Raw genomic sequence first — 57,671 nt, 5'->3', positions numbered from 1 at the left:
TTAGCATATACCTCTTTAGACATCAACAGTCGATCTAAAGCATCTTCAAAAGCAGGTTCATCTCCTAAATCCACTAAAAATCCCGATTCACCTTCTTGTATGGCATCTTCAATACCACAGCCTTTTGCTCCAATGGCCGGAATCCCTAAGGCATTTGCTTCCAATAATGCAATCCCAAAGCCTTCAACATCTCCTGTGGTGGTGGCTGTACTCAACATCACAAATACATCACTATCTTCTAGGGCTGTTTTTAAAGCAGCGTTACTAATGCGCCCATGAAAAAAAACACGCTGTTCAACACCTAATTGTTTCGCTAGTAATTCGCAAGCCTTTTGTGCTGTTGGTAATCCAACACAATGGTAAGCAATATTTGGAAAACGCAACGCTAATTTTGGTAAAAGTTTAATCACTTCGTGTTGCCCTTTTCGTTCACTGACGTGCCCTACAGTGATTAATTTAGGAGTACCTTTTAGTTGTATGACTGTAGTCGTATTAATGTTCCATTTATCAGAATTAAAACCATTGGGTATAACTACCGTTTTATTCTGAGCCTCAATAGGTATTAACGATTTTGTAAATTGGGATACAGCAATAATTTTAACAAACCGTTGTAAAGCCCAATTAATACTGGTTTTTAATAGTATATTGGTGAAGTTAACTTCAGACCCATGTATGACGGCTAAATTTGCAGTAGATCGTTGCCGACCTAAAATAGCCACACTCCACAACGAAAATTTACCTGAAGCAATAACCACGTCTGCTGAAGAAATTGCCTTTCTTAAAAATCTTAGCCTCTTAATATACATCTTAAAACGAGGGCTAGTTATCGCAACTCGTAACATTTTAAAAGGTAAAGTCGTATCAAAATCAGCCTCTTCCTTCCCATCTAAAGAACGTTGATCCGCAATAACAGAAACATCATATGCAGCTTTACTTAAATGAAGTGCCATATTGTAAGCATGGTCACCAATGCCACCAGGTTGCGGAGGGAATTCAGAGGTAACTATAAGAATCTTTTTATTCAATGTATATTCTATTTTGTCACTGAGAGGACAAAGGACGTGGCAGTCCCGTAAAGCGTCCGCAAATAGTATACAGATTACTTCGTCCTACGCCCTCGCAATGACGTTATGTTTTTTTATTAAGCTCCTCCTCCTCCCAACCGATAACCATCGAAATTAAAGGATGGCGGATTTGTTTTCTTCAAAAGAAAAATAAAGACGGAAGGGTTATTCCTAGTACCGAAATTATAAACACCCCTAAGAGCTTCGCTCGGTAGCTCCGAGAAAACTATTCGTTACATTTCTAACAACCCATAAAGTCACCTCAAGGGGACAATCCAATCATTCAACTTAACGTACAGCTTCAAATTCAATTTCAACTCCCCACTTTTCACTTTTAACTTTTAACTTTTAACTTTTAACTTTTCTACGAGAGCCCCTTCTCTTAATTTATTACTTGCCAAACGCCAAGATTTTAGCACCTGAAAGACCACTAAAGGCAAAATAAACAAAGAAACCAAGGCACCCAACAGCATCATCGGTTTCGAGCCTTTAAATCGGTACGGCATAATCGATAAGGGTACCGTTCGCAATAAAGCCCAGCGTGCTGCCGTATTTCCCCAATACCGTCTAAAGTAGTAAAGTACACTAGGTATAGGACGCGGTTCAAATAACGAATTGGTTCTAAAAGCATCCCAACTGCCCATATCTCGTAAACCTCCACTGCCTACTTTTAAATGTAAGCGCTTGGCGTAGGGGTGAGAAATATTTAAATAGCCTGCCAAATACGACCGCAATCCAAACTCACCATCACCCATACGTTGTTTTTCAAATTGCCGATCGAAGAGACCAATAGCTTCAAAAACAGCCTTTTTTAACAACACATTACCTGTGTCTAATTGATCACTGATTTTAAAATACGCATAATGGGCTGGTGTAGGCGCTCCTACTTCAGAAATAGAAACTCCAGAAGACAAATCGGCCTTAAAAAAATCTAAGCCTTTTAAATGTTCACGCATCCAATCTTTAGAAACACGACTATCATCATCAAATAATAAGATATAGTCTCCTTTAGACATCTTTATCGCGCTATTTCTAGCCAACCATAAGGCCTTTTCTTTTTGATGCACCACCTGTAGATCCAATTGAAAATGCGTATAAAACTCTGATTGAAATGGTGTAGATTGATCAATAATAATAACCTCAAAAGGCGTGTAATCTTGTTGCTCTAAATCATGTAACACATCCTTTAAATATGGATAACGATTTAAAGTAGGGATAATGACACTAATTAATGGCTTCTGTTGTATCAACTCTGATTCAAAAGCAGCATACGCTGTATATACTAAAGGAGTTTCCAAATACGTGCTACGCGAAACCTTACGCGTCTTCCACCATCCAAGAACCTCTGTTATGGGATTATAAAAACTAAAAAGGCGTATTATTAATACATAGAACACCCAAAATGAATTAAAATATTTCCAAGCGAATCTGTAATTATCTATAACAGGGATATTCTCAAATTGGGTATAGGTTTCACATGGACCAATATAACCACATTGTACGGCTTGCCAAGATAAGTCATAAGACGTGGCCAAAAGACTAGTATAATTTAAATCCTCTGTTAAGGCAGAACGTACAGCTTCAGGCAACAAATGGACCTTAGGGAAAATAGAATTCCCATCATGTTTCGGTAATCGAAAATAGTGTGTGGGTTGTAAATATTTAAGAAAAGTAAATAACATTAAGACGTTATAAGTTGTTTAATTTGATGTAATATATAGTCTTTATTAAAATGATGATGATATAAATCGGCATAATACTGTTTAGATTTTCTTTTTCCATTTACTAATTTCTCTATTTTCAATTTTAAACCCTCAATATCCTTAGGGTCAAAAACAATATCCGACAAACCATCATAACTGGGATCAATAAATGTCAACGCGCCGAAAGCAGAAGACACTAAAACCGGAACTCCTTGAGAAATCGCCTCTATAAATACAAGTCCAAAAGCTTCGTGTAAACTAGGAAGTATTACAACATCAATACTATTATAAAAATCTACCATTCCTTCACTCGATAAAGCTCCCAGAAAGACAACTTGTCCTTCTAAGTTTTGTAAAGCAATTTGCTCTTCTAGATTTTGTTTATATGGACCATCTCCAGCCAAGTATAGTGTAACATTGGTTCTGTTTTCTAATCTAGCTAATGCAGAAATAATTAAATCTTGATTCTTATCTGCGACCAACCGACCTGGACAGCCAATTTTAAAATGTGAATTTTGATATAATTCCTTTACATTCTCTTTTTTAAAAGACACCAATGTCGTCCAAAAAGGAATGGCATTTAATTTAGAAGGAGGTACTTTAAAATGAGCCACCAAGTCTTGTTTTAAATATTCAGAATTAACAATAACCAAATTGGCTAGTTTTAAAAACTGTCGCTTTATAAATATTTGTTTTTTACTAGGGCTAATTTGGTCGGTTAGCGTGTGTATCCATGCTATATTTTGCTTCACTTTCAATAAACTTCCAAATAACAATGCAGGATTTACATAGCTGAAATTTGAAATAATAACATCGGGTTTAGTCTTTTTTATGATATAATAAATGTCCCGGTAACTTTTTAAAAGATTTCCTTTAGACTTCAGAATATAATGGACATTATCCTTCAGAAACGCATTATCTTGTCCTTTTAAAGAAAGCACCGTAACATCATAGCCAAAAGTAACTAAACCAACAGCTAATTCTTCATAAAAACGGGATAAAAAACTCTTGTTAAAAGTGTATAATAATAAGATTTTCAATGGCAACTATTTTACAAGAATTAAACTTCCCAATTTGTATTATGAATTTTATTATCCAAAGGTTGCAAATCCTTAATCAAATACTCATAATCTTCACGACCTATAAATTTACGAAATCTCTCATTAAAATTATTAGAATCAAAACTGCTACCCCCGCCGTACCTATTTGAAATTTTATTGTTAACCCGGATACCACTAACATAAAAGGATTCTAAGTTTATTTTTTTCAAATCTTCTTGAAGATACCCATATCTTATTCTATTAATATCCTGCAGATTAAAAGTACTATGATGATCCGTCCATAATTTTTTTGTAGCGTTTCTTATTTCAAGTTTTTCTCTTAATCCAAAGGCCATATGAGCATGATTCAATCTACTTGCCATAACATTTCTAACATCTCTACAAATTAAGAGTTTCTTATATGGAAGCCCTTCAAAACAATGTTTGATCATAATTTCGCACGAGGAATTAAAGTCAGATGCAGACAAATCTTCATATCCTAAAATAACCAATACCTTTTTCTTTGCTACTAATTTAGTTTCTACACCTCCAATAACGGTAGGTCTAACACTATATGGCTTTAAATTATTATAAAATAAAACCGTTGCATCTGAAGACTCCATTATTGTCTTAATTAAATAATGATTTCCAGAACGTCTCATTCCGTTAACAAAAATAATTCGTATACCTGAAGTATTGTAACTTACAAAAATACGCAAAAATTGATCGTACATTTTAATATAAAAATGATATGGCCAACTTTTCCATAATTTTTTTCTGAGACTCAGAAATGGAATTTTTTTTGATAGATCTTGCACTTAAATAAATTTAAGAATTAAACTTCTTTAACATTTTTTCTGAAATTAACATGTAAATACGCCTTTCAAGTTTAGACTATCACACCATAATTGCCTGTTATTCTGTTGTATTTTCACAAACTCCATTGGGGTCAAACTTTTATGAAATGCCAAAAGCACCTCGCCTATATTATCAATTTCATCAGCTTCCACCCAAACCACATGTTGTTTCCAATTTATAACATCGTCTAATGGCATAATACAATCCGTATTCACAAAAACAGGAATCCGTCCCATCGCTAAGGTTTCGTACAAACGTACTGAAAAATTACCAGCACCTCTCACACAAACTACATAATCAGAATTTTTCATATTATTAAAAAACTCTAATGTTGATGCAGCGCGTTGCTCGGCATTCTGCGTTCCGGCACGGTATTGTTCTCGGTATATAAAATTTGTATTGATATTTGGATGCGATTCTAAGCGTTTTAAGATACCATACCGCCACTGTGCAGCCGCCATAAGCATTTCAGGTTCATGTAAATGTAATTTCAGATAATACGCTAAATTTTTTAAGCCTATTTTAAGTTTTGTCTTTAGAGCTAATACAGCATTAGAGGTTGCAAATCCACAAAAACCAACGGTGGGGTGTTTGGTATAAGGACGCTCATAAATAGCGGTGGTGTTAAACTGTTCTTTTAGGGGATCTGAAATAAAAACCGGTAAACCAATATGCCATTCCGGTGTCTTCAAGCTGTATCCACTTTGCCTAAATAATTTGACATGCGGGTAATCAGGAAAATCTAAACCGACATCATCTAATAACACCACCCAAGTAGGTACATTTAGACGCTGAGTCGCTTTTAAAAAGTCAATCGCTTTGGATTGCTGCTTAGTCCTCACATAATAATTCCAAGACATCGTCAATATAGCCACATCAGATTTTTCCAAGGCATCTACAAACACAACATCCGTTTCCGAAATACCATACATTTCCTTACGTTCTTGATCCGTAAACCCTTCACCTTTAATGAATGGTTTTAATAAGGGGAAGGTTTGACCACGAAATGATTTGTCGTAATGTTGTTTTGGAAAATAAAATGTCATAGATAATTATCTTCAATTATAAAATTCAACAAACTTAGCTTGCTGCTGTTCCAGTCTAAATTCATCTTTAACACGCATTTTGGCACGTTCGGAAAATTGATTTTTAATAATAGCATCTAAACCTATAACGGACTCTAACGTTCTTGCTAATAATCTTGGCTGTCGTTTGGGCACTACCCAACCAGTTTCACCATCTTTTATATTTTCTGGCAACCCTTCTGCATCCGAGACTACACATAACAGCCCCATAGCCTGAGCCTCTAATACCGAATTACAAAAACCTTCCGAATGACTATATTGCATATAAATATGTGATATTTCCATTAATTCCTTAACTTCTTTTGGTGTTTTTACACCTAGCAAAGAAACCTCATTTTGTAATCCTAACTGATAAATAGCAAACAGAATTTCTTCTTTTTGTTCACCTTCACCTATAATTTGATATTCAAAATCAATTTTTTCTTTTTTTAGAATAGACAATGCTTCCAACATATCGATTACACCTTTTTTCCAAAATAATCTTCCAACAGTCAATATTTTTATAGGCTTAGTCTTGAAATTTTTATTAGCGGCACCTGTATTAAACAACTCCATTGAAATTGCGGGTGTTATTTTATCTACGGCCATATTTCTAGATAACCCTTGATCATAGGCACAAAGTAATAAATCATCTGAAATGGTATGTACTTTATCCACTAGCTGCCATAATCGATCATAACAGCCAGAATGTTTTAACGGATAAATAGCAATATCAAATCCTCTCAAACTTACCGCCATTTTTGCATCTATCGCCTTAGCGACATGTTCACTTTGTAAAGCTAAGGTTGCAAAACCAAAATGTAGCCATTCTGCATCTGACTTCAAAATTGTTGCATTTATATAAATATATTTAAAAATCTGTTTAAGTTCTCTCTCCGCTTTAAACTCTAGTTTCACATAGCGTATTACCCTTTTTAAATAAGGTAGTAAACCAAAAACGACTCCTAGTGTCGCAAAAAATTGACGAATAGGATTAGCATATACTTTAGGCATTGGAAGAACCTTACAGTCTATAAACCTCGGATCATCTTTATAAACAAATAAACTCACCTGATGACCTGCGTGTTGCAAGCCTTTAATTTTTGATTTAAAAAAGGTCTCGGAATAGCCTGGTGGCTGGGATAGTATGAGAGCTATATGCATAAAATGATCATTTTCTTAATTCTACTTCGTAGCAATTACCTTATTGTATAAAATATTATAACTCAACACTTCTTTTTCTATAGAAAAACGATCTTTAACACACTTTTCCCCTTTCACTTTAAATTCATCATAAATTTTTCTATCTGACGATAATCGTTTACATTTTAATACTAAATCATTTACGTCATCAAGGGAAAACAAAGCATCACTCATTGTTTCCTCTAATATAAAACGAGTACCTCCACCAGAATCAGAACTTAATACAGGTAACCCACAAGCCATTGCCTCTAGTAAACATATTGGCAGCCCTTCTTCAAAAGAGGACAGTATTAAAACATCCTGGTAATTTAACATTTTGGGCAAATGATCTTGACTAATAAACCCATGAAAGTGCACACGATGTTTTAAATTATTATTCTGAATAAATAACCCTAACTCTTTTTTATAATTAGAATCACACTTTCCAAACAAATTTAAATGAATATTATCAGGAAGGTTCAACATCGCCTTCAATACAAATAATTGATTTTTATTTCTATTTACATTTCCAACATAACATAAATTAAATGTAGAATTTGTCGTTTTTTCTAATGGAAAAAACTTTAATAAATCCACACCATGTGGAATTAGTTTTATTTTATTCGCATAATGTTTATTCGAAAAAAACCGCTTTTTCATTTCAGGTTGATCATAGGCAATAAAATGAGAAAATAGACTTTTTAATTGCCAAGAGCGAGACCATGAATTATTTTTTTTTGTGTACAAATATTTTACACCTGACAACCTACAAGCCAAGGGCTCTAAATAATTCGATTTATAATCCCAAGAATGTACTAAATCTATTTGGTTCTTTTTAAGAACCTTAATATACTGCTTTAGGAAATTTATTTTAGAAACTTTAAAAAGCTTTGGTAGTTCTACCAAATCACTTACAGGAATTACTTTTTTTGCTTCATCCCAATGATTCTCAATACCTACTATAACATTAAAATTATGTTTATTTAGCCTAGCGATTAATGCTAATAACACATATTGACTACCAGCCGTCTTAAAATTTGGAATAGTAAACAGAATACGTAATGGTCTACTCATCGTTAAATCGTTTAAACTGAGCCAAGACCAGCAACATATTCACTTGATGTGCATAAATTAAAGGCGTTTTTGTTTGCAGACCATAATAGGCGTCGTCTACAATGTCTTTCGATATAAAATCACTAAAATTTTTATGTGATAAACAGTCATATAATTTCTTTTCATTACTAACACCCAAAAATTGCAGCTCCCAATTTCGTTCTACATACTTCTTTCCTAAAATTTCCTGAAAGACTCTTTCCATTTTATTGGTAATACGGTATGGCAAATTATAAGGTATCTTATTTTTAGGATAGGTATAGAGATTAAATGGTCTTTGCTCTTGCCATGTAATTTTGGCTAGTTTTGGAGCTCGTTTTTTTATATAAGCGATTTGCAACTCTCGGTTGGCTAAAAATGCTTCTGGGACTGTACATATAAACTCGCACATCCGTTGATCGTAATACGGTAAAGTTACGGGATGTTTACTAGCAAACACTGCTAAATTTACGGATGTCCAGCGTGGTGCCCAAAATAAGCTTTTAAATGCTCTAATGCGCGCATTAGCACTGTTAGGAATATCTATAGCGGAAAGCAATGTAGAAATACGACCTTCAAAATAAGAGTCAAAATCGCCTTCTAAATTCCAATGCGTCCAAAGTTGTACGGCTAAATCTCGTCCGCCTTTTTTAATAAGTTTTTTTTGAAGAACGGTTACTTGCGATTTTAATGGTAAATCATCACTAACTCCCATATCATCAAACAACACATCTCCCCAATGGCCTAATGAAAATACCTCACCCATAGTGTCAAATTCCTCAACTATCGCCATTTGCCGTGGTGCTGTAAAATCAGATTCACAACGATTCAATGTCGCTAAATCCTCTATCACCTCCCATAAATAGCCGTTCGGAATTGTATAGGCTGTAAAATCGAAATCACAAACCTTAGCAATAGCCTCTGCGATTTTAGTTTCTTTGTAACCACCCTGAAAATCATAACTATAACTATTTACAGATGCTTTTAAATGCTGTAACGCTACAGCCTGTGTTCGGCTATCTAAACCACCCGATAATGGTAAAATTACGTTTTTACCAACCGTTTGTTCTTTTATAATGGATTCGAACAGTGTCGTAAATTCTTGTAAAGTCGCGTCAAAATCACGGGTTTTATCAGGTGTATAGTGCCATTCAAACCAAGGAGTACTCTCTAAGAGATAACCATCATCTGAAATGGTATGTTGACATCCAGGTCGTAACACAACCTCATCTTTCCAATAGGTATCTGTATCTAAAAAAAAACCGATAGCCGCAAAAACACAGATGGCTTCCAAATGCAGTTCATGAGGTGCTTCTACCTTAGCATAAGTGGGTGTAACAGGGATTATTGGTGTGGTGATTGTTTTCATAGTGTAATAGCACGACGAATATAATAATTTCAAAGGAAGGGAAATTTGATTTCATCAAAAAATTCAAAGTCGAAAGGGTTTTCTTCAAATTCAGCTTCAGTTTAAACTTCGAGTTCAATTTCGAGTTCGAGTTCAACTTTAAACCAAAAACCAATAATTAACAATCACCAACGACCTCTTCATACAACCTCACAAACTGGGAAATACTATCCTCAGCATTAAAAGCCTCCTTCACAAACTCATGGGCGCGTTTCGTTATCGCATGTAATTCTAATTCTGACGTTTCACTCAAAGCTATCACAGCATCAGCCATAGCTTCGGAATCTCTTACAAGCACCAACCATCCGGTCTCATTAGGAATCACAACTTCTGCCATACCACCACAATCGGTAGACACCACAGGTAAGCCAACAGCCATAGCTTCTAATACCACATTAGCAATACCCTCTTTTAAACTAGGCAATAACATACCGTGAAATTGTCGTAAAAACGAAATTAGTTCTGTTTGAGGCATAGCTCCAACCAAAACAACGTTATCTACTAGGTTGAGCTGATGGCATTGAAATAATAAGGCTTCAGTAAACTCATCTGGCCCTACAATAGTATAGTGAATATTATAGCCTTTATTTTTTAATAGCGCTACAGCATCTAATGCTATCTCATAACCCTTAATCCAATGAAAACGTCCAACGGAAACCAAGCGTATGGTTTTATCTTGTACTGTTTCACAAGCCCTATAATGATCAAAAAAGAAAGGCGGAATCGGAGAATGAATAGTATGGATACTAGAGGCTTTAGCTCCATAAAGTTTTACTTCTTCACCAATAGCCTTAGAAACAGCATGAAAAGCCTTTATTTTCGGGAATTCCTGCTTATAAATTATTGCCGTACTCAAATCTACTATAGGTGTATAATTAATATGAGCACCACGTAAACTCACTACAATAGGAATACCAAACGCATCCTGTAATACCGTATAAAAGGCGACATCTTTAGCCCATTGAATATGAAATACATCAGGTTTGTGCAGTATTATTGGCAAGAGTTTAGTAAACCAAACCCATCGCTCATAGCGCTTTTTAAATTGAGATGTATGTCGGTATAATTTTACCGCATCTTTTGGGGATTTAAGAACCAACTGCAGTAATCTATAACTACTTACAACGGCATTCTTTACATGGGGCTTTGGTGTATCATAAACCTTAATGTGTACAGATTCATATGCTACAGGCTTCGTTTGTACACCAAACAGTAACACCTCGTGTGTTTGAGATACTCCTTTTATTAAATGCTCAATAAAAGTAGTACTCGGAATGGTTCCTGAAAAAACAGCAATTTTAAGACGTTTGCCCATAATTTTGTAATTAGTTCAAATAACTATGACACTGACAAAGGTAAGTTATAAACACAAGAGCACATACACGTGTTCCCTAACTCCTATTCCCTATCTCTATTAAATCCTATCATTCTAGATCCTTCCCTTTTTTCAAGTGAAAGTGGATTTGTTTTCCCTTAAAGAAAACAAAGACGGAAGGGTTCTTCTTCAAATTCAACCTCAACCTCAAATTCGAGTTCGAGTTCGAGTTCAACTTCTCACCTCATCATATAGCCGCAGCATCCGAGCAATACTATGTCTTTCATGATAATTAGCATTCACAAAATCATAAGCCTGCTGTATAATTTTACGCTTATCTTCAACGTCAACTTGCATACAATCAATAACAGCATCAGCAAGGGCTTTAGCATCTCTAACAGGTACCAACCATCCCGTTTTTTCGGGAATCACAACTTCTGCCATACCTCCGCAATTAGTAGAAATCACAGGGACACCTATAGCCATGGCTTCCAATACCACATTGGCAATACCTTCACTTAAGCTTGGTAATAGCAGAGCATCATACGTTTGCAAGTGCTCAAATAATGTGGTTTGAGGTAAACCTGGTTTAAACGTAATATGATCTTGTAATCCCAACTGGTTGACCTGAAATAAAAGATCTTCCGGAATGTTCCCTGCCGCAATTATCGTGTAATGAACGTCTACACCAGACTGAATAAGCTGATGTACTGCTTGTATCCCATAACGATAGCCTTTAACCCAATGATGACGACCTACAGATACCAGTTGAAATGGTTGAGCATCTCGTTTTTCAAAAGGCTTATTATAAGCGAAAGCCGCTTCTGGTATATTGGTCGGAATTACATGAACACGCTCTGGTAGCACATTAAAATTTGAAGCCTGTTGACCTAAATGCTCCGATATTGCATGTATAGCATCTACTTTAGGAAGACAGCGTTGATATCTTTTATACACCTCCAGATTTATATAGGGTAAAATAGCAGCTTGCGATCCTAACAAACTCACCACGATATGACATGGATAGGCCGATTTTAAAAACAACCAACGGTCTATACGACTCGTCCATTGCAAATGAAATATATCTGGAGCGTGTAATAACACTGGCACAAAACGTGAAAACCGAAGCCATTTTGTATACAATGTTGGATAGGTTTTCGCTTCTTTTATAGCCAATGATAATCGTTTAGGATGCTGAACACCCAACTTTAGGGTTCTCCAAAGTGTTAACGGTATATTTCTGTATAACGACGTGGGCGTATCTATAATTTTAATACGCTTAGAAGGATAACTTGTCTTTCTTTTAACGGTACCAAAAAGTAAAACGTCATGCTCTTTAGCCACTCCCGCAATGAGCGTTTCTATAAACGTCGTATTCGGAATAAGACCTGTGTATATGGCGATTTTAAGTGGTGGTTTCAAAAACTAATTTTATAATTAAAAAAAAATTAAGACGCATGTACTTTCATGTATTTAAAATAAAGACGCATGAAAATCATTTACGTCACTAGCCACAAATTCCCAATCTAAGGCTTCTCCCTTCATTCTACTTTTTTTACGCATTGTTTCTAAAAGACTTTCATTTAAAACAATTTTTATAGTGTGTTCTATTAAATCATCATAAGCGCCCAATTTTGTTAATACAGCATCCGTGCTTTTTAAGTATCCCGAATTCCCACCAACATCTGTGGTTATAATTGGTAATCCGCAAGCCAAACCTTCTAAAATAGAATTACAAGCAGTACTATCTAGTAAAGGTAAAAACAAAGCGGTAGCCTCTTGGTACTTTTTTAACAACATTGCATCATTAATCCCGCTAAAAACTTCCACGCAGCGATGTGGTAATACTTTATTCACATAAGCCTTATGAATAATCACATGTACTTTTAAATCTGGAATTGCTTCTGCTAACTTAGGTACACAATAATTTAAAGCCTCAAAATCACGCATATGTTGTCCCACAAATAACAATATAGGCTGATTATACACTTTATGTAATGTTGGTACAAAAAACGTACTATCTACTCCATGTGGAATATACTTTACTTGAGGAATTTTAAAACGCTCTTTTATATAATTGACCTGATTTTCTCCAACACAAACAGCACCATCTAAACGACTAATATAATTAGTGTTATGAATTAGAGTGTCTAAAGTTTTTGGTGGTTTATGAAACGTTGCACAAAATCTAGTGTTTTTAAATACGCTTCCATACCGCACAATGTATCGAATATCGCGTTCACCATTTAAATAATGAACAGTCGTAGGCTCTTGTTTATCTCTATTTTTTAATGATTTAAAGAGCGCATATTCTTTAAAAACGCTTCCTGCATCATATATACCAGCTTGCTTTTTAGCCATTTTAGCCCATTGTTTTGCCGCTATAAATGGTAAATTTTGATCTCCATTTACCGAGGCAGAACCTATATAGTAATCTACCAACCTACTATAACCCGAGTTTTTAGCATGGTGTTTAGATCTGTGATGTATAAATAGCGTATGACCCAATAGTTAATTTATTTTATGGTTTAACATAAGTTCCAAAATACGCTTTACATTTTTAACAGGGTGTACATGGGTTTCAAAATAAACTCTGGCATTTTTAGAAAGAAGTTTTACTTTTTTTGGATTCTTCAATAATTCCTTACATATTTCAACACAATGTTCTGGAGAATCAAAATAAATTATATTTTTTCCATTCTCTAAAGGCACAGGTAACTCGGTTTCAAATCTTTCTGCGACTATGCATTTTCCTTGTGATAAATATTCTGACAATTTTCGAGCAGGTGAATTTTGAAGTCCTTTGGTATAAATACAGATACTAGATTTCTTGATTTGTGCAATATAGGAGACAGGGTCTGTTGGTAAGGTGGTTAAACAATCTTTGTAATAAGTATTAGAAATTTCTCCTGGCACAATACCTCCCAAATAAAAATCATTTAATTGATTTTTTAATAATCTAATTAATGAGCTTCTCTCTCTATGAATAATTTTAACATTTTCATCATGTATTTGTGGGAAACAACGAACTTGATAAAACACATTCAATTCTGTTGATTCAGGTGTTTTTTCTAATAAATCAATTGACCTTCCGCGGGTAACGTATTCGATATGGCGAGAAGTATGGCTTATAACATTTCGAATTCTTTTAATCAAATTCCTATCTAACTTCAGCTGCAGATTCAAATTAGCAAAAAAATATGATAATTTTAGAAGCCCCCAAAACTTCCGACTTGAACCTTGAACTCCCAAAGTCAAGCCCATTGGGTAAATCTTATTTTTAAATTCAGATTCCAAGCAATCGATATCTTTCGACACATAATTCCTCTTAAAAATAAAATCACAATTTTCTAATGCATATTGTGAAAAAAAATGCGAAATATCATACAAATCCCCTGCAAAAAAAAACTCTTTACTCAAGTAGTGATCAATAAGTTTATAAAAAGACGTTTTTTGTTGTGGGTGATTACTAATTAACGACTTACCCGTTTCTGTACTTATCCGTCCTACCTTCTTGGAAATATCAATTTTTAATTCACACCTTATCAATCCCATATTTTCAAGTTCAAATAAGCCTGTTTGCATATATGACGAATGATTTAAATCTTGTGGAGTATATATTATTACAGTATATCTTGGTTTCATTTAAAATTTTTCTAATGCAAATTTAACTGAATCCTCTAAGCAATGGGCGGTATAATCTAAACTCCAATGCTGCATAACGTCTAACACCGCACTACGACTCATGTCATCTAATACTTTCTTATTTACTAATAAATTATAAACCTGTTGACTATAATTAACGTCCTCGCACAATACTCCTGTAACGTTATTAGTCACAATTTCATCTGGGCCACCTGAGCCTCGAAAAGCTACTACAGGTGTACCACATCCCATAGCTTCGACCATAACCATACCGAAAGACTCATGTTTGCTAGGCATTAAAAGTAATGTGGCGCTTTGATAATAAGGTATTAAATTCTCCTGTTTTAGTGGACCTTTAAAATGTATTTGAGATTCTAATCCTAGGCTTCGTACTTTTTCTTGTAATTCTTTATGATATTCAGTATCACTTATAGGACCTATAATAGTCAAGTTTACTCCCGTTACTCCTTTTTTATTCAGATACACGAGTGAATCTATGGCACACTCTATTTGCTTTAATCGTGAAATACGTCCCACATATAACAAGCTAGATTTTTCTTTTACGTTAAACCGGGGTTTAAACAAGCTCGTATCCACACCTAATGGCATCACTTTTATTTCTAAATCCCTAAATCCATTAGTTTGTTTTAAAATATCTTTTTGAACCTGTGTATGTACAATAATGTGATTGGCATTGTTATAATAATTTAAAACGTCTTTTGAGTTTCCCATGTGCATACCTCCTATCATAGCGATATACGGTTTATTTTGCTTTTTTAATAAAGCTGCTAAATTAAAACAGTAGGCACTGCCGTGTCCTGACATATTTATAATCGTAAGTGTTGAAGGCATAACACTAGTGTATAAATAATTAAATATTGAATGTTGTTTTTTCCAAGCATGTCGCTTTTTTAATATAGGCCAACTGACAGGCCAAAAACGTTTTTTAACACCTTTTATCGTTTTAGCATAAGGAAAAAATGAACTCGTAAAATAATCTATTGCGACACCATAGCCTTTTCTTTGTAAACCACGCAAAGCATTTTCATGTGGCTTACTATGAAAGTAGTATAAATCTGTAGGTTTTAAACCCACGGATTTAGCTGAAAAAGGATGTAGTAGAGAAATGGTTTCTTTCAAACTATTCTAATCTTAAAGGAGTTATTATTTTATATTTTTTATAAGTATTAATCTTTGAAAGTAATTTCAATCTTAATTTTGATGGTTTCTTTAAAATAATATCATCATTATATTGATTTAAAATATTTTTACTTAAAATATACTTTTCATATAATTTTATATCTAGCTGATTGTTTTGTTCTGCTTTATAATATTGTTTTTCAGACAAATCATTAAGATTCAAATAATTTTTATTAAATTTTCTTACATTTTTTTGATTTATACTTCCTATCAATTTTACATGTAATACATCTTGAAGATAATTTAAAGATTTATTATACCTGTTTACATCTCCTATAAATTCGTAATTATCTAAAAGGGTTATAGCATAATTTATGTCTCCATCTACCCCTGATATTTTTTTTGTTATGAAATTACTATAAAAATTTATTTCCAAAAAATCATCAATAGAGGTCACCCATCCTCTCTCTGCCATATGATTATATTGTGATAAATATCGCTCTAAAGGATCTCTAAAAAAAGTTATCCTTTTTGACTGTGGTAAAAAATCAAAATAAGGACGCACACTATGTCCTCCTATACCTTGAGGGCAATAATTCATGATTTTATGATACTGTATACTCGTTAAGTCATTACGTGTTTCATTTCCTCCGTATTTATTTTTGGTTACATGAAAATAACGAGGATAGGTTAAACTTAAAACTTCATTAAAGGAAGTCCCCCCACATTTTTCAATATGTGTAAATAAAAACATATTTAATCTATTCTTAATTTTCGTTTAACTCGTTTTATAAAACTTTTCCTTTTCAGTTTTTTTCGTCTTCTTTTTTCTTTTATCCAATACCCATTAAAAACGTTCTTAAAAATGTTTAAAAAGTGTTGCCATTCAGTATGCAAATGATAATGCAGACCGGTGTACGAAATATAAAAGTTGGTTTGAATACCTTCAAACTGAACATCGTTATATTTTATAGTACGTTTCCAATTAATAAAATGTAAATACATCACTTCATTTACTGGTTGTCCTTTTTTCAGTTTTAATATTGCACCATCCTTCCAAAGCCATTTATCTAAATAATATTCTTGGTGAGAGTCGTGTCCATTTTCTTGATTACAAAGTATGAAAGGCCAATATACTTTTAAGTTCATCGATTTGAACACTTCATCTTCCTTTATAAAATTAGAAAGAACTATTTCATCTGTCCATTTAAATTCAGGAACTTCAAATAGGGTTTTATAATCAGGCAACTGCTTATACAATGCATTTATTTCTGGGGTATTTCTAAATAAATTAAAATGTCCTGAAATAGCCTCTTTTCGACTAGAAATAATATCGTATTGTTCCAATATATCTTGCGTCATAAACTTCCGAATATTACCCCATATAATATCCATATCACAGAAGCCCCAAAAATCGTAATCACTAACTTGCTTCGCAAATATATCTGCATAAGCGGGCTTGAGATCACAAAATTTACGCGGACTTAATGGAACCTTTGCACCTACAACGTCATTAACATGTTTATTTAAGTCTGCTAAAGTCGTAGAAAAAAATGTAATATTTGCCGGATAAGCCTTTGGAAGTACACAATCCGTAGGACAAAACCATTGAATTGTAGGGTTGGCTTCACACGACTTTAAAAATGCATCGAACCAAAGTGGCCAATTGCCGAAATAAGGAATAATTAAGAGGATTGATGTCATTTTATATTCAGAGATGATTTTATCATTTTTTTTAAAAAACTCTTAAACGATTGTTGCTCATAATTTTTTAAATAGTAAGGCAATAAAAACAAATACTCTTTAAGTGTCATGTTTTCTCTGTGCTTAATTTCATTTTCATATTTATGCAAAACCCTAATGGATTGCTTTTTATTAAATATGTCCAATTTATTAGTAATTAAATATTTATAATACTCCAAATTTGCCTTTCTTTTTGCATCAGCGTATAGGGTACTTCCTGTTATACTTTGCGCTGAACATATTACAGACACCACCGCATCATTGATAGAATAAATTGGGCCATTTTCAGTAAACTCAATCCATGCACGGTTATCTGAATGCCATGCTAAAGGGTAGTCAAAAAAGCCGTATTTCTCATAAATTTTTCTCGTAAAAGCATATTCTGATAATGTACTCGTTGTTGCACCAGTTATTCTTCTGTAATACGAGTCTGCAGCGGTTTCCAATTCAGGATTATATTGCACTGCTGCAATACTATTTTGATCATTAAAAATATTCTCTTTAGCAAATCTTACTACATTTGATTTACCACTAAAATTATCAACGTTTTTATAAAAACATGCTATAAGATTAGTACTGTAATAATCATCATCACCCAAAATCATAATCCATTCTTCATCTGCTGATAATTCTATACACCTTTTCCACTGTTGAGTTAGTGAGGTTTTTCCTAGATTATTTTTAAATCTCTTATATTTTATTCTGAACTTATCATTATACTCCTCTATTAAATCTTTAGGATCATCAGGGCTCGCATCATCACCAATATAAACATTAAACCTTTTATCAGTTTGATTAGCTAAAGATTCTAATGCTTTTCTAAAAAACAGTCTTTTATAATAGGGAATAACTATAGCTATCACTTGTATTTAAATTTTAAAAGAATAAATTTCACTCTATGTTCTTCTTTTTCAGGAACGAAATTAACAAATAAATAAAAATTCATATCACGGAACTAAATAATATTTAAGAATTCTAAAAAAACGAAATGTGCAATCTACATTCATCATAGCTTATTGCGTTACACTTTGCTCTTCTCACTTCCAAAACCTCATTACCTAAAAAACCAATATCCTCTACCAAAAAAAGTATAAGACCAAAGTCCTAGATAGCTTTTAATGACACCTATATAATCTCGATTAGCTTTCTGAGTTTGTATTAAATCTTGTGCTAAACTATGCTTAGAAGCATCGTTTCTAGAAAATGCCAATTTCACAAAATGTTTTCGACGGTCTAAAATAAGTTGTTTTAAAACGAGGACACCAGCTGGATAATGTTTGGCTAACAACTCTAAATGTTTATATCGCGTATTAAAATCGGAGGCAATCATGTGTAGATTTAACTTAGCCAATTCTTTTTGCAAGGACTGATTATGAACACGATAGTTTATTTGAGCTTTTTTTAGAAACACAATATTTGGATTTTGATACAACATGCGTAAATTAAAATCCCAATCTTGAATAATGGGTAAATCTTCATCAAATAATAATTCTTGTTGCACTAAAAAACTACGTTTCCAAGTAGGGCCATCGGTGTAAAACGCAACTTCCCCTACTAAATAGGCCGGAATTAGGGGGTCTTTCTCTATAGTATTCATCCCTAAATATTGCTTTGTATCACCATCAAATCTAGCCATCGGACTAATCACAACATCAGTATCAGTTTCAAAAGCAGCACTAATGGTTTTAATGGCATCTGGCAGATACAAATCATCACTATCAAACCAATTCACATATTCACCCTTACTCAATTCAAATCCATAATTGCGACAAGTATTTCCACCCTTAGGTCGATCTTTAGGTCTGTGGTGATATTGAATTCTTGAATCTTGTTGACAATAGTTAGCCAATAGTTGGTCGGTATGATCCGTACTCCCATCATCTACAACAATACACTCCCAATTTTGGTATGTTTGTTCTATAATGGAATCTAATGTTTCTCCGATTATATGAGCCCGATTGAATGTGGGTATGATAATAGAAACAAGTGGTTGTTTTGGCATAATTATAAATTTTTAAAGTACTTTTTCTGTCAGTATATTTATATAAGAAGAACGTATGCCTTCATTCTCTTTTTTCTAGATTAATTTAAAAATTCACTTAAATTAAAAATTATATATAATGTGAACCAGGTAATACATTATTAGTTCTACTTTTAATAATTAAAGGCTTCATTGCCTTTAAAAGCAATAATTCTTTCTTAAAACCATTTGCCTTGGAGAACTTCAATTGTAATTGCAATTTTAGTATTGTTTTTCGTAGTCTATTCTCTCTTGGTTCAATTTGCATATCTGCATTAACATTCGCATATTTTTTTTTATAAAATTTTGCTCTATTATTATAATATGCATCACTAAATTCAAGAGGTTTTATTTGTTTTCGATCTTCACGGTCATGAATAACATAAGACTTAGGTAAAACACCTATTTTTAAACCATGATACAATACTCGCTGACAGTAATTGTCATCTTCTCCATAATGAAAAAACAAAGGATCAAAACCTCCAACAGTTTCTAAACATTCCCGAGAAAGCAACCAAGCTGCTGCATTTACAAAAGGCACATCGTAGGCTTCCGCTAAAGTATTGCCAAGTACAAAATCCGAATAAAACTGATCTGTATATTCTTTGAGCATAAAGTTAGAAAAATTTTTATCTAACTTTTTTTGATTTCCTGCAATATGTATAGGGCTTAACACACCATACTCTGGTTTCTTTTTCTGAAATGCAACCAAATCATCTAAAGCTTTATTTACAATATATGCATCCTGATTCAATAAAAACACATGCTCCGCTCCTTGGTCTAAAGCACAACGAATGCCTAAATTATTTGCTTGCCCAAAGCCTAAATTTTGGTCTTGTTTAAATAAAGTGACATCAGGATAGTTAGTCTCGATAAAGGAAACCGTATCGTCTGTGGAAGCATTATCTACAACAACTACCGCATAGTTAACACAACTATCCAAACACATCTTTAACCATGGCATGCCATTATAAGTGACAATTATAATATATATACTATTTACCATGTAACTTTGATTTTATCTTAAACAGAAAATTAATCAATTTATATTCTTTCTTTAACAACCTTTTGCGAGCGTTAGCATTTAAACACCAAAAATACTCTCGTAAGAGAATTCTATTATATGTCTTATAATCACTAATATTACTATGGCTATTAACATTAGTGGCTTGGTTATGATGTAACCTAAACTTAACTAAATTTTCGTTTATAATAGCTATATCCTGTTTTTTTAATAGACGATAACAAAACTCATAATCTAATATTTGCTTTAAATCCTCTCTATAAAAACCTATTATGTCTGTAATACTTTTCCTAAATAAAACAGCACTCGGTTCTCCTATTTTATTCTTTATCGGTGGTTTTAAAAATTCATTAGATTTAAATAGAGAACGATCTATAATCTGTACATTTTTATTAATTTTAAAATGAAGCCCTCTTTGTAAGTCACCATATTTTTCTATCCATAGTTTTGTTGCATCACTGGTTAAATCTTGTTCAACAATAAACTTCCGTTTAGAAGCAACCATACCCAACTTAGGATTTTGTTCTAGAATATTGACCATCTGCTCTATACAACTAGGTATCAACACATCATCCTGAAATAAAAACTTTATGTAATCTCCCTTTGCTTTTTTTATACAATTATTCCAATTAGCTCCGATACCATTAGGCTCATGATGGTAAACAGAAATGGGAATGCTTGTCTTAAACTTATAAGTTTCTATAATTTTTAATGTTCCATCTATTGAAGCATCATCCGAAACTATAATTTCTAAATTGCCATAAGTTTGACAAATAGCAGAATCCATTGCTTCTGCTATAAATTTAACACCATTATAAGTAGGGATGCAAATGGAAACTTTAGGATTCAAAGTGATTTTAACTTTTTAAAGACTTTTCTAATTACCGATGTTGATAGTTCTCTTTTCAAATATTTATTTTCCAAGTACACTTTTTGATAAGCATGAATATACAATTCAGAATGCTTTTGTTGGATGTAATTTATGTTTTCTAGCGCCATATTGTCGCTAAACGACCTAATCATTGAGCTACCAGATACTCTATAATCAAAAGTGATTTTATTTAAATACATAAATTCAAAATCAGTTTTCATAATACATAACCAAAAATCCCAATCTTCATGACCTTGGTGGGGTAAATTCTCTTCATAACCGCCAATACTATCAAACAGAGATTTCCGGACTACAGCACACGCATCTATAAAATTATGATTCAACATTTTGTAATGGTCAAAAGCACCCACATTCCAAATTCCTGTTTTCTCCCCAAAATACATAGCATTTCCATAGACGACTCCTATTTGGTTTTGGGAATCCAATACATCAATTGCCATGTTCACAAATTCTGGCCGTACCATATTGTCGGAATCTAAAGGTAAAACATAGGTCCCAGATGCTTTTTTTAATCCATAGTTTCTAGCACTACCTAAACCACCGTTTGTTTTTTTATAATATTTAAATCTATCATCTTTTTCTACCCATTCTAAAGCAACCGCTTCTAAATTGTCAGGAGAACCATCATTAACCATAATTGCTTCCCATGCTTCATAATCTTGATCAAAAACAGATTGCAAGGTCTCATTAAGTGTACGTTCACTATTATAACAAGGAATAATTATACTTACTTTAGGATGCATTCTGTCTAAAATTTTAAATGAAGATATCTATTATAAAACTTTTGAAACCAAGGTCTATTTGGAAATTTCAATTTACTTATTCTATAAGTCACTTCTTTTATTTTTAATGATGCTATTTGTTTTTCTTCCGAATTCAATGCTGGGAAAATAGCTTTATAAAAATTCAGATAATTTTGTTGCTTCTTCAATGCACTTATACCAGAATAAACCCCATTATCATGTATTCGATATACACTCATCACTTCATCAATACATTGTATGTCTTTGTCTTCAGAAACCAACTTATAAATCCCCAAATCACCAAATGGTAATTTATGAAACCAGTTTGGAAATTCAAAATGCAACGGTTTTCTAAAAGCAACACTACACGTCGCAATGAAATTATAATGTTTTAAAAGTTCAATATACTTGAAGGAATTATTATAAAATGGCTTTGGAATATCGTGCATACTAAACACTTCATTTTTCAACAATTGTGCTCTTGTAAAACAAATATTAACATCTTGGTTATTTTCTAAAAAATCAACCTGTTTTTGTAACTTTAATGGGTCTGTCCAATAATCGTCGCCTTCGCAGAGGGCTATGTATTTGCCTTTGGCCGAGTACAGATTATATAACATATTAAATCTCCCAGAAGGACGGCCATTTATTGCTATATTATTCATTCTTTTATGCGCTATAAATCTAATTCTATTTGCATACTGTTTCGCATATTTTAAACAAATTTCTGTAGTTCCATCTTTACTATCATCATCTCCTAATATAATTTCAAAGTCAAAATTTGTTTTTTGATTTAAAATTCCCTCTAAGCATTCCTCTATAAATTTTGCGTGCTGATAGGTCTGTACACAAACACTAACTAAAGTATTTGAGCCAACTGCATTGGTATATTTTTTTACCTCCTCTTTTTGATATATAGTTTTAAAACTTTTAAAATCCATAACTTAACCTATCTGGTTTCAAAATATGATTTTAACTCTTTAAAAAGATCATCATTTATTTTTGCAACATCTCCGTTATTGAAAGAACTCTGAGTATTATCTGTATCAATTGCTGCACCTTTTTTATTTAATGTATTAATTAGATCGTTAGGTTTTTTACAAAAATCATTATAACTAATGGTTGTATAGTCTTCAGCATCCATTTTTAATAAATCTGCTTCTATAGATACATTATTTTCAATAACCTGCTCTATAACTTGTTCGGCTGGTTTTAATTTTTTGATGGTTTGATAATTCGGTGTTTTATAAGAATACCAGTCGTCATAATTTCCGAAAAAGCTTTCTCTTGCCAATAGTAATGACTGTGCATTGTAAATTACATCTCTTTTAATATATATAAAGTGGCAATTGGGTATTTTTTCTTTTAACTCATTAAGATTCCAATTTAAGTTCATAGCTTTCATTAAAAGCGGCTTATTTGCTGCAGCTTCTAAGGCATGTAATTCTTGTAAAAAGGTTTTCCAATCCACTTCATCCAATTCGCTTAAACTTAACTTTTGAGTTGCTCCAAACTTAAAAAATCGATTCCAAAAATACCAAAATTCATGTGGTTGCAATGGACCTTTTGTTTTTCCTAAAGTCGATTTAAATGATTTCTCTTCTTTATGTTCTTTAGAAAATATTTCGCCTTTATGATCAAAATCTATTAGAGCTTGTTGTATTCTATAACCTATATATGGTGCATAATAAAACCTTGACAAAAAATTGGTAGGATAACAAAAGTAGCTTGTATTAGCCAAAAATTGATATAATATTGTAGAACCACTTCTGGCACAGCCTACAATTAAATACACCTTCTTTGCTGGAACAGTGTAATCCTTTAATACTTTAGCTTCAGAAAAACCTAAAAGACTCTCTAATTCCGGGAAAATTTGTTCTAAAGATGTATTTTTTTTATGATCTTTTTTTCTTGTTTTATCTTCCATTATTAGTTGACTAAATACATGTTTATTGAATTCTACTTTTTATAGCCTGACTCACTCTTTTCAGGTCTTCTATTGTATATCTATGGTCTATAGGCAAAGGCAATAATTGTGTACTTATTTTTGTTTCGAATTCAAAGTTTAAGCTATCTAATCTTGCTGTAGTATCTAACCAATAATTGGGCAGATAAATTTTTTCATTGTATAATTCTTCTTTTTTAATAGGTCTATCTAACAAAAGTGGATAACAAAAACAATCAATTTCATCATCAGCAATCATTATATTATTAAAAGAATTAAATTCTTCACGAAAAAAATTAAAATTTCTATTTCTAATCGCTCTAATCTCTTTATAATTTAATGTTTGCAATATTTTTTCAGATAGTATAGAAATTCCCTTTATTTCTGAATTCAAAGATTTTTCATATTCTGAAAATTCTGAATAAGCTAGATCTTGAAAACCTAATAAACTATGTGTATTGTGATTAATAGAAACTTTAATATTTCTATTTATAAGTTGATTAATTTTATATTTTTTTGGAATATATAAAAAGGCCCCATCAGGAACTCCAAAATACTTTCTTGCTGTTGTAAATGAAATGCTATTAGCATTTAACTGTTTTTTATAAAAAGAATGCGAATTATCAATTATTAATCTACTGCTATATTTGCTAATTAGTGACGTAGTATATTCGGATTTAACTCCGAAAAAATCACAATAAACAATTATTTCATCCGTATCTAATTCTGGTAAACTCTTTATCTCTAATTGATTATCAATTTCATAAAACTCAAATTCTATATCTAGAAGAGTCATAGGTTCGTATAAAGCATCACAACAATAATAGGGAACATAAACCTTAGAAGGTTTAAGGGCTTGTAATACATAATTTAAACATGCTCTACCCGTTGATAACTTAATGGCATCGTCATGATATAACGAATCTCCTTTCGCTATTTCTAATTCAAAAAATCCCCCTATCCTCTTCATTTCTTTAACTCCTTTAAACCTTCTTCTAACAATTCTGCTAGATTATCTAACTCTACTTTATTTATGTCTTGGTGAATAGGTAAATTAAGTATATTATTAGATAAATAATATGTGTTTGAATATTTATCTTTAGAGATTGGATTTATTAAACGATAATATAATGCAATAAGTGTAATATTTTTTTCAATCATCCAGAAGTATAATTTTTCTCTTAAATTATTATTTACAGTAATTGGATAATTATGAGGAATATCTTCTAAAGCTAAACTCATTAAAGGCTTGATACCTTCAATATTTTTTATTAATTTGTCTAAATATTTATAATTTTCTATACGCTTGTCCGCAATAGCCTTTACGTCATATTTTATAACTTGTGAAGAATAGTTTACATCCAAAGTAATTCCAGAAAACAGCAGGTTAATATTTTCATTATTCTTAATTACCATTCCCCCTTTTTTCATTGGAAAAAATTTATGTAATGAATAAAACACGAAATCACCATAAGTACCACACCTAGAATAACTATATAAATTATAGTTGTATAAATGAGCACAATCCTCAACTATAATTATCTTATTTTCTTTACAGATTTTTACAATTTCTTCAATATTTTTTATTTTGAAACCAAAATAATGAACTAATAAAACTAAACCATATTCACCATTCTCTAATTTAGAAGTAATCTTATCCAAAGGAACTGATAAATCATTATTCAAGTCATAAAAATCATAAGAAACCTTAGAATTAATTATTGGGTCAAATATTCCCGAGCCTTCTCTTTCTGTAACACCAATATATGAAGGTAATAATACCTTATTAGACAAATTTGATGATTCCAAAATAGCATTCCATCCTTCTCTGGCAGAATTAAAATAATATAATTCTTTTTGAAAATTTTTTACATTTTCAGCTGATTTACTTATCATTAATCTATCAGTTTTATTTGAGTTAACATTTCCATTATACTTTTTTTATCAACAAACATTAAAACATCTATTATAGACAAAAATGGTTCAAATTCATTTGAAAATTGTTTGTAAGAAATAGGCTCAATCTCTAAAAACTTAAGAACAACATTATCATTAGTATATTTTTCTTTATTAAAAAAATCTTTACCTCCAATAGGATTGTAATAAGTTTTCGCATCTATGGCTTTGCATATATTTAAAGCCCATTCATCAGGATGGTTTGCTGCTTCAATTTCTACATCCATTTTAGACCAAATTTTTATCGGTGTAGAAATCTCTAGATATTCAGAAATTATAGTTAGTGCCTTAGCATTTAAACTAGTAATATCATAATATTCATCTTCAAATATCCGATCTAACAATAAAATAGTATTATTATAATATGGAGCTTTCTTTTTATAATGTTGTAATTGTGCATAAATCTTCTGCTTCCATTGTAATGAGTTATTTATTAAAATATGATTTATCACCGCATCCCTTTTGTGCTTTACTAAAGGAACTTTAATATAAATAGGCTCTCCTTTTAAGGATAAAATTCTATTTCGTTCAATCCAACCATGTCTAATATATTGTGGCGTATCAAATAAAATAAACAAATCTGTATGCTTAAGTAAAGCAAAATAACCCAAATAAGGCAAAAAATAAGGTTGCATAATAGCTACTTTCACAGTTCTTCTATTACTATAGTTAATATTCTATTTACATCTGAGATAGTTAAACCAGGATACATAGGTAAACATAATACTCTTGGTGCAATCGATTCAGATTCTGGACATTTTACATTGTTTACATACTCTAGTGTATTTAAACTCGGATAAAAATAGCGTCTTGGAAAAATTTGAGCAGAGTTCAAAGCATCTTTTACTCTTAATAACTGTTCTTCACTTTTAAATATTACTGGAAAATAGCTAAAATTCCATTCAGTTTCAGAACGTAATTTCAGCAACTGTAACTCCGTATCTTTAAAAGCTTCATTATAAATCTCACAGATAGTTCTTCGAGCATTAATAATCTTTTTCATATAGGGTAAAACGGCCAGTCCCATTGCCCCTTGTAACTCGCTCATTTTAGCATTAATTCCTATACTTTGAAATGCTTCTGGACCATCATGTCCAAAATTATGCATTGCAAAAAAAGTATTATATAATTCTTTGTCTTTAGTAAAAACAGCACCACCCTCACCTGTATGAAAGACTTTAGTTGCGTGAAAACTACAAGTACTTGCGTCTCCATAGTTAAATAGCGATTGTCCTTTATATGCAACTCCAAAACAATGTGCTGCATCATAAATCACTTTTAAATCATGTTTTTTGGCAATGGCTTCTATGGCTTCTACGTGACACGGGTTCCCAAATACATGAGTCGCTAAAATCGCAGTTGTACTAGAGGTAATTGCTTCTTCTAATTTCGTTTCGTCTATGGTAAGATATTCTGGGTGAATATCTACAAACACAGGTTCACAACCTTCCCATGCTATACTAGATGCAGTAGCAACATAACTAAATGGAGTCGTTATAATTTCACCAGATAAATCCATTGCTTTTATTGCAATTTGTAAAGGTAACGTGCCGTTAGTCATTGCAATAACATTTGGCACGTTCAATAATTCTTTTAACTTATCTTCTAGTTCTTTCACCAAAACCCCACGGTTAGTCATCCATCCTGTATCCCAAGCACGTTTTAAAATTGCTTGATACTCAGATTGCTCTGGTAAAAATGTTTTGGTGACGTTAATCATATAGATTAAAGGGTTTTCTTAAAAAAATTATAGCCAGGTATTTTTCTAAACGTATTCGTAATTTTATCTATTTTTTTAGAAATTTTGATAAGTTCTCTATGCTGCTTTTTTTCCAAATGATTTAATCTTTCCGACAATTGAGCTAAATCTCTAAATAAGATTTTGGTATTCGCATTTAAATCTTCTTTGTTGTACCAATATGCTGATGGTTCTTTAATTTCAAATGACAAATTATCTGACAAATTTAAGTCAGCCATTAATTTCATAAAATTATCAAATCTATGTTTGTATAAATTATTGAATTCAGAATAATCAGCTTGATCAAAAATATCTTGAATAGACAAATTTCCAATATCCTCATATTTTATATAAGGTATTTTATAAAACTCAGCAATCTCTTCTACCCTTACGTCTCTAGCAATCATTACTGCAGGAATCCCTTGTATTAAAGCTGCAACACAGCCATGTAATCTGGCTCCTAAAACAAAATCATGTTTTGCTACTTCTGCATACCATTCGTCAAATGTATGGACAAACATTCCTCTAGATTTAATTTGAGTTAAAGCATTTTCCCCATTCTTATGTAATTTATAATTTCCAAGTTCTGCCTTTTTTACAACTTGCTCATTATCCACAGCTTCAACAAACACAACTTCATCTAAAAAATCTTGTCCTAAAATTTTTACATCGTTTAATAAACTCTCATTTAAATCTGCCATTGTTCTGTGATAAACAACTAGGGGATTTTTAAAAGTTTTCTTCTTTTCAATTTTCAAATCTCTATTTAAAGGAGCAAATAAAGTTGGACAACCAAAATTAACAATATTTTCAGGATCAAAGCCTGATTTCAGAAGTACAGAAGCTGTATGCGGACCTCTCACACCTAAATAACCAGAAGATTCCACTACATAATTTAATAAGTCTTTTAAAGAATGGTGGATGTCATTAACCATTGAGCTACCCGCAGAATAATCTTGAATCCCTAACGAAAATGCTACTGTCTTTATTTTTAAATCTTTAACAAAATCAGTATATAAAGATACATCTCTCCAATTAGTGACATGAGTTGCAAAGGCTACTACACATAAATCATATGTATTTCTATAGTCTTCTATTTTTGAAAAATCATCAATATAATCTGCATTAAAAAAATCTATTAAAGTCCTAGAAATCAAACTAGCTCCATGATTACTCGCATATCTTGTATTTTCAGAACTCCATAAAGCATGATTAGAAATATCATAATTATATTCTGGCCCAAGACCTATCACCATTGTTTTCATTATACTTATTTTTTAATAATTTTTATATATTATTTATTGAGCCATTTCATATTTAGACTTCAGCAAGAAAGGAGCCCAAATTTCATCTTTTTGAAGCACTTGAAATACCAGTAAATTATTAACTCTTAATATGGGTTCTTTTCTCTTGTCCGCAAGTACTGTTATATTTATTGAGTATATACCTTTGGATAGGTTTATTCCCTCATGCTCAACAGTAAATAATAAATCTCTTCCTTCCATACTTAATTCATTAGAGTTTCTAACAAACATAGCCACTGGCCTTTGCTCCTTATCCATGATAAAAATTGAAATTTGAGGCACCCCAATTTCCTTTATTGCTTTAAATTTAAAATACAGTTTTAAATTATCACCCCAACTAATTTGTGGGATACCTTCTAGAATACTTTCAGGTTTTAGTAATTCAATTTTTTCTAATATTATAGAGTCATCAGTAAAAACGACCCCACTTTCATTGTTAGCAAAACGGTTATAATATAAATCAATGGCGCGACTTACATCTGGACCTTGAAATTTTACCTCGCCTCTATCCATTAAGATTATTTGACTGCAAATTCGAGACACCATAGGCATACTATGAGATACAAAAATCACAGCCGTATGTGGCAGAATAGTATCAATGGTTTTAAAACATTTTAACACAAACCCTAAGTCCCCAACCGCCAATACTTCATCTATAATTAACACATCAGGTTCCATTTGAGCTGCTATAGCAAACCCCAAACGCACTTTCATACCAGAACTGTAATGTTGTACAGGCATGTCTATAAATTCTTCAAGCTCTGCAAAGGCAATAATTGTTTCTAACTTACTATCTATTTCTTTACGGCTAAAACCTAAAATAGCTCCATTATTATAAATGTTTTCGCGCCCGCTAAGGATAGGGTTAAAACCAGCACCTAATTCTATAAGTGCACCTACTCGCCCTTTTATAGTTACTTTACCTGCATCAGGATTAATAAGTCCGTTAAGTATTTTTAATAAGGTACTCTTACCAGCACCATTATGCCCAATTAAGCCTAAACATTCACCTCGTCTCAACTCAAAACTAATATCTTTAACCGCCCAAAACTCCTTAGGCCGCAATAATCGGTCTTCACTAGAGCCAGAGACTCCACTCACCAAATCTTTTAGTCCATACCAAAGGCTAGTTTTAAGATCTTTGCAAAACTTTTTACTCAAACCCTCTACCTTTACAAGGACAGCATCATCAGCTATTATTTCATTTTTATCAGACATGTAATGTTTTGGTCTTTCTTTCTAAATTCTTTATCTTAAACGCTAAACTTTTTTTACTTCAATAAGCTCTTCCCTTATTTTTAAGGAAAGGTGAATTTGTTTTCCATCAAAGAAAACAAAGACGGAAGGGTTTTCTTCCTACTTCCTACTTTACACTTTTTACTAACGACTCTCAACCAACTACGCACTCAACCGCTCCACAATAATAGGAATTGAAATACGATAAATAATCAACCCTAAAAATAAAAACGGAATACAAATAGCAAGTACCACCAAAAAATAATTGAGATACTCTGGTGTAAACCCTACAACCAAATCTCTAGCCGTTAATAGAATCGGTGTTATAGGATTCCAAGTCATTATTGTTTTCATAATGCCAGTTTTAGGAATCGCATAAACAACAGGAGTCACATACATTAAAAACTGCATGCTAAACGTTATAATTTTACCAATATCTTTATATAATAGCCCTAAAGGAGTTAAAAACAAGCCCACAGTGGTTCCAAAAATAATAGCACCCAAAATAGCTATTGGGAACAACAGTAAACTCCATTGCAAACCAACACCATAAATAATAACAAATACAACTAGTATTAGTATTTTAATAGACGTGTCAAATAACAATTTATAAATACCAGAGAGCAATAAGGCCTCTTTAGGAAAATTAATTTTAGTTAAAATACCCTTCGCCGCTTGTGTACTCGTCATCGGAGAATTGATAGAAGCCACAATTATAGACCAAATTAAGGTTCCAGAAAACGCATACACAGGGTACGGAATCCCAGTATCAGACAATTTAATAGTACCACTACTATTCAAGAAAATCCACACAGCAGCAGTGGTTAACGGCATAATAAAAGCCCAAACAATACCCAAATAAGATTGGCGGTACATGGCTTTGATATCTCGTTCTGCTAATTGCCGTGCTAAAAACCGTGATTGAAACATATCGCTTAAGCTCGCTTTTAAAAGCGTGCCAAATTTTATGGTTCTTTGTTTTTGATAAACTCGAGTTTCTAAGGCCATGTATAGTTACAAATATTAAGGAAAACATCCTTTTTTTCAATAGGGCTAATATACTAATTCCATTAAGAATCTAAAACAAGGCCGCTAGAATAAAATATGATTTTAACGTGTTGTGATTTATGATAAAATCAAACCCACCGTCTAAACGGTCTTCGGCGGTTCAGCCACCTCCCTTTGACTAAAAAGAGGAGCACATATAGTAAACTAAGGTGAGTGAGTTAAACGACAAACTCTCTGGTTCAAAATTATAAAGTAAACCACCAACCACAACTCTCCTCTTTTTTGTAAAGAAGTACAAATAATTAAAGAAGCAAAATACAGAAAACAATGTCTAAAAGGACAATTTAAGCCAGCTCCCCTCTTTCCTTCAAAGAGGGGAATGAATTTACCGAAGGAACGAAGGTAAAGAAAAGGGGTGTTCAAAAAGTTAAGTTAAACCTCTGAATAAAATTCCTTATTTTTAATTCATGCCAAAACAAAATACCCATACCAAAAAAGCATTACAAGAATACAGAAGGGCATTAAGAAACAACTTAACACCTTCAGAAGCGCAGTTATGGAAACATTTAAAATCAAGACAACTCAGCAATAGAAAATTTCAAAGACAACACAGCATTGGTTATTACATAGTTGATTTCTACTGTGCTGCTGAAAAGTTAATTATAGAATTGGATGGAGAAATTCACAACAATCCAAAAGCACAAGAATACGATAAAAAAAGAACGCAATACTTAGAAAATTTAGGCTACAAAGTCGTTCGTTTTGAAAACAAGATGGTTTTTGATGCGCTTCCATCTGTTTTAGGGGAAATACAAGTTAATTTTAAAACTAAGTAATATGAATATAAAATCAAACCCACCGTCTGAACCTTCTACGGCGGTTCAGCCACCTCCCTTTGACTAAAGGGAGGAGCACATATTGGAGACCAAATTAAATTGTATAAACGACCTAGTTTCTAGTTCAATTTAGAAAAAAAAAAGAATTCTAAATAAAACTAAACACTTACCACAACTCTCCCCGCAGTTTTTAATAAAAGTATAATCCCGAAGTCAATGTCAAGAAAAAGTACCTAATCCCGCTCCCCTCTTTTTTTTCAAAGATGTTTAAATAATCAAAAAAGTAAAATCCAGTAAACAATTATAACAGATACCTCCTCAGCCTGCTCCCCTCTTTGAGAAAAGAGGGGTATGAATTCCCGAGGAACGAGATGAAGAAAGGAGTGTTCAACACGCAGAAGAGCGTATATTAAGAATCAAACGAATCCCAAGTAATCTTCAAACCTTCTCTTACGGTATATTTTGGTTCATACCCTAACAAGTTTTGCGCTTTAGAAATATCTGCTAAAGAATCTCTAACATCACCTTGTCTATTAGGTCCGTAAATAGCTTTTAATTCAGAATTGGCGGCAATGCGTAAAGATTCCCATAAGTAGTTAATAGTAATACGCTCACCACAAGCCACATTAAAGACCTCATTCTTAGCCTCTTTTGATGCGAAAAACCCTTTTACATTAGCCTGAACAACATTATCTATAAATGTAAAGTCTCTGGTTTGCTCACCATCACCATTAATTTTAGAAGGCTCATTATCTTTAAGCGCTTGCATAAATAAAGGAATTACCGCTGCATATGCACCATCCGGACTTTGTTTTGGCCCAAACACATTAAAATAGCGTAAGCCAATAACATCCGTATCATAAGTAGTACCAAAGACATCAGCATACAATTCATTCACATATTTTGTAACGGCATATGGAGATAAAGGCTTACCAATAGTATCCTCTACTTTAGGTAAAGCTTTACTATCACCATACGTTGAGCTAGACGCCGCATAGACCATACGTTTTACCGTTTGACTATCCTTAACCGCAATCATCATATTTAAAAACCCAGAAATATTAACCTCGTTGGTTGTTGCAGGATCGTTAATAGAACGCGGCACAGAACCTAAAGCGGCTTGGTGAGAGACATAATCTATCCCTTCCATCGCTTTTTTACAGGTCTCTAAATCACGAATATCACCTTCTATCAATTCGAAGGCTGGGTTATCCTTAAATTCAGTTAAGTTTTCACGATGACCATTAGAAAAGTTATCTAAAACACGTACTTTCTTAGCCTTATACTTTAATAAGTATTCCGTAAGGTTAGAGCCAATAAAACCTCCACCTCCTGTGATTAAAAAACTTAATTTAGAAAGGTCTGTTGTATGATGTGGGTTTGAATACATTATAGTCTAGCGTCTACGGTGTCTAAAGGAAGTAATGATTTTACATCGAAAACAACACCTGTTTGTGATTTTAGTTTTGTAAGATCTAATTTTAAGAATTGGTTGTGAGAGACCGCTAAAATTACCGCATCGTATTCAGAACTTAATTCAGTGAAATCAGTGATTAAATCTAATTTATACTCATGCTTTACTTCTTCAGCAGAAGCCCATGGATCATAAACATCGACATTAACATCGTATGTTTCTAACTCTTCAATAATATCAATAACTCTAGAGTTTCTAATATCCGGACAGTTCTCTTTAAATGTAATACCTAATACAAGAACTTTAGAACCTTTAATAGTCGCTCCTTTCTTAATCATCATTTTCACAGTTTCGGTAGCCACATAGCTTCCCATACTGTCATTCATCTTACGACCTGCTAAAATAATCTCAGGATCATAACCAGATTCTATCGCTTTTTGAGCCAAATAATAAGGATCGACTCCAATACAATGCCCACCTACTAAACCTGGTGAGAATTTTAAGAAATTCCATTTTGTACCTGCAGCTTCTAATACAGCCTTGGTGTCAATATCCAAAAGTCTAAAGATTTTAGACAATTCATTAACAAAAGCAATATTGATATCACGTTGTGAATTCTCAATCACTTTTGCAGCTTCCGCCACTTTTATCGATGGCGCCATATGAGTACCTGCAACGATGACCTTTTTATAAAGATTATCAACTTTTACCGCTATTTCTGGAGTAGAACCAGAAGTAACTTTCAATATTTTTGTAACCGTATGCTCCTTATCACCTGGATTAATTCGTTCTGGTGAATAACCAGCATAAAAATCTTTATTATAAACGAGTCCAGAAGTTTTCTCTAATACAGGAATACAAATATCTTCTGTTGCTCCTGGATAAACCGTAGACTCATAAACCACGATATCATCTTTAGATAATACTTTTCCAACTGTTTCACTAGCCTTTATTAAAGGAGTAAACACAGGTTTGTTTAAAGCATCTGTAGGCGTGGGCACTGTGATAATATAGTAATTAGCAACGGTTAATGCTTCTATATCATCTGTAATATAAAGACCTTTGCTAGCATTTAAATCTGACGTTAATACCGATTTTAAATGATCATTTTCAACTTCTAAGGTTTTATCTAATCCTGTATTTAATTCACTGATGCGCTGTTTATTAATATCAAAACCAACGACAAAGAATTTTTTTGCAAACTCTACAGCAAGTGGCAAACCAACATAACCTAATCCAATTATTGCAATTTTATCTTCTGAATGATTCATTTGTTTAAAATAGATTTTAAAATAAGTCTCAAATCTAAGTAAAAACTATAATTCTGAACGTATTTTTTATTGATTTTCACCTTATCAACCCATATAATCGTTCTATTGTAGTGTTCTGGGTCATTTTGAAGCTTTAGACGCTGTTCTTCATCTCGGTATTTTAAGGTCGCCGGACCAGTAATTCCTGGTTTGACTTTTAAAATAATGCGATCGTCGCCAGTTAATTCGTCAGCAAAACCCTGCAAATCAGGTCTCGGACCAACAAAACTCATATCACCTATTAAGACATTATAAAGCTGAGGTAATTCATTTAATTTAGTTTGCCTTAAAAATTTACCTATAGAAGTTGCACTACTTTCTAATTGCCCTAATTGATGGTCTCCATCTACTAAAGTTCTAATTTTATAAATCCTGAAAAGTTTTCCATACTGACCAACACGAAGTTGAGAATAGACTCCCCATTGTTTAGTGTCTATTGTAGCAATGAGTACTAATAAAATAATAGGAAAGATAAGTAATGGTAGAAATAGTATGACAACGACAACATCAAAAATACGTTTAACTTTAAGTTGCGATTTACTAATCATAAGCATACTGTTAAAAACCATTTAAAAACCTACAGCTCTGGCCCTAACTTCAAAAGAAGACAAATTGAATTTCATGAACAACCAACAGCCAACAGCCAACAGCCAACAGCTAAAGGCCAAAAGCCAACAACTAGATCCGCTTCAAAAACTCTTTTATCTTCTTAAGAATAGACTGATCATCTTTTTCGTGATACGTACTACCATAGACACCGTAGCCATAACCATAGCCATAGCCGTAGCCATAACCATAATTACTGTTGTTTTTATGCCTGTAAAAGTTGAGCACGTAACTTACGTTTTTAAGCTCTCCACTTCGATGTTTAGCATTTACCAATTGAAGCATACCTTTTTTTGTATAGTCTAATCGGACCATAAATATAGTGGCATCTGCATATTGCGTTAATTCTAAAGCATCAGTAACCAAACCTAAAGGCGGAGTATCTAGAATAATGATATCATAATCTTGCTTAAGCATACTAATAAGCTCCCTTAATTTATCACTCATCAATAACTCCGAAGGGTTAGGTGGGATTGGGCCAGAAGGAACAACATCCAAATTCTCAACTTGTGTATGGGTAACAATATTGTCAAAGGTATCATCTCCGATAAGATAATTAACCACACCTTTCTCATTAGTAATATTAAAATCATCAAAGATTTTTGGCTTACGTAAATCCAAACCTAATAAAATGGTTTTTTTTCCTGAAAGCGCATAGACTGTAGCAATATTAATGGATGTAAATGTTTTTCCTTCTCCACTAACAGAAGAGGTTACCATTAATGTATCTGCCTTATGAGCTCCTGTTCTCTTATTTTTAAAAATAAATTGCAAACTCGAACGGATGGCTCTAAAAGATTCAGCTACAGCAGATTTCGGTTTTTCAAAAGCTACCAAGTTATTTTTATAGCGGTATTTACCGACTAAACCTAATATAGGGATTTTAGACAATCGGGCAATCTCATCAGATCCATGAATGGTACTATCTAACAAATAGACAATAAAAATTAATAACATCGGAAGAAAAAAGCCTAGCATTAAGCCCATCATATAATTAAGACTCTTATTAGGCCCTATTAAACCTCCTCCAATATCTTTAGCTTCATCAATTACAGTAATATCAGAAATGTTTGCCGCTTTTACAATAGCAGCTTCACTGCGTTTTGCTAGGTAAATATCATAAGCTTCCTGACTGAGATCTAATTTTCGTTGAATCCTTAAAAACTGTTGCTCATCTTCTGGTAATCCACTTAATTTTGATTCTAAAGTTGCAATATTACTATTCAAAGTTCTTATTCGCACACCAATCGTTTCTTTGGTAGCATCTATGGTTTCAAGCAATACATTTTTTTCAGAATCAATACGGCGATCCAATTCTTTAAAAAGCCCTGACCCCTCTTTAGTGGTATATTCTAAATTTTGACGCTCTGCTGCCAAAGCAACAATCTTGGAAACACCACCAAGTACGTTTCCTTCTTCAATACCAACACTCGTAGGAGCTGCTATATTAGTATAATCAGTTTTAGTGTTTAAATAAATTTCAAGGTTATTTAAATAATCTAGTTTAGATTCTTCATTTCGCTTTTCCAATTCAAATTGGCGCAGCTCCTCTGAAATTTGAGAGATTTCAGTGCTTACGTCAAACACCTTGTTATCTCTTCTAAACGTATTCATCTCATCCGTAAAATCTTCAAGATTTACATTTACGGCTGCCAAACTACTATCAATAAATTTTATGGTGTTCGTGGCGTATAGGTTTTTACGCTTCAACTCGGTTTTACTCAAAATTTCAGAAGTAGCATTCAGGTAATCTACAATTTTAGCTTTATTATGACCTGCCAACTGTAAATTTAAAATAGAACCTGCGGAAGTCCCAACTGGGGTAATCATAACACTAGACTTGTAACTATTAACCACTCCATCAAAATTACTAAACCGAAGATAATATTCCGATCCTGGTGTAATGCTACGCTCCGGCTTTACTATAATTTGACCATTTAAAAATGGTAACGCAATAACCTCACCACTTTTATTTTTTTTTGTGAATACGCCTGTTGGCACCTTTGCTGTAGATTTAGATTTATCTCCATAGGTTTGTGTAGAAACACTTGCTTCTTCAAATGCAGTAAAGACCTCAAATTCATTAGCATTTAAAAACCGTATCCCAATTGGGTAGCTCAATGCTTGAGCTTTAGATTTATCTATAATAAATTCAAAAGGCGCGCTTTTATAAATATCTATTTTTCGGTACTTACCTTCTTCTAGGTAATCCATATAATACTGAAGAGAATCCACAACAATTTCATTATGGGTACGCGTTTTTATAGCGGTCATTACTTTACCGACTTTTCCAGAGGTTCCTCCCCAATTAAAGGATATACTAGTATTAGCCGTAAAAAATGGATTCTGATCGTTTTCTATAGAAATTAAAGAATCTAAGCGGTAAACATTTTGCTTTCTTACGTTAACAAAATAAGCGATTAGCATAGCTGCGCCAATGCAAATCAACACAAATTTCCATAGATTTAATACTTTAAAAAGATAACCTCTAAAATCAAAACTTATACTTTGCGAATCTTGGTCTTCTAAATCGTCATAATCTTTCATGTGTATTATAGTCTTGAATAAAGTAAAACTCCTGTAGTAAGTAAAGAAAGTATCGAAGCTATAGCAGCAATACTAGAGAGTGCTGTTTCACCGGTACCAAGTGACTTTTGCTTTAAAGGTTTTACATAAATAATATCATTGGGTTGTATGTAATAATATGGAGATTGCATCACTCTTATATCTGTTAAATCTAAATGATGTATTTGCTGACCTTGAGGATATTGTCTAATAATTAAAACATCCTTTTTATTACCTGTTACAGGGATTTCTCCAACATTGGCAATCGCTTCAAATATATTCACGCGCTCGGTATACAATACTTGGCTCCCAGGCGAGCCTACTTCTCCATTCGCGGTGTAACGCAAACCTGCCAATTTTACCGTAACAAAAATATTAGCAGTTTCTTTAAATTGCTCTTCCAATAGTTTTTGCTCTAAAGCTTTCTCAATCTCTTCTGTGGTAAATCCCAAGACATTAATATAACCAAGTGTTGGCATTCTTACATTGCCATGTACATCTACAATAAAGCCATCAAAAAAGGCACGTTCTGCACTAGTAGCATTTAAATTCTCATCACCTACTGGATTTAAAATAGATACCGTTTCTTGGTCCAATGCCTTAACACGTATATTCAATATATCATTAACTTGAACACGATAAGGTTTCTGAATTTCACTAAGATTATTAGGAATAGTATCATTGATAGCTCCCTCCTTAACCTGCAAATAAATGGTGTCTTTATGAGGGATACAAGACGACACAATAACACAACTCAAAACAATAATTAAAAGCCTAATTTGCTTCATATTTACAATGGATCTTTGAACACAAATATAATGTATCAACACTAATATCAAAACTAATACGATTCTTTTTGGTTTATTTCCGTTCTTTGCAAAAAAAACACCTTGAATTACCTAAACGTAGAAAATATATCAAAATCTTTTGGAGAGCTAGTGCTCTTTAAAAATTTGTCTTTCAGTATCCATAAAGATCAGAAAATTGCTTTTGTGGCTAAAAATGGAAGTGGAAAAACATCCATCCTTAAAATGTTAGCAGGAAAGGATACTCCAGATGATGGACAGATCGTCGCTAGAAAAGGACTGCGTTTAGCCTTTTTAGACCAAGAACCCGATTTAGATCCTAACCTTACACTCGAAGAAACCATCTTCGCTTCTGACATTCCGGTTTTAAAAATCATTGAAGCTTACGAACAAGCTTTAAAAAATCCGGAAGATGCCGATGCCTATCAAAAAGCATTTGAAGGTATGGATCGCTATAATGCGTGGGAATTTGAAACACAATACCAACAAACCTTATCGCAATTAAAATTAGACGACCTTTCTTTGAAAGTTAACACACTTTCTGGTGGACAGAAAAAGCGTTTAGCATTGGCACAAGCACTGTTAAGCAAACCTGATATTTTAATTCTCGATGAGCCTACCAACCACCTAGATTTAGAAATGATAGAATGGTTAGAAGAGTATTTCGCTAAAACACAACAAACACTATTCATGGTAACGCACGACCGTTACTTCCTAGAACGTGTTTGTAATGAAATCATAGAGTTAGATCATGGTGAATTACACACCTACAAAGGAAATTATTCATACTATTTAGAAAAGAAAGAAGCTCGAATAGAAAACCAAGCTACCGAAGTTGGTAAAGCCAAACAACTCTTTAAAAAAGAACTGGAATGGATGCGTCGCCAACCTAAAGCGCGTACCACAAAATCTAAAAGTAGAATTGATGATTTCTCTGAAATAAAATCAAAAGCACACCAACGTCGTAACGATCATACGATCGAATTGGATATTAATATGGAACGTCTAGGGAGTAAAATCATAGAATTTCATAAGGTCTCAAAAGCATTTAAAGACAAAACGATTTTAAATGAATTTGAATACACCTTCAAAAAAGGTGAACGTATTGGAATCATTGGAAAAAATGGAACTGGAAAGTCTACGTTTTTAAATCTTTTAACCCAAAGTGCACAGCCAGATAGCGGTAAAGTTGTCTTGGGTGAAACTGTTAAGATTGGTTATTATACACAGGGAGGTATTAAAGCCAAACCCAACCAAAAAGTTATTGATGTTATTAAAGAATTTGGCGAGTATATTCCATTAGCCAAAGGCCGACAAATTAGCGCACAACAATTACTAGAAAAGTTTTTATTCGACAGAAAAAAGCAATGGGATTTTGTTGAAAAACTAAGCGGTGGTGAACAAAAACGATTGTACTTATGTACTGTTTTAATTCAGAATCCGAATGTGTTAATTTTAGATGAGCCTACTAACGATTTAGATATTGTAACCTTAAATGTCCTTGAAGATTTCTTAATGGATTTCCCAGGAGTATTATTAGTGGTGTCTCACGACCGTTACTTTATGGATAAAATTGTAGACCACATGTTTGTTTTTAGAGGTCAAGGTGTCGTTGATGATTTTCCAGGGAATTATTCTGATTTTAGAGCGTATGACGAAAGTCAACCCAAACAAATTGAAGTCGTAGAAAAAGTTGTTGACACCAAAGCTGAAAAGCAAAACGAAGCCAACAAATTAGATTACAACGAACAAAAGGAATACAAAAACTTAGCCTCTAAAATAAGATCTTTAGAATTAGATAAAACCGAATTAGAAGCCAAGTTTCTTAATCCTGAATTAAGTCAAGACCAAATCAGTAAACTTTCAGAAAAATTACAAGTGGTTATTGATACCATTGAAGAAAAAGAAATGCGTTGGTTTGAATTGGCTGAGAAGCTCGAAGGTTAGATGGTTAGATGGTTAGATGGTTAGGAAAAGTATCTATTTAAGGTCACAGAAAACAATTAAGCGTTGTAATTAAATAAGACTTACCAATAAACACGAAGTTTATAAATTAATCTCCGTAGCTCCCAAACTATGAAACTTTGAAACTTCAAAACTCAGCAACTTTGAAACTCTGAAACTCTGAAACTCTGAAACTCTGAAACTAATAAAGTGTACCAAATAAAAGCATACCTAAAATTCCTTTCAAAAGCCACCAATCAACATGGTGTCCACTCCCCTTTTGTCTATAATTTTGTAACCAAATGCCTTTATGATAAAACCAACTATGACGACTACGCTAAACTCAAACTTTATAAAAAAGCCTTAGAAAACGCAGACACCATTTTAGATATTACAGATTTAGGTGAAGGCTCAAAGGTTTTAGACGCTAACCAGCGAAAGGTTAGTAAGATGGTAAAAACGTCTAGCAGTTCTAAAAAAGATTCAGAACTCTTATACAGACTTTCAAAATACTTCGGGTTTCAGCGTATTTTAGAATTAGGCACGTCATTAGGAATGGGAACCTATGCCATGGCATTAGCAAATAATTCCGCAAAAATCACGACCATAGAAGGCTGCTTAAACACCTCAACATTTGCACAATCTCAACTCACAAAGCTCAACATAAACAATATTGAATTTGAAGTCGGAAATTTCACTAATAAAATCCCTGAATTAAAACACAACAGCTTCGACTTCATCTTCTTCGATGGCCATCACAACAAAGAAGCTACCATTCAATATTTTGAAGCCTTGTTACCTACCGTTCATAATGACTCTGTTTTTGTCTTTGACGATATTTATTGGTCTAAAGGCATGACGGAAGCATGGGACTATATTAAAATTCACAATGCCGTAACCGTAACGGTAGATTGTTTCAATTTGGGTTTTGTATTTTTCAGAAAAGAACAAGCAAAAGAACATTTTAAAATTAGACTGTAACAAGTCAACAAGTTTTACGTCTTATTAAATAAATCACTGCAAAATCTTTTATCTTGCAGGTAGATTTACAACCTATATCGTATGTCAGGTTGAGCGCAGTCGAAACCAAATAAAATTCTACTTTTAATACCTTTCGACTGCGCTCAAGGTGACAAAAAAAACATAAAATCATGAGTGCCAACGTCATCGAAATTAGAAACATTATTAGAGATTTTAAATTAGGACAAGAAATTGTTCATGTTCTAAAAGGCATCGATTTAGACATTAAACGTGGCGAGTATGTCGCTATTATGGGACCATCTGGTTCTGGTAAATCGACACTAATGAATTTATTGGGATGTTTAGACACACCAACGGCAGGTTCATATAACTTAAATGGAAATGACGTTAGTCAAATGTCAGATGACGAACTCGCAGACATTAGAAATACAGAAATCGGATTCGTTTTTCAAACCTTCAACCTACTACCAAGAACTACGGCATTAGATAATGTGGCTTTACCTATGGTCTATGCCGGATTTTCAAAAAAAGACCGTATCGCACGTGCTACAGAAGTTTTAACTGATGTTGGACTAGCAGACCGAATGGACCACAAACCCAACCAACTTTCAGGTGGACAACGGCAACGGGTCGCTGTAGGAAGAGCTTTAGTTAATAAACCATCAATCATTCTAGCCGATGAGCCAACAGGTAACTTAGATTCTAAAACAGGAATAGAAATCATGAAACTCTTTGGTGATATTCACGCCGCAGGAAACACAGTAATTATGGTAACTCACGAAGAAGACATTGCAGCACATGCTAAACGCGTTATTCGTTTACGAGATGGTGTTATTGAAAGTGATACGTTTAATTAGTTATTAGTTGTTAGTTGTTAGTTGTTAGTTGTTAGTTGTTAGTTGTTAGTTGTTAGTTGTTAGTTGTTAGTTGTTAGTTGTTAGTTGTTAGTTGTTAGTTGTTAGTTGTTAGTTGTTAGTTGTTAGTTGTTAGTTGTTAGTTGTTAGTTGTTAGTTGTTAGTTGAAAACTAAATTTTAAACTTTTAGATAGAAACTTTTTAACTCTAAATTCTTGTCTCTTGTCTCTTGTCTCTTGTCTCTTGTCTCTATTTTCTCTCTTTTCTTTATTCTTGACTCTTAGCTCTTAGCTCTTAGCTCTTAGCTCTTAGCTCTTAGCTCTTAGCTCAAATTCGTCATTTCGTAACTAAAAACTCTATTCTCTTTAATCTATTCTCTTTAATCTTGATTCTTGACTATTTCATCCTGTCTCTTTCCTACCATTCATCAACCACCAACTACTAGCCTTTAGCTCTTAGCTCTTAACTCTTAACTCTTAACTCTTAACTCAAATTCGTCATTTCGTAACTAAAAACTCTATTCTCTTTAATCTTGATTCTTTAATCTTGACTCTTGGTTCTTGATTCTTGACTATTTCATCCTGTCTCTTTCCTACCATTCATCAACCACCAACTACTAGCTCTTAACTCTTAACTCAAATTCGTCATTTCGTAACCAAAAACTCTATTCTCTTTAATCTATTCTCTTTAATCTTACATCTTGCATCTTGGTTCTTGACTCTTGACTCTTGGTTCTTGGTTCTTACATCCTGTCTCTCCCCTACCAACCATCAACCAACAACTACTAGCATTTAGCTTTTAGCCTTTAGCCTTTAGCCTTTAGCTCAAATTCGTCATTTATAAATAAAAGCTCTTTTATCTTTTATCTATTCTCTGTTATCTTTAATCTTGACTCTTGCATCTTGGTTCTTGACTCTAGGTTCTTGGTTATTGCATCATCCTCAAAACTTTCCACTTTCCACATAAACCATATAATTTTTTAACCCATAACCCTCAACATTCCACTCATAACTCTTAACTTTGTTTACATGAAAGTATATACAAAAACAGGAGACAAAGGCACAACCGCACTTTTCGGTGGCACAAGAGTTCCAAAACATCATATAAGAATAGAAAGCTACGGTACTATTGATGAGCTTAACTCGCATATTGGATTAATCAGAGATCAAGACATCGATCAATTGTATAAAAACACATTGATGGATATTCAAGATCGGTTGTTTACAGTTGGTGCTATTTTAGCGACAGATCCTGAAAAAGCACAATTAAAAAACGGTAAAGCACGATTAAACATTCCGAAGATTTCTAACGAAGACATTGAGAAACTAGAAAAAGGTATGGACCTTATGGAAGACAGTCTTCCACCTATGACGCACTTCGTTTTACCAGGTGGTCACACAACCGTGTCATTCTGTCACATTGCACGCACCGTATGCCGTAGAGCTGAGCGTTTGGCGTCGCACCTTAATGACTTAGAACCGTTTCAACCTGAAACATTGATGTATATTAATAGACTATCTGACTACCTTTTTGTGTTGGCACGGAAGTTGTCACATGACTTACAAGCTGAAGAGATAAAATGGATTCCGAATAAAGAATCGTAACATAAATGTCATTGCGAGGACGCAGGACGAAGCAACGGCATAGCAATCATGAATTCCTTAAAAATCAATAAGAGAGAATGAATAATCTCTTCAGCACAGGATTAAAACAGCAAAATTTAATCCGAAATTAAAAGTTGACCATTACACGTTCTTTTTATACTGATGAAACATTTATTTAAGTGACGTTTGAATCATTCAAACCACATAAACATAAATGTTCAGCAAGACCGATAAATTATTTTATATAAGTTAACAGCTAATTAATGTGATTTTTTCTTGGATTGTTCAACTAAAAAATTATTTTTGCAAAAAATAAAATTACAACGCAATTATGTATTGGACATTAGAATTAGCATCTTATTTAAGTGATGCGCCTTGGCCAGCAACCAAAGACGAGCTTATTGACTACGCAATTAGAACAGGAGCACCTTTAGAAGTTGTTGAAAATTTACAAGCAATAGAAGATGAAGGAGATTCTTACGACTCTATTGAAGAAATTTGGCCAGATTATCCTACTGACGAAGATTACCTCTGGAATGAGGATGAATATTAACATATAAAATTATCACAAAAAAGTCTCTTGCGTTATCATAACTGAGAGACTTTTTTTATTTTCGGATGGTTTTTTTCCGAAATACAATATATTCTCTAAAACTTAAAACAAACGTTTTAGAACAACTAACTGAAATTAATACAAAGATTGAAACAATTCAATCTGTTACAAACTTATCAATATGACATTTTTAGATAAAGTGCTTAAAGTTTTTGTTGGAGATAAATCCAAACAAGATGTAAGTTCAATTAAACCTATTGTTGAAAAAATAAAAACTTTCGAAAAAGCATTAGAGGCTTTATCACACGACGAACTGAGGGCAAAGACAGCTGAATTTAAAGCCAAAATTGCCGAAGCAAGGAAACCACTTCAAACTAAAAAAGACGAGCTTTTAGATAAAGCTAAGATTACTGAAGATATTGACGAACGCGAAGATATGTATTTGGAAGTCGATAAAATCGATGACGAGATCTACGACATAACTGAAAATGTTTTAAACGATATTCTTCCAGAAGCCTTCGCAGTTGTAAAAGAAACAGCAAAACGTTTTGTGCACAATACACAGATTCCGGTAACTGCAAATGCATTTGACCGTGAAATTTCTGGTGCTCATGATTATGTAACTTTAGAAGGTGACCAAGCCGTTTGGGCCAACTCTTGGGATGCCGCTGGAAAGCCTATTACTTGGGACATGATTCATTATGATGTGCAACTTATTGGTGGTATTGCGATGCACCAAGGTAAAATTGCAGAGATGCAAACTGGTGAAGGTAAAACGCTTGTAGCAACACTTCCTGTATATTTAAATGCATTAGCAGAAAAAGGGGTACACTTAGTAACGGTTAACGATTACTTAGCAAAACGAGATAGCGCTTGGATGGCACCAATCTTTCAGTTTCATGGTATGAGTATTGATTGTATTGATTACCACCAACCGAACTCTGACGCACGTCGTAAAGCCTACAACGCAGATATTACATACGGAACAAATAACGAATTTGGTTTTGATTACTTACGTGATAACATGGCACATTCGCCAGACGATTTAGTACAACGTCCACACCATTATGCTATTGTCGATGAGGTCGATTCTGTATTAGTCGATGATGCACGTACGCCTTTAATTATTTCTGGACCTGTTCCTAGAGGTGAAGAGCACGAATTTGATGCTTTAAAACCTAAAGTAAATGCTATCGAAGAAGTACAACGTAAATATTTAGTAGGCGTTTTAGCAGAAGCTAAGAAGTTAATTGCTGCCGGTGATACTAAAGAAGGTGGTTTTCAATTATTGAGAGCTTACAGAGGTATTCCAAAAAACAAAGCTTTAATTAAGTATTTAAGTGAGGAAGGTGTGAAGCAATTACTTCAAAAAACCGAAAATCACTATATGCAAGATAACAACAGAGAAATGCCTTTAGTAGATGCAGAACTCTATTATGTTATTGATGAGAAAAATAATCAAGTTGAATTATCTGATAAAGGTGTTGAATTCCTTTCGGGTAAAGATGATCCAGATTTCTTCGTCATGCCAGAAATGGGTATTGAAATTGCTAAGATTGAAAGTAAAGGCTTATCATCTGAAGAAGAAGCAGATCTTAAAGAAGACTTATTTAGAGACTTCAATGTTAAGTCGGAGCGTATTCATACGTTAAACCAACTTTTAAAAGCGTACGCGTTATTCGAAAAAGACAATCAGTATGTTGTAATGGACAACAAAGTAATGATTGTAGATGAGCAAACAGGTCGTATTATGGATGGTCGTCGTTATTCTGACGGTTTACACCAAGCGATTGAAGCTAAAGAAAATGTAAAAATTGAGGCTGCTACGCAAACTTTTGCAACCGTAACGCTTCAAAATTACTTTAGAATGTACCGTAAACTGTCTGGTATGACAGGTACTGCGGTTACAGAAGCTGGTGAACTTTGGGAAATCTACAAATTAGATGTTGTAGAAATTCCAACAAACAGACCAATCGCTAGAGATGATAGAGACGATTTAGTTTACAAAACGAAACGTGAAAAATACAATGCGGTTATTGACGAAGTTGTAAGCCTTTCTAATGCAGGTCGTCCTGTTCTTATCGGTACAACTAACGTCGAGATTTCAGAACTTTTAGGTAAGATGTTAAGCATTCGTAAAATAGATCATAACGTCTTAAACGCCAAACAACATAAAAAAGAAGCTGATATTGTAGCACAAGCTGGTAATGCTGGGCAAGTAACAATTGCTACCAACATGGCTGGTCGTGGTACCGATATTAAGTTAAGTGAAGAAGTAAAAAAAGCAGGAGGTTTAGCCATTGTCGGTACTGAGCGTCACGATTCGCGTCGTGTAGACAGACAGTTACGTGGTAGAGCTGGTCGTCAAGGAGATCCAGGAAGTTCACAGTTTTATGTGTCTTTAGAAGATAACTTGATGCGTTTATTTGGTTCTGAACGTATCGCTAAGATGATGGACAGAATGGGCTTAAAAGAAGGTGAAGTGATTCAACACGGCATGATTTCTAAGTCTATTGAGCGTGCACAGAAAAAAGTGGAAGAGAATAACTTTGGTGTTCGTAAACGTTTATTAGAATATGATGATGTTATGAACGCGCAACGTGAAGTCATTTACAAGCGTCGTCGTAATGCTTTACATGGTGAACGTTTAAGAGTGGATTTAGCGAACATGATTTTTGATACCTCAGAAGGCATCGCTGAAACCAACAAAAATGCCAACGACTTTAAGAACTTTGAATTCGAATTGATTCGTTATTTCTCAATGGAGTCTCCTATTTCTGAATCTGAATTCGGAAAAATGAACGCCACTGATATTGCAGGTACGATTTATAAAGCGGCCTTTAAGCACTACAGAGAGAAAATGCAACGTGCGGCAGATTTAGCATTCCCAGTAATTGAAAATGTATATGACACGCAACGCGATAAATTTAAGCGTATCGTTGTACCATTTACAGACGGAGTTAAAAACTTACAAGTTGTAACGGATTTAGAAAAAGCATACGAAACGAAAGGAAAGCAATTAATTAATGATTTTGAAAAGAACATTACTTTAGCCATTGTTGATGATGCTTGGAAAGTACATTTACGTAAAATGGACGAACTTAAGCAATCGGTACAGTTAGCGGTTCACGAGCAAAAAGATCCATTATTAATTTACAAGTTTGAATCTTTTGAGTTGTTTAAAACAATGATCGATCTTGTAAATAAAGATGTTATATCATTCTTATTTAAAGGTGAAATTCCTCAAGAAACAGCAAACACTATTCAAGAAGCGAGAGTACGTAAGCAAGAAAAACTTGAAACACAAAAAGACGACATTCCTAACTTGGATGAGCGTGCGTCTCAAAACAGACAAGCTGGTGAAGGCGCTTCTCGCCAACAACAGCAAGTCGTTGAAACGATTGTGAGAGACCAACCAAAAATTGGTCGTAACGATAAAGTAACGATTAAACATGTTATGAGCGGTGAAGCTAAAGACGTTAAATACAAGCAAGCCATTCCTTTGATTGAAAAAGGAGAATGGGTAATTGTTGAATAACACAAATTCTTGCGGACGCAGGAATCTCATTAATAGAATTAAAAATCCTGATATTAACCCATCAGGATTTTTTTTGTGATATACGCAATGTCACTTCCAACATTTCCACTTTTTTTCGTCGGAATGTATCGAGAAGCATCAGAATAAAAAACAGCACCTTTAATAATCATCCACCTTCATATTCCTTAATCTCATCAGATTTTAGTAACTTTAAAAACAACAATTCAATCCAAAAATCCAATAATCTAGCAATCTAAAAATCCAACAATCCAACAATCTAAAAATCTAACAGTCTAACAGTCTAACAATCTAAAGATCCAACATGAAACACCTCATCCCAGCAATAATTTTCACAGGACTCTTAATGTCTTGTAATTCTACAGACAAAACAAAAACAACCGTTCAAGATTCAGATACAACGGAAACCACAACAGAAACAACACCAACTGAACCCAATAAAAACTTAAAAGCGATAGATTCTGACGACGCCTTAATTGCAACCGCAGTAATGGCTGCGCCCGAAGCCAGCAGAGCCAATTGTAAGGTGATTGGCTATAATATGGCAGGTGAATTTGTAACTTTAAGAGAAGGTGATAATGAATTTATTGTACTTGCCGACGACCCTAATAAAGAAGGCTTTAGTGCTGCATGTTATCACAAAGACCTCGACCCATTTATGGCAAGAGGACGCGCCTTAAAAGCCGAAGGCAAAAAACATCAAGAAATATTTGATATCCGCGAAGAAGAAATGAAAGCTGGTAAATTTAATATTCCTACCGGAGCGACCTTACACATCTATTCCGGACCAAAAGCAGAGTATGATCCTACAACAGCAAAAGTAGATGAAGCAAAACTTCGTTATGTGGTATATTTACCTTGGGCTACAGCAGCATCTACAGGCTTACCAGAAGCACCAGTAGCCTCTAACCATCCTTGGATTATGAATCCTGGTACACACCGCGCACATATTATGATCTCACCTTTAGCAGACCATAATAAATAGATCTCAAACTCATATTATCAAAAAATCCTGATGCAATACATCAGGATTTTTTTTATGCCATTACGCTAAACAGTAACTATAAGTATTGCAACGCTCTTATTTTCATTAAAATAACGTCAAGTCACGTATTAAACTTTGTAAAGTTTTTCTTAGTTTTATAAACTAAGGATGAATTGCTATATCTTTTGTTATCCAAAATTAAAAAAGGGACATGTGAGGGATTGTTCTCTTATGAGAAGTTGGCAAACATTTACCACATCAGAATCCGATTAATTCATCGAGCTAACGAATCGTGAAAAATTAATCTAAATGTTGGTGAAAATTGACAAATCTGACAAAAACATAATTGACTGAATGTCAACAACAAAATTTGACATTAGAAGAGATTTCAATGGAACAACGAAAAAAAATATCATCTAACATTATATTCAGAAAATACTTCCTTTCTTGGTTTGTGTTGTTACTGGCTTATTTAATAACTGATTTTTTTAATTTAAGTCGATTTTGGGACTATGGAACTTGGATTATAGCAATACTAGCTTTTACTTTATTTATCACTTTAAAGAAAGTAGAATTTTCAATAAGCGCTGTTTATTTTGACAATAACAGAGTTGAATACAAATCAATAACTGATTTAAAAACATTCGAAATTCAGCAGTGACCTTTCTATCTTTTTAAAACAAACTCGGCGAATGTATTAAAACGTTATTATCTAACTCAATTAGGAGGTATTGGTTATTTTTCCATTATTAAAATTTTATTTTCAAAAAAAAATGCATCTGAATTACCTCTCGCTGAATTTTTGGGCCTTTTAGATTTAAAATCGAATATTTCAAAAAACTAAAAACGAATAAAAACGATTTGCGAACACCATATATCATTTATTGCGAGTTCTAACCTACTTACCAAAATTAGAGGATTTTCTATACGGTTTGTATTTGCAAAATAGGTGCTTAAAACTCGGAAAAATAATACTCAAGAAGCGCTAGCATCAATTAAACCCTAAAAAACCAGCTACTTGACATAAATGTCGTAAAAATGTCGCAATCAAACCGCTATCAATTATATCATTTCAGAATTACATTTGTGATATATTATTAAAAGACAAACGATGAACGAAATAGGCGAAAAAATTAAAGAAGCGCGAAAGATGAAAGGTCTTTCCCAAGAAGAGTTAGCAGATTTAGCAAAAATTAATCTAAGAACCATTCAAAGAATAGAAACGAACCAAAATGAACCTCGTGGAAAAACACTTAACCTAATTTGTAAAGTATTAGAAATAAACACTGAGGATATTCTCGATTATGGCAAACAGATTGATAAAACCTATTTAACATATTTTCATCTTTCTGTGCTCTCCTTTTTAGTTATTCCTATAGGTAACATTATACTACCATTGATTTTATGGCTGACCAAAAAGGATAAAATTATTGGATTAAAAAATAGTGGTGCGAACGTTTTAAATTTTCAAATTATTTGGACTTTCGTAACATCGATAATAATTATTGGATACGCGTTAACAAAAATAATGCATTATGAAAAATTTAGCTTCTTAGAGTATATTTTTATCGGATTATACCTTTTAAATATAATACTACCAATTATAGCTGTAATCAAAATAAGAAAGAACAACTTTCAGAAGTCATATCCTAAATTAATTCAAATCATTAAATAATAGTCAATAAATGAAAAATAAAATAGTTATCCACACAAGTTTTATAGGCTCATTAATATTTTCATTCATTGGTAGCATTCTAAAATTGAACTACAATTCGAGTTTTGCTAACTCATTTTTATTTATAGGTGTTATTTTAACTTTGCTTTTTTTAATACTTGGAGTTATTGAAATAAATAAATCAAAGAAACTAAGCAATAAACAAAAAACATTTTGGACTATTGGTTTAATTACGTTTTTAAATATTGGCTCGATTATTTATTATTTTATAGGTAGAAAAAAAGGATGACCACTGGGCTCATACGGTGTATAATTAATGGCTAGTCCTCCCCCACTTACAAAAATATATACGGATTTTATATTCGGTTTTTATTTACTAAATTAGGTGCTTAATCATACGCAACAACGTCACAACCAATTAAGCAACACTACAAATGAACAAACTACAAGCAGTCCTATTGGTTCTTTTCATGTTTTCATATGCTACTATTGTCGCTCAAGATAAAATTGCCAATTTCGGCATCAAGGGAGGTATAAACTATGGGAAATATACCCCAAATCAAAATTTAAGAAACTACGACTATCAAGTTGGATTTTATATTGGTAGCTTCTATAAAATTGAAATAACCGACAAAATGAAATTCCAACCCGAACTTCTATTTGCGCTACAGGGCAGTAAAATAAATACGAAAGATAATCCTATCACAGATTTTAATGGTAACCCATTACCATACACCGGCACATTTGATTTTGAATATCAGGTCTATGAGTTCACCATCTCAATTCCCCTACCCATAAAACTCTATTTTACAGAGGCCTTTTATATGGAAAGTGGCCCGCAATTCGGATTTATTATAGACCGAAATTTGCAGTCGTCTCAAATTCTTTTAGATGGCAACGACGGCAGCTTTATAAAAAAAGGGAATGCTAATTTCGATTTTGGCGTATGCCTAGGTACAGGCTATGATGTATCAGATGCGTTATCAGTAAACATAAGAGCATTTACCGGACTAATAGAAAGAGAAGATATTAAATCGTTTGTTTTCAATTTCGGGATTGAATATAACTTGTAGATAGCCCATTAGATAAATACTACCAATTGAAAAACTAGTGTTATGAAATTACGATTTAGATATATTCTTTTTATAGTGAGTACTTTGTTTTTAACGAATTGTACATATGATTTCTCAGAGGATTCTTTTAAAGATATTCAAATTAATAATCCGAATGTAACTATCATTTTAACGGATTTTGTAAATGGCGAAGAAATTAGTTCTTCTAAAATAATACCATATACCATCACAGGAACTGGAAACAGTGAATTTGAAATGATTGTTAAAATGAATGACACAGAAATCTATAGAAGTCAAGAAACATCAGGAGAATTTTATTTGTATGTGGATGAATTAACTGATGGAGAACATAACTTAACTATAGAATATACCGTCCCTACAAATTCTGGAAGTTTAGCTGATGCTTTAAATGGCGAGTTTTTTGTCGGTTTGGCAGAATACAATTTTATAGTAGACAAAACTTTAGCAGATCCTTTTGGCATAGCGAGTATTAACATAAACCAAGGTTCAATCTTTATTACCTTAAACCCTATTTTAGATACTAATTTTGATGAAGCCTTCCTTGTCATTAAAAATGAATATGACTTTATTATAGAAGAAAGACCCATTTCTGAAGAGGATTTGTCCGATTTACAAATACATGATGATCAGACGATATTTTATAATCCCAGCTATGCCATCAAACTTAAAAATTCATTTACTGAAGATATTTCTGATTTTGTACTACGTCCTACCACAAAAATGAATTTTAGTATAGAACCTCTTCTCTACAGAGAATTTAAGTTAATTTACAATGAGCACCCATTATATGGCAATTTCGATACTATAGGATTATCTGGTTACACCTATCCTTACTCAGGAGGTGCATTTGTTAATTTGAATCCTCAAGGAGGTGAAACAATTATTGATAAAGGCTTTTATTTTGGAGAAAATATTTTCTTAAATTTTAAAATCTTCAAAAACAATTCTTTATTTGGAGAACTACATGAACAAATACCAGTTGGTGATAGTTTACCTATTTCGGAGTTTGAAGACCTAACCTATGTGCCATCTATAAACAAATATTTTATTGTAGAAATAACAAATTCAAACGAATTAATGATTTATCAATTAAATGGTGAATCTTTTGAAATAGAAAATTCGCAAATACTAACAACATTAAGTTTTTCAGAAGATTTTAATTCCTTAGAGTTTGACAATAATTCTGATAGAATACTATTAAATCTCAAAGAAAAAGCACTGGTATTTAATCCTATGACGTTCTCTATTACTAACACTTACAATGCCGTTGACTTCAATGCTAACAAAGCAAATGCAGATACATATTTCAGAGGGAATTATATAATTTTAGAAGATCCCTGGGCTTCTGGTGAAGTATTGATTTATGACATCTCAACAGGAACTCAAAAATTTGGCATTAACAAAACAACCAACTTCTTTAGTGCCATAGATGCTAGTTATTTTTATGCCAACGGTGATCTATACAAACTAGATTTTGGGGAATTCGTATTTTTAAACACCATTCAAGATTTAAGATATAATACAGATGCGCCTGATCTAGAGCATATGACCTTTGATAAATTAAGCAATTCTGCCGTTTTTGGATGGTATAGAAGTACGTTTTATTTAGATTTATCTAACTATAACCAAACTTACATCTGGGACACAGAAATTGTTTATGATGTAAAATATACAGATACTGGAAAACCCTTTATCAATTGCAACCATTTTTCGGCAGGAAATAAATCTCATATCTATGACATTAATCTTAATGAAACCAGATTAATAGACACCTCTTTTCAACAGCCTTATCGCTATTTTAATGGTTATATTTTCTCACCTAACGGGTACGTTTTAGAATCTAACCTTTACACTAACTAATTATGAAAAAAACACAAGTTATTATTCTTTTAATGGCTTTTGTATATTTTAATGTACAAGCTCAAAATAATATCTCTGCTATAGTTGAAGTCAATTATAACACGTTTTCACATACTGATTTAAAAAACTTTCAGCTACAATTAAGAGACGATATTAATGAGGTAAATTTAGAGGTTAACGATGATTTCGGAGCAAATATTGGTTATTCGTTTGGTATAAAAATCGAGGATATTAATACGCAGTTTTTTGCTTCTTATAATTCTACTGGTGGTAAAATATCGTATTCAGATTACTCCGGACTAATTAGGTTAACTCAGCTATTAAAGGTGTATACACTTGGCGGAGAATACCAAATTAAGCTATCAGAAAACAGCAGTAAAAACGTGTTTTATTTCGGAGGAAGAGCTTTTGTTAATTATACACAATTAGATTTAGAGAGTTATTCAAAAATATCTAATACCACCTCAACAGAATCCATTGACTTTAATTCCATTGATATCGGACTAGGTATAAGATTCATTTACGATATTCCTATTTCGGTCGTAAAATTGAGATTAAATCTTGGCTATGACTTAGTGTTAGGTGGCGAACTAAAATTCAAAGAAAACAATGATTTTGCTTTAGAAGATGATGATGGAGATCGTATAAATGCTGGCTGGAGCGGTTTTAGATCTGGTATTGGGATTGTCGTGCCTTTTTAAGACCATCTTTTAAACTAAGAAACATAAAGCGACCCCATGTTGTCACTTCGAGTGTTCCTACTTTTTTATCAGAATGTATCTAGAAGCGTTATAACCAAGCATCATATTATTTACAATGATCTTACACGTCACTTAGAGATCTACAATAAAAATAAAGTATCACCTAGAGAGCTTCAAAAACCATCCAACCCATATGAACAACAACTAAAATTCTCAGCAATCGCTTAACTTTTTTTACACCATTACGTAAAACAGTAACCATAACTCTCATAACTATCTTATTTTTATGGATATGTACGTAAAATTACGTACTAAACTTTGCAAAGTATTGCTTAGTTTTATAAACGTAGAATAGAGCGCGATTTATCGTGTTTTCCGGAATTAAAAATGGGATAACTAGAATGATTATGCTCTTATAACTAGTTGCCCACAATTAACTCGAAACAGAAAGTTCACGAATAAAGTGAACTTTTTTGGCGTAATATTTGTACATTTGCAATATGATATTCAAACAGAATGGAAATAATTTTTGAAAAAGATTACTTAAAAGAACTATACGAAAGTGGAAAAGCAAAAAATAAAAAGCATAGATTCCAACCAGCTGTGGTAAAAAAGTATATACAAACTATAGATAAATTAAGAGCTGCGAAATACACCGAAGAGTTATATCCCATTAGAAGTTTGAATTATGAAAAATTAATTGGAGACAAAAATGGATTAGAATCCGTAAGAGTAGATAAAAAATATCGGATAGAATTTATTAGTTCTGTAGAAGGAGAAGAACCTGATACTTTAACGATTTGTTCAATAATTGAATTAAGCAATCATTACAAGTAACTAAAAAAACGAAAAATGGCGACACTAAAAACAACATTAATTCCTGCACAAGCGACACATCCTGGAGTATTAATAAAGGATGAAATTGATGCTATACCAGATTTTACCCAAAGAACTTTAGCAAAAGAACTTGGTGTAAAACCATCATTTCTAAATGAAATTATTAAAGGCAAAAGACCTGTAACAGCAGACTTAGCTATTTTATTAGAAAAATCTTTAGGGATTTCAGCAGACTATTGGATGAAATTTCAATCACAATATGAAATAGATAAAGCTAGAGTTAAACAAAAAAACATTAAAAAATTAAGAAATATAGAGATATGGAATATTATAAAAGAGTATGTTCCTGTTCGATACTTTAAAAAGCATAATTACCTAATTGATGAACTATCAGAGGACATTAAAGCAATTAAGAAAATATATGATGTTGAGACAATCGATGATTTAGTTAATTCTTTTTCAAAAGATAAATTTGCATATTATCGCAAATCTGAAAAACTTAAAATTGATGACAAAAATATGTTTGCTTGGAGTTCTTTAGCTCAATTCGAAGCTAAAAATCAGAAAACAAACACTTTTAATTTTGACAATCTTAATCAGCTTGTTTCTAATCTTAATAATATTTTTTACGAAAATTCTGATACAACTAAACGAGTACAAACTCTATTAAATCAATTCGGAATTAAAATGTTACTAATTGATAAATTAGAAAAAACGCCAATTGATGGGTTTTCTTTTTGGTCTAACAATAATCCTGTAATTGCGTTGACTTTACGCCATAATGGAATTGATAATTTTGCTTTTACAATAATGCACGAAATTGGACATATCCATCTGCACCTCAGAAATGACAGAAACAGAAAATTTATGGATTTAACCAAAAATCAAAATGTCGACCAATGTGAAAAAGAGGCTGATAATTATGCTCAAGAATCATTAATTTCAGTAAACATTTGGCAAGATATTTTAGATAATCATTTACCATTGGATGATAATAAAATTATTTCTTTAGGAGACCAATACAAAATAAATCCAGCTATTTTACTCGGTCGCATTTGTTACGAAATGAATTATTATGCAATGAAAACAAAAATCGATAAAAAATTAAAATAACTGTGGGCAACACCGTATAAAATTAATGGCTAGTTCTCGCTTACTGACGAAAATCCTCGTGGATTTTCTATTTGGTTTGTATTTGCTAAATTAGATGCTTAAAACACGCAACACCCGAGCGCAGCGAACAGACGAAGTAAACCATATACAAAAACGTTAGCAAACATTTAAGAAAACCGTGAAATACATTAATATTCTCTTATTATTTTTAATTTTTAGCTGTTCGAACAACAAAACTAAATCGAATGACGAAAAGAATGTTATGCAGAATATTGACACTTTGAGATATTCTTACAGCGGATTTAATAATGGTTTACGACTTGATTTATTAAGTGATGGTCGTTTTATAAATGAAAATTATTTATTCAGTTGCTTTGGTGGTGGCGAACGAAAAAGAGTTTTTGGAACTTATAAAATGGATAGCATAAATTTAACTTTGATTCCAGAAAAAATCGAACTGATTGAATATCCAGAGAAAATGGAATTAAAACCAACTAAAACCCAAATAAAATACGGAATTGACTCACTTAAAATCAAAACAGAGTTCAAAGTTCTGAATTGGGAAACTAATAAATATCTTCTTTCAGAATTCTATGATTTTGGTTGGAGTACAGATAAAGAAAATGATTTCATAAGATTTGCAGACTACGTAAACAATGGTTTTGAACCTGAAACGAGTGGAATGTATTTATCTAAAAGAAGTAAAGATTCTGTAAAATCAGAATTTAACATCAAAAAGATTCCTGAAAAATGGCAAAAGTATTTTCTTAAAGAACCCATTACAGCTAAAATCAAAAGCTTAAAGAAAATAACTAACCCAAATGATAAAGAATACTTTTGGTGGGAAATAGAATTAGATAAAGGAAGTAAAGACGGAATGAATAAACGACTTTCAATGAATACAGAAGATGATATGATTTTTTTCGACATTGATTCCGTTTTGAATAACAGAAGTTTTGGTAAATATTATATGCCTGACTTTACGACTGAAAAATATCCAATCGGAACTGAATTAAGAACAAGGTGGAAATAAAAACGATTTGCTAACACCGTATATAATTTATTGCGAGTTCTAGCCTACTTACGAAAACCCTCGCAACACCCGAGCGCAGCGAACAGACGAAGTAAACTATACACAACAGCGTTGTGTGTAATGTGAGAAAAACCGCCCTAACAAGAAAAAAAAAAGAGGCTGTCTAAAAAGGCAGTCTCTTTTTTTATATTTTATATTTTCAAAGAAGCATTGATTTTCGTATC

The 57,671-nt window shown here is 32.9% G+C and carries 49 protein-coding genes (1 of these 49 running past the window's edge); 15 read left to right on the top strand and 34 right to left on the bottom strand.

Translation table 11 applies throughout. From position 1 onward, the window contains the following. The 29 genes from HM984_RS07025 to HM984_RS06885 all read right to left on the bottom strand — a co-directional run. On the bottom strand, nucleotides 1–1,025 hold the 5' portion of the coding sequence (locus HM984_RS07025; protein ID WP_179348645.1) for a glycosyltransferase family 4 protein. The gene continues 94 nt to the left of window position 1, outside the view; the window shows 1,025 of its 1,119 coding nt (coding positions 1–1,025); it begins with the start codon at nucleotides 1,023–1,025; its stop codon lies off the left edge, out of view. 380 nt (nucleotides 1,026–1,405) lie between these two features. Beyond that, on the bottom strand, nucleotides 1,406–2,746 hold the full coding sequence (locus tag HM984_RS07020; RefSeq protein WP_179348644.1) for a glycosyltransferase family 2 protein: 1,341 nt from the start codon (nucleotides 2,744–2,746) through the stop codon (nucleotides 1,406–1,408). Further along, the gene (locus tag HM984_RS07015) at nucleotides 2,746–3,807 is read right to left on the bottom strand and encodes a glycosyltransferase family 4 protein (RefSeq protein WP_179348643.1); all 1,062 of its coding nucleotides are present in this window, start codon (nucleotides 3,805–3,807) and stop codon (nucleotides 2,746–2,748) included. The genes HM984_RS07020 and HM984_RS07015 overlap by 1 nt, the downstream gene beginning before the upstream one ends. A gap of 20 nt (nucleotides 3,808–3,827) precedes the next feature. After that, nucleotides 3,828–4,625: a hypothetical protein gene (locus tag HM984_RS07010; protein WP_179348642.1), complete on the bottom strand. Its 798-nt coding sequence runs from the start codon at nucleotides 4,623–4,625 to the stop codon at nucleotides 3,828–3,830. A 45-nt stretch (nucleotides 4,626–4,670) separates the two neighbouring features. Continuing rightward, entirely contained in the window at nucleotides 4,671–5,711 is a 1,041-nt protein-coding gene (locus HM984_RS07005) for an exostosin domain-containing protein (RefSeq protein WP_179348641.1), read from the bottom strand. Between the two features lie 12 nt (nucleotides 5,712–5,723). Next, on the bottom strand, nucleotides 5,724–6,821 hold the full coding sequence (locus tag HM984_RS07000; protein ID WP_257018459.1) for a glycosyltransferase family 4 protein: 1,098 nt from the start codon (nucleotides 6,819–6,821) through the stop codon (nucleotides 5,724–5,726). Nucleotides 6,822–6,914: 93 nt separating this feature from the next. Beyond that, nucleotides 6,915–7,985, bottom strand: a complete 1,071-nt coding sequence (locus HM984_RS06995; protein WP_179348639.1) for a glycosyltransferase family 4 protein — start codon at nucleotides 7,983–7,985, stop codon at nucleotides 6,915–6,917. Next, nucleotides 7,978–9,372: an asparagine synthase-related protein gene (locus HM984_RS06990; protein ID WP_179348638.1), complete on the bottom strand. Its 1,395-nt coding sequence runs from the start codon at nucleotides 9,370–9,372 to the stop codon at nucleotides 7,978–7,980. Before HM984_RS06990 ends, HM984_RS06995 begins: the two co-directional genes overlap by 8 nt. A 157-nt stretch (nucleotides 9,373–9,529) precedes the next feature. Then, entirely contained in the window at nucleotides 9,530–10,726 is a 1,197-nt protein-coding gene (locus tag HM984_RS06985; RefSeq protein ID WP_179348637.1) for a glycosyltransferase family 4 protein, read from the bottom strand. A gap of 231 nt (nucleotides 10,727–10,957) precedes the next feature. Continuing rightward, nucleotides 10,958–12,148 (bottom strand): glycosyltransferase family 4 protein, encoded by a 1,191-nt coding sequence (locus HM984_RS06980; RefSeq protein WP_179348636.1) that lies wholly within the window; start codon nucleotides 12,146–12,148, stop codon nucleotides 10,958–10,960. A 51-nt stretch (nucleotides 12,149–12,199) separates the two neighbouring features. Continuing rightward, nucleotides 12,200–13,234 (bottom strand): glycosyltransferase family 4 protein, encoded by a 1,035-nt coding sequence (locus HM984_RS06975; RefSeq protein WP_179348635.1) that lies wholly within the window; start codon nucleotides 13,232–13,234, stop codon nucleotides 12,200–12,202. 3 nt (nucleotides 13,235–13,237) lie between these two features. Beyond that, nucleotides 13,238–14,371, bottom strand: coding sequence for a glycosyltransferase (locus HM984_RS06970; protein ID WP_179348634.1), 1,134 nt, complete (start codon nucleotides 14,369–14,371; stop codon nucleotides 13,238–13,240). Continuing rightward, nucleotides 14,372–15,511, bottom strand: coding sequence for a glycosyltransferase family 4 protein (locus tag HM984_RS06965; RefSeq protein WP_092468584.1), 1,140 nt, complete (start codon nucleotides 15,509–15,511; stop codon nucleotides 14,372–14,374). A gap of 1 nt (nucleotide 15,512) precedes the next feature. Further along, nucleotides 15,513–16,265, bottom strand: a complete 753-nt coding sequence (locus tag HM984_RS06960; RefSeq protein ID WP_092468582.1) for a sulfotransferase family 2 domain-containing protein — start codon at nucleotides 16,263–16,265, stop codon at nucleotides 15,513–15,515. Nucleotides 16,266–16,267: 2 nt separating this feature from the next. Beyond that, the gene (locus tag HM984_RS06955; protein ID WP_092468580.1) at nucleotides 16,268–17,215 is read right to left on the bottom strand and encodes a DUF6625 family protein; all 948 of its coding nucleotides are present in this window, start codon (nucleotides 17,213–17,215) and stop codon (nucleotides 16,268–16,270) included. Then, nucleotides 17,212–18,117, bottom strand: coding sequence for a glycosyltransferase family 2 protein (locus HM984_RS06950; protein ID WP_179348633.1), 906 nt, complete (start codon nucleotides 18,115–18,117; stop codon nucleotides 17,212–17,214). The genes HM984_RS06955 and HM984_RS06950 overlap by 4 nt, the downstream gene beginning before the upstream one ends. Nucleotides 18,118–18,308: 191 nt before the next feature. Further along, complete coding sequence (locus HM984_RS06945) at nucleotides 18,309–19,256, bottom strand: glycosyltransferase family 2 protein (protein WP_092468576.1); 948 nt, start codon at nucleotides 19,254–19,256, stop codon at nucleotides 18,309–18,311. Nucleotides 19,257–19,365: 109 nt separating this feature from the next. Further along, nucleotides 19,366–20,280 (bottom strand): glycosyltransferase family 2 protein, encoded by a 915-nt coding sequence (locus HM984_RS06940; RefSeq protein ID WP_092468574.1) that lies wholly within the window; start codon nucleotides 20,278–20,280, stop codon nucleotides 19,366–19,368. Continuing rightward, nucleotides 20,270–21,148, bottom strand: a complete 879-nt coding sequence (locus tag HM984_RS06935; RefSeq protein ID WP_175455609.1) for a glycosyltransferase family 2 protein — start codon at nucleotides 21,146–21,148, stop codon at nucleotides 20,270–20,272. Before HM984_RS06935 ends, HM984_RS06940 begins: the two co-directional genes overlap by 11 nt. Further along, nucleotides 21,145–21,933 (bottom strand): glycosyltransferase family 2 protein, encoded by a 789-nt coding sequence (locus HM984_RS06930; protein ID WP_179348632.1) that lies wholly within the window; start codon nucleotides 21,931–21,933, stop codon nucleotides 21,145–21,147. The genes HM984_RS06935 and HM984_RS06930 overlap by 4 nt, the downstream gene beginning before the upstream one ends. A gap of 5 nt (nucleotides 21,934–21,938) precedes the next feature. After that, a complete protein-coding gene (locus HM984_RS06925; protein WP_092468568.1) occupies nucleotides 21,939–22,874 on the bottom strand; it encodes a glycosyltransferase family 2 protein in 936 nt (311 codons plus the stop codon). Nucleotides 22,875–22,882: 8 nt separating this feature from the next. After that, nucleotides 22,883–23,860: a sulfotransferase gene (locus tag HM984_RS06920; RefSeq protein ID WP_092468566.1), complete on the bottom strand. Its 978-nt coding sequence runs from the start codon at nucleotides 23,858–23,860 to the stop codon at nucleotides 22,883–22,885. 22 nt (nucleotides 23,861–23,882) lie between these two features. Continuing rightward, on the bottom strand, nucleotides 23,883–24,848 hold the full coding sequence (locus tag HM984_RS06915; protein WP_092468564.1) for a hypothetical protein: 966 nt from the start codon (nucleotides 24,846–24,848) through the stop codon (nucleotides 23,883–23,885). Next, nucleotides 24,845–25,774, bottom strand: a complete 930-nt coding sequence (locus tag HM984_RS06910) for a DegT/DnrJ/EryC1/StrS family aminotransferase (RefSeq protein WP_092468562.1) — start codon at nucleotides 25,772–25,774, stop codon at nucleotides 24,845–24,847. Before HM984_RS06910 ends, HM984_RS06915 begins: the two co-directional genes overlap by 4 nt. After that, nucleotides 25,774–26,469 carry a WbqC family protein gene (locus HM984_RS06905; protein ID WP_218845030.1) on the bottom strand — a complete coding sequence of 232 codons (696 nt, stop codon included), beginning with the start codon at nucleotides 26,467–26,469 and terminating at the stop codon, nucleotides 25,774–25,776. The genes HM984_RS06910 and HM984_RS06905 overlap by 1 nt, the downstream gene beginning before the upstream one ends. Before the next feature lie 11 nt (nucleotides 26,470–26,480). Then, nucleotides 26,481–27,554: a DegT/DnrJ/EryC1/StrS family aminotransferase gene (locus tag HM984_RS06900; RefSeq protein ID WP_179348631.1), complete on the bottom strand. Its 1,074-nt coding sequence runs from the start codon at nucleotides 27,552–27,554 to the stop codon at nucleotides 26,481–26,483. A gap of 5 nt (nucleotides 27,555–27,559) precedes the next feature. Next, nucleotides 27,560–28,837 carry a polysaccharide pyruvyl transferase family protein gene (locus tag HM984_RS06895; protein ID WP_179348630.1) on the bottom strand — a complete coding sequence of 426 codons (1,278 nt, stop codon included), beginning with the start codon at nucleotides 28,835–28,837 and terminating at the stop codon, nucleotides 27,560–27,562. A gap of 33 nt (nucleotides 28,838–28,870) precedes the next feature. After that, on the bottom strand, nucleotides 28,871–30,094 hold the full coding sequence (locus HM984_RS06890) for an ABC transporter ATP-binding protein (RefSeq protein ID WP_092468555.1): 1,224 nt from the start codon (nucleotides 30,092–30,094) through the stop codon (nucleotides 28,871–28,873). 180 nt (nucleotides 30,095–30,274) lie between these two features. After that, on the bottom strand, nucleotides 30,275–31,120 hold the full coding sequence (locus tag HM984_RS06885; protein WP_092468553.1) for an ABC transporter permease: 846 nt from the start codon (nucleotides 31,118–31,120) through the stop codon (nucleotides 30,275–30,277). A gap of 467 nt (nucleotides 31,121–31,587) precedes the next feature. On the opposite strand from HM984_RS06885, the gene HM984_RS06880 reads away from it, so the two are divergent. Continuing rightward, a complete protein-coding gene (locus HM984_RS06880; RefSeq protein ID WP_179348629.1) occupies nucleotides 31,588–31,956 on the top strand; it encodes an endonuclease domain-containing protein in 369 nt (122 codons plus the stop codon). A 409-nt stretch (nucleotides 31,957–32,365) separates the two neighbouring features. On the opposite strand, the gene HM984_RS06875 is transcribed toward HM984_RS06880, so the two are convergent. The 5 genes from HM984_RS06875 to HM984_RS06855 form a co-directional block, all read right to left on the bottom strand. Beyond that, complete coding sequence (locus HM984_RS06875) at nucleotides 32,366–33,346, bottom strand: SDR family oxidoreductase (RefSeq protein WP_179348628.1); 981 nt, start codon at nucleotides 33,344–33,346, stop codon at nucleotides 32,366–32,368. After that, nucleotides 33,346–34,641 carry a nucleotide sugar dehydrogenase gene (locus HM984_RS06870; RefSeq protein ID WP_179348627.1) on the bottom strand — a complete coding sequence of 432 codons (1,296 nt, stop codon included), beginning with the start codon at nucleotides 34,639–34,641 and terminating at the stop codon, nucleotides 33,346–33,348. The genes HM984_RS06875 and HM984_RS06870 overlap by 1 nt, the downstream gene beginning before the upstream one ends. Further along, nucleotides 34,638–35,228, bottom strand: coding sequence for a sugar transferase (locus HM984_RS06865; RefSeq protein ID WP_218845029.1), 591 nt, complete (start codon nucleotides 35,226–35,228; stop codon nucleotides 34,638–34,640). The genes HM984_RS06870 and HM984_RS06865 overlap by 4 nt, the downstream gene beginning before the upstream one ends. A gap of 130 nt (nucleotides 35,229–35,358) precedes the next feature. After that, complete coding sequence (locus HM984_RS06860) at nucleotides 35,359–37,833, bottom strand: polysaccharide biosynthesis tyrosine autokinase (RefSeq protein ID WP_179348625.1); 2,475 nt, start codon at nucleotides 37,831–37,833, stop codon at nucleotides 35,359–35,361. Nucleotides 37,834–37,838: 5 nt separating this feature from the next. Then, entirely contained in the window at nucleotides 37,839–38,639 is an 801-nt protein-coding gene (locus tag HM984_RS06855) for a polysaccharide biosynthesis/export family protein (RefSeq protein ID WP_179348624.1), read from the bottom strand. Nucleotides 38,640–38,741: 102 nt separating this feature from the next. Between HM984_RS06855 and HM984_RS06850 the strand changes: the two genes are divergently transcribed. The 14 genes from HM984_RS06850 (at nucleotide 38,742) to HM984_RS06785 (ending at nucleotide 57,447) form a co-directional block, all read left to right on the top strand. Next, entirely contained in the window at nucleotides 38,742–40,604 is a 1,863-nt protein-coding gene (locus HM984_RS06850) for an ABC-F family ATP-binding cassette domain-containing protein (protein ID WP_179348623.1), read from the top strand. Nucleotides 40,605–40,811: 207 nt separating this feature from the next. After that, a complete protein-coding gene (locus tag HM984_RS06845; RefSeq protein WP_179348622.1) occupies nucleotides 40,812–41,582 on the top strand; it encodes an O-methyltransferase in 771 nt (256 codons plus the stop codon). 170 nt (nucleotides 41,583–41,752) lie between these two features. Continuing rightward, nucleotides 41,753–42,439 (top strand): ABC transporter ATP-binding protein, encoded by a 687-nt coding sequence (locus HM984_RS06840; RefSeq protein ID WP_115810095.1) that lies wholly within the window; start codon nucleotides 41,753–41,755, stop codon nucleotides 42,437–42,439. A 1,025-nt stretch (nucleotides 42,440–43,464) separates the two neighbouring features. Continuing rightward, complete coding sequence (locus tag HM984_RS06835; RefSeq protein ID WP_179348621.1) at nucleotides 43,465–44,040, top strand: cob(I)yrinic acid a,c-diamide adenosyltransferase; 576 nt, start codon at nucleotides 43,465–43,467, stop codon at nucleotides 44,038–44,040. A 331-nt stretch (nucleotides 44,041–44,371) separates the two neighbouring features. Continuing rightward, nucleotides 44,372–44,593: a DUF2795 domain-containing protein gene (locus HM984_RS06830; protein WP_008272287.1), complete on the top strand. Its 222-nt coding sequence runs from the start codon at nucleotides 44,372–44,374 to the stop codon at nucleotides 44,591–44,593. Nucleotides 44,594–44,774: 181 nt separating this feature from the next. Next, on the top strand, nucleotides 44,775–48,131 hold the full coding sequence (secA, locus tag HM984_RS06825; RefSeq protein ID WP_179348620.1) for a preprotein translocase subunit SecA: 3,357 nt from the start codon (nucleotides 44,775–44,777) through the stop codon (nucleotides 48,129–48,131). Nucleotides 48,132–48,453: 322 nt separating this feature from the next. Continuing rightward, nucleotides 48,454–49,134 carry a hypothetical protein gene (locus HM984_RS06820; RefSeq protein WP_179348619.1) on the top strand — a complete coding sequence of 227 codons (681 nt, stop codon included), beginning with the start codon at nucleotides 48,454–48,456 and terminating at the stop codon, nucleotides 49,132–49,134. Nucleotides 49,135–50,245: 1,111 nt separating this feature from the next. Next, nucleotides 50,246–50,809 (top strand): helix-turn-helix domain-containing protein, encoded by a 564-nt coding sequence (locus tag HM984_RS06815; protein ID WP_179348618.1) that lies wholly within the window; start codon nucleotides 50,246–50,248, stop codon nucleotides 50,807–50,809. Between the two features lie 434 nt (nucleotides 50,810–51,243). Continuing rightward, nucleotides 51,244–51,882, top strand: a complete 639-nt coding sequence (locus tag HM984_RS06810; RefSeq protein WP_179348617.1) for a porin family protein — start codon at nucleotides 51,244–51,246, stop codon at nucleotides 51,880–51,882. Nucleotides 51,883–51,924: 42 nt separating this feature from the next. Further along, nucleotides 51,925–53,763, top strand: a complete 1,839-nt coding sequence (locus HM984_RS06805) for a hypothetical protein (RefSeq protein WP_179348616.1) — start codon at nucleotides 51,925–51,927, stop codon at nucleotides 53,761–53,763. A 2-nt stretch (nucleotides 53,764–53,765) separates the two neighbouring features. Beyond that, on the top strand, nucleotides 53,766–54,464 hold the full coding sequence (locus HM984_RS06800; RefSeq protein ID WP_179348615.1) for a hypothetical protein: 699 nt from the start codon (nucleotides 53,766–53,768) through the stop codon (nucleotides 54,462–54,464). A gap of 516 nt (nucleotides 54,465–54,980) precedes the next feature. Next, nucleotides 54,981–55,301, top strand: a complete 321-nt coding sequence (locus tag HM984_RS06795; protein WP_179348614.1) for a type II toxin-antitoxin system RelE/ParE family toxin — start codon at nucleotides 54,981–54,983, stop codon at nucleotides 55,299–55,301. Between the two features lie 15 nt (nucleotides 55,302–55,316). Further along, nucleotides 55,317–56,414 (top strand): HigA family addiction module antitoxin, encoded by a 1,098-nt coding sequence (locus HM984_RS06790; RefSeq protein ID WP_179348613.1) that lies wholly within the window; start codon nucleotides 55,317–55,319, stop codon nucleotides 56,412–56,414. A gap of 262 nt (nucleotides 56,415–56,676) precedes the next feature. Further along, nucleotides 56,677–57,447, top strand: a complete 771-nt coding sequence (locus tag HM984_RS06785; RefSeq protein WP_179348612.1) for a hypothetical protein — start codon at nucleotides 56,677–56,679, stop codon at nucleotides 57,445–57,447. Nucleotides 57,448–57,671: the final 224 nt, after the last annotated feature.

The organism is Winogradskyella pacifica (genome assembly GCF_013403915.1).
Taxonomy (GTDB): Bacteria; Bacteroidota; Bacteroidia; order Flavobacteriales; family Flavobacteriaceae; genus Winogradskyella; species Winogradskyella pacifica.
Note: the sequence above shows the minus strand (reverse complement) of the source record. Positions and strands in the feature narration are given on the sequence as shown.

Coding starts and splice junctions, on each gene's coding strand:
- HM984_RS07020 (WP_179348644.1), bottom strand. CDS start 2,746: ATGTTATTTACTTTTCTTAAATATTTACAACCCACACACTATTTTCGA.
- HM984_RS07005 (WP_179348641.1), bottom strand. CDS start 5,711: ATGACATTTTATTTTCCAAAACAACATTACGACAAATCATTTCGTGGT.
- HM984_RS06995 (WP_179348639.1), bottom strand. CDS start 7,985: ATGAGTAGACCATTACGTATTCTGTTTACTATTCCAAATTTTAAGACG.
- HM984_RS06990 (WP_179348638.1), bottom strand. CDS start 9,372: ATGAAAACAATCACCACACCAATAATCCCTGTTACACCCACTTATGCT.
- HM984_RS06985 (WP_179348637.1), bottom strand. CDS start 10,726: ATGGGCAAACGTCTTAAAATTGCTGTTTTTTCAGGAACCATTCCGAGT.
- HM984_RS06970 (WP_179348634.1), bottom strand. CDS start 14,371: ATGAAACCAAGATATACTGTAATAATATATACTCCACAAGATTTAAAT.
- HM984_RS06960 (WP_092468582.1), bottom strand. CDS start 16,265: ATGTTTTTATTTACACATATTGAAAAATGTGGGGGGACTTCCTTTAAT.
- HM984_RS06955 (WP_092468580.1), bottom strand. CDS start 17,215: ATGACATCAATCCTCTTAATTATTCCTTATTTCGGCAATTGGCCACTT.
- HM984_RS06945 (WP_092468576.1), bottom strand. CDS start 19,256: ATGCCAAAACAACCACTTGTTTCTATTATCATACCCACATTCAATCGG.
- HM984_RS06940 (WP_092468574.1), bottom strand. CDS start 20,280: ATGGTAAATAGTATATATATTATAATTGTCACTTATAATGGCATGCCA.
- HM984_RS06930 (WP_179348632.1), bottom strand. CDS start 21,933: ATGCATCCTAAAGTAAGTATAATTATTCCTTGTTATAATAGTGAACGT.
- HM984_RS06925 (WP_092468568.1), bottom strand. CDS start 22,874: ATGGATTTTAAAAGTTTTAAAACTATATATCAAAAAGAGGAGGTAAAA.
- HM984_RS06920 (WP_092468566.1), bottom strand. CDS start 23,860: ATGGAAGATAAAACAAGAAAAAAAGATCATAAAAAAAATACATCTTTA.
- HM984_RS06915 (WP_092468564.1), bottom strand. CDS start 24,848: ATGAAGAGGATAGGGGGATTTTTTGAATTAGAAATAGCGAAAGGAGAT.
- HM984_RS06910 (WP_092468562.1), bottom strand. CDS start 25,774: ATGATAAGTAAATCAGCTGAAAATGTAAAAAATTTTCAAAAAGAATTA.
- HM984_RS06905 (WP_218845030.1), bottom strand. CDS start 26,469: ATGCAACCTTATTTTTTGCCTTATTTGGGTTATTTTGCTTTACTTAAG.
- HM984_RS06900 (WP_179348631.1), bottom strand. CDS start 27,554: ATGATTAACGTCACCAAAACATTTTTACCAGAGCAATCTGAGTATCAA.
- HM984_RS06895 (WP_179348630.1), bottom strand. CDS start 28,837: ATGAAAACAATGGTGATAGGTCTTGGGCCAGAATATAATTATGATATT.
- HM984_RS06890 (WP_092468555.1), bottom strand. CDS start 30,094: ATGTCTGATAAAAATGAAATAATAGCTGATGATGCTGTCCTTGTAAAG.
- HM984_RS06885 (WP_092468553.1), bottom strand. CDS start 31,120: ATGGCCTTAGAAACTCGAGTTTATCAAAAACAAAGAACCATAAAATTT.
- HM984_RS06880 (WP_179348629.1), top strand. CDS start 31,588: ATGCCAAAACAAAATACCCATACCAAAAAAGCATTACAAGAATACAGA.
- HM984_RS06875 (WP_179348628.1), bottom strand. CDS start 33,346: ATGTATTCAAACCCACATCATACAACAGACCTTTCTAAATTAAGTTTT.
- HM984_RS06870 (WP_179348627.1), bottom strand. CDS start 34,641: ATGAATCATTCAGAAGATAAAATTGCAATAATTGGATTAGGTTATGTT.
- HM984_RS06865 (WP_218845029.1), bottom strand. CDS start 35,228: ATGATTAGTAAATCGCAACTTAAAGTTAAACGTATTTTTGATGTTGTC.
- HM984_RS06860 (WP_179348625.1), bottom strand. CDS start 37,833: ATGAAAGATTATGACGATTTAGAAGACCAAGATTCGCAAAGTATAAGT.
- HM984_RS06855 (WP_179348624.1), bottom strand. CDS start 38,639: ATGAAGCAAATTAGGCTTTTAATTATTGTTTTGAGTTGTGTTATTGTG.
- HM984_RS06840 (WP_115810095.1), top strand. CDS start 41,753: ATGAGTGCCAACGTCATCGAAATTAGAAACATTATTAGAGATTTTAAA.
- HM984_RS06835 (WP_179348621.1), top strand. CDS start 43,465: ATGAAAGTATATACAAAAACAGGAGACAAAGGCACAACCGCACTTTTC.
- HM984_RS06830 (WP_008272287.1), top strand. CDS start 44,372: ATGTATTGGACATTAGAATTAGCATCTTATTTAAGTGATGCGCCTTGG.
- secA (WP_179348620.1), top strand. CDS start 44,775: ATGACATTTTTAGATAAAGTGCTTAAAGTTTTTGTTGGAGATAAATCC.
- HM984_RS06820 (WP_179348619.1), top strand. CDS start 48,454: ATGAAACACCTCATCCCAGCAATAATTTTCACAGGACTCTTAATGTCT.
- HM984_RS06815 (WP_179348618.1), top strand. CDS start 50,246: ATGAACGAAATAGGCGAAAAAATTAAAGAAGCGCGAAAGATGAAAGGT.
- HM984_RS06810 (WP_179348617.1), top strand. CDS start 51,244: ATGAACAAACTACAAGCAGTCCTATTGGTTCTTTTCATGTTTTCATAT.
- HM984_RS06805 (WP_179348616.1), top strand. CDS start 51,925: ATGAAATTACGATTTAGATATATTCTTTTTATAGTGAGTACTTTGTTT.
- HM984_RS06800 (WP_179348615.1), top strand. CDS start 53,766: ATGAAAAAAACACAAGTTATTATTCTTTTAATGGCTTTTGTATATTTT.
- HM984_RS06795 (WP_179348614.1), top strand. CDS start 54,981: ATGGAAATAATTTTTGAAAAAGATTACTTAAAAGAACTATACGAAAGT.
- HM984_RS06790 (WP_179348613.1), top strand. CDS start 55,317: ATGGCGACACTAAAAACAACATTAATTCCTGCACAAGCGACACATCCT.
- HM984_RS06785 (WP_179348612.1), top strand. CDS start 56,677: ATGCAGAATATTGACACTTTGAGATATTCTTACAGCGGATTTAATAAT.